Source organism: Prevotella sp. MGM2 (assembly GCF_002933955.1).
Lineage (GTDB): Bacteria > Bacteroidota > Bacteroidia > Bacteroidales > Bacteroidaceae > Alloprevotella.
Genome location: NZ_BEWW01000284.1, coordinates 1 through 57,671, shown reverse-complemented (window position 1 = coordinate 57,671; position 57,671 = coordinate 1). Strand labels below are relative to the sequence as shown.

The window sequence follows — 57,671 nt, the reverse complement described above, 5'->3', positions numbered from 1 at the left end:
GTGATCGGAACCGGAAATAGGAAAAGGTCTTTGTCTGCCGGGACGTGGGATGGCGTTTAATTTAACTGAACAAAAATTAAACTCGTTATGTAATGTTTACTATCCAAAACTTTTGTGTAAGTTTGCAACTGATATGGTTGCGGACCACATTAGGTGAATGTCCGGACCGTTTAGCAGGAATAACCTTTCAGAATTGTGCGGGAACTGGTTGTGAAAATCCTTTCGGACAATTTCAGGGAGGGTTTTGTCGAGCACTTTTATGAGAAAAATATTTGTCGTTATAATCTGGAGCTTTTTCGGGCTGGTGGTGCTTTTGGTCACACTCGGCTTTTATGGTATTCACGAAGGTTGGATTGGTTATATGCCTCCGCTCGATGAGTTGCAAAGCCCCATCAGCCGGTATGCCTCTCAAGTTTATACGGCCGATGGTAAAGTGATGGGAACGTGGTCACGCAATGAAAACCGGGTGTTTGTTGATTACGACAGTATTTCGCCCGACATGTTTGATGCGCTCATCGCTACGGAAGATGTCCGTTTCTATGAGCATTCGGGCATTGATGTCCGCGCTTTGGGGCGGGCTGTTGTCAAGCGCGGGCTTTTGCGCCATCAAGAAGCCGGCGGCGGCAGCACCATCACGCAGCAGTTGGCCAAGCAGCTTTATTCCTCTGCTGCGGAAAGCACAACCCAGCGCCTGTTGCAGAAGCCCATTGAATGGGTGATAGCCGTTGAGTTGGAGCGCTTTTATACCAAAGAGGAGATCATGACGCTTTATTTGAATTATTTTGATTTTCTGCATAACGCCGTGGGCATAAAAACGGCGGCTCAGGTGTATTTCAGCAAGCATCCTAAGGACTTGACGATTAACGAATGCGCCACTTTGGTGGGAATGTGCAAGAATCCGTCTTATTATAATCCCGTGCGCGAACCTGAACGGTGTCGCAAACGGCGCAACGTGGTATTGCAGCAGATGGTTAAGGCCGGTTATCTGACACAGGCCGGTTGTGACAGCCTGAGCGCGCAACCTTTGGAACTGAAGTTTAGGCGCGTGGACCATAAGAATGGCGAGGGTACTTATTTGCGCGAGTATTTGAGGCGGATCATGATGGCCAAGAAACCTGACAGGAAGAATTATAGGGAATGGCAGTCGGCACAATTCTATTCTGACTCCCTGTCGTGGGAAAACGATCCGCTTTATGGCTGGTGTAACAAGAATCTGAAGAAAGACGGTACTCCTTATGATATCTATACCGATGGACTGAAGGTCTATACAACCATCGACTCGCGTATGCAACGCTATGCCGAGGAAGCTATGCGCGGCCACGTGGGCCTTTATTTGCAGAAACAGTTTGAGAAGCAGAAAGGCTCTTCCCGTAACTTCCCTTATGCCGGAAACTTGAAAGCGGCCGATGTTGACCGTCTGCTCAGGAAATCCATGCGCCAAAGCGATCGCTATCGGGCAATGAAGCAGGCTGGAGCCTCTGAAAAAGAAATCGAGCGGGCCTTTAACACTCCCGTACCGATGACTGTCTTTACCTATCAGGGCGAGAGGGACACTGAAATGACACCGATGGACTCTATCCGCTATTATAAATCGTTTTTGCGCTCGGGATTGGTGTCGGTCGATCCCTCCAATGGTCATGTAAAGGCTTATGTGGGGGGGCTGGATTATACGCACTTCCAGTATGATATGGCTTTGGTCGGACGCAGGCAGGTAGGTTCAACCATGAAACCTTTTGTCTATACGATGGCAATGGAGGACGGCTATTCGCCCAACTCGACCATACTTAATGAACAGCGCAGCTATGGCGGATGGACGCCGCGTAACGGCAGTCGGGCACGCTATGGCGAGCATGTCACCCTCAAATGGGGATTGAGCCAGTCCAATAACTGGGTTACGGCCGGACTGATGTATCAGATTGACCCCACTGGCACACGCCTCACCGATTATTTGCATGAATTCGGAGTGGCCAATAACCAGATAATGCCTTCGATGGCGCTTTGCCTGGGAACCTGTGAGATTACGGTGGGCGAAATGGCCAGCGCTTATACGGCCTTTGTCAATAAAGGCATTCGTTGTGCTCCTTTGCTGGTAACGCGTATTGAAGACAGCCACGGCAATGTCATCACGGAGTTTGCCCCGCGGATGAATGAGGTTGTCAGCGAGCAAACCTCCTATAAAATGTTGGATATGATGATGGGAGTTATTGACTCAGGTACAGGCGGGCGCTTGCGCTATAAATATAACCTGCGCGGACAGATAGCCGGTAAAACCGGTACGACCAATGACAATTCCGACGGATGGTTCGTAGGATGTGTCCCCCGGCTCATCACTGCCTGCTGGGTGGGAGGCGAAGAACGCAGCATTCATTTTAACTCCACGTCAATGGGGCAGGGGGCAGCATCGGCATTGCCCATTTGGGCCTATTATATGAAGAAGGTCTACAAAGACAGGGCCTTGGGATATTCCGAAGACGAAAAATTTTACATACCCAAGATAGAAGAGTCGGATTTGCCAGACTTGGATGATGACGGTAATCAGGATTTGCATGAGGAGCCGGACACTCCTAAGGATGCCGAGCAGTATTTTGAATAGACTGTGGCAAAACGCAATGTGCCGTTTACGACAGGTGTATTTTGATTTCTGCGTATGGGCGTAAAACGTCTCCCTTGAATTATAAACGCTATTTTAATGTTGAATATGAATTTTTTGGCAATCATACCCTCCCGGTATGCTTCAACGAGATTTCCGGGAAAACCTTTGGCACTACTTGGAGGTAAACCTATAGTACAGCATGTTTATGAACGTGTACGCCGGGTCTTTACCGACTTATGCGTGGCTACCGATGATGAGCGTATTTTTAATGCCGTAAAAGATTTTGGCGGTAATGTCGTTATGACAAGCGACAAGCATAAGAGTGGAACAGACCGCTGTTGTGAGGTCATAGATAAGCTCGAGGTGCAACCCGATGTCGTGGTTAATGTACAGGGAGATGAGCCTTTTATCGCAGCATCTCAACTTGAAAGTGTCATGAAATGCTTTGATGATGAGGCTACACAGATAGCCACACTTGTCAAGCCTTACTCCGAGGCTGACGGATGGGAGGCTTTGAATAACCCGAATAGTCCCAAGGTGGTTGTCGATGAGAACGACAATGCTTTGTATTTTAGCCGTTCCGTTATTCCCTTCTTAAGGAATGTTCCTTGTGAAAAGTGGCTCGCCCACCATACTTATTACAAACATATTGGACTTTATGCCTATCGCACCAGCGTGTTGCACGATATATGTGCGATGCCGCAAGGACAGTTGGAAATAGCCGAATCGCTGGAACAGTTGCGTTGGCTCCAAGCCGGATTGCGTATAAAAGTAGGTTACACCGAAGTGGACACAATAGGAATTGACACTCCTGAAGATTTGCTGCGTGCTGAGAATTTTATAAACCGGCGCAGCTGACGATCACCATTATCTTTAATTAAAACTCTCCATGAAACATAGACTATTTTCTCTTCTTGCTTTTTTTGTACTGGCCTCTGTGGGAGTAGCCCAGAAAATACAAGTGGGTTCTTATACCTTTAAAGACGGATCGGTTTATACCGGTGATTTGTTTAACGGTAAACCCAACGGGGTGGGACGTACCCAATTTAAAAACGGCGATGTTTATGAAGGCGACTATGTGAAGGGAAAACGCGATGGGGCGGGTATTTATACATTTGCCGATGGTGAACGCTATGACGGGCAATGGTATCAGGATCAGCAGCATGGACGCGGTACCTTCTATTCGCTCAACAATAACCGCTATGAAGGATTATGGTACCGCGATTTTAAGGAAGGCATTGGTACCATGTATTATTATAATGGCGATAAGTATGAAGGAAACTGGAAAGAGGATGTGCGAAATGGTCAGGGTACTTATACTTACAAAAACGGAGCTTATTATAAGGGTGAATGGCAGGATGATAAAAAACATGGCCGGGGTATCTTTGATTGGAATGACGGTTCTAAGTACGATGGCATGTGGAGTAATAATCTGCGTAATGGCAAAGGTGTGTACTTTTATCCTGATGGAGATTATTATAGCGGTGATTGGAAAAATGATGTTCAGGAAGGCCGCGGCATCTATAAATTCCGCAACGGCGATGTTTATGAAGGCGCTTATCTGAAAGGTGAGCGTACTGGCGAAGGAGTTTTTACTTTTGCCAATGGTGATATTTATAAAGGACATTTTGTAGCTGGCGAGCAGAGTGGGCAGGGAACTTTTATCTGGAAAGGAACGGCTTCTTATACCGGTCAGTGGAGTCATAACAAGCGTAATGGCTTTGGCAAGTATAAGTGGAAGAATGGCGATGAATATGAAGGGAATTGGAAAGATAATCAAATGGATGGTGAAGGTGTCTGGCGCCGTGCCAATGGTGAGAAATACCGGGGAGGCTTTAAGGCTGGCATAAAGCATGGCCGGGCCCAGGAAGTAGCTGCAGACGGCAGTCGTTTCGAGGGACATTATAAGGATGGTGTCCGAGACGGGGCTTTTACTGAATATGATAAAAACGGCAATGTGGTTCGCAAAGGTGTTTACAAAGATGGACGAGTGCAATGATTCTCTTCTTTTCGTAGCAGCTACGGCTTAATGGCCTTTTTTGTCCTGAATCCGTATTGAAAATATTTTTCAGACTGTAAAAAGTAATATATACACCCATCGGGAAGATTGACTTTTACCGGTTTCTTCTTCCCATAAAACTTAAATCATTATGAAGACCGCAGCAAAACGTCAACCCAAGAAGCGTGACATGCGCTTGAAGATCGTTAAGAATGATCCCTGGCTCGAGCCTTTTAACGATGCCATAAAAGGACGTCATGACCATGTATTGCATAAACTGAACGAACTGACTGGGGGAAAGATCACCTTGTCGGAGTTTGCTGGCGGCTATCTTTATTTCGGTCTTCACAAGACACCCCGTCAATGGATTTTCCGTGAATGGGCACCTAATGCTACAAAAATTTATCTCATTGGCGATTTTAATAATTGGCAGGAAGATGAAGCCTATCGCCTTAAACCTGTTGGTGACAGTGGTAATTGGGAAATAAAATTGCCTTCCAAGGCGATGTGCCATAAAGACCTTTATAAAATGAAGGTTTATTGGGATGGCGGAGAAGGGGAGCGTATTCCAGCTTGGTGCCGGCGTGTGGTACAGGATGATGTGACTAAAATATTCAGCGCACAGGTGTGGGAGCCGGAGGAGCCCTATATCTTCAAGAAGAAAAATTTCCGGCCGAAGCGTGACCCATTGCTCATTTACGAATGCCATATAGGCATGGCACAGGATGCTGAGAAAGTCGGTACTTATAATGAGTTCCGTGAGAAGGTACTTCCCCGTATAATTAAGGAAGGTTATAATTGTTTGCAGATTATGGCCCTTCAGGAACATCCCTATTATGGAAGTTTCGGGTATCATGTGAGCAGTTTCTTCGCAGCCTCCAGCCGGTTCGGTACGCCCGAAGACCTCAAGCGACTTGTTGATGAAGCCCATCAGAACGGCATTGCGGTCATCATGGATTTGGTTCAAAGTCATGCTGTCAAGAATGAAGTGGAAGGGCTGGGCAATCTGGCCGGTGACCCCAATCAGTTCTTTTACCCCGGAGCCCGTCACGAACATCCGGCGTGGGACAGCCTTTGTTTTGACTATGGAAAGAATGAGGTCATACATTTTCTTCTTTCAAACTGTAAATATTGGTTGACAGAATTTCAGCTTGACGGATTCCGTTTTGATGGTGTCACTTCCATGCTCTATTACAGCCATGGCCTGGGAGAGGCTTTTGGCGGGTATGGAGATTATTTCAACGGTCATCAGGACGATAATGCCATTTGCTATCTCACTTTGGCCAATTTGCTCATCCATGAGGTCAATCCCCGCGCCATTACCATTGCCGAGGAAGTGAGCGGTATGCCCGGCTTGGCCGCATCTTTTAAAGACGGCGGCTATGGCTTTGATTATCGCATGGCTATGAACATTCCCGATTATTGGATAAAAACCATCAAAGAGTGTCGCGATGAAGACTGGAAGCCCAGCAGTATTTTCTGGGAACTGACCAACCGTCGTGCCGATGAACGTAACATATCCTATTGCGAGAGTCACGATCAGGCTCTGGTCGGCGATAAGACCATCATTTTCCGTCTTATTGATGCCGATATGTACTGGCATTTCCGTAAGGGCGACCAGAATTATACCGCAGACCGCGGCATCGCCTTACACAAGATGATACGTCTAGCAACGGCTTCGACCATCAATGGCGGTTATTTGAATTTTATGGGCAATGAGTTCGGCCATCCCGAGTGGATAGATTTTCCTCGTGAGGGCAACGGCTGGAGCCATAAGTATGCCCGGCGCCAGTGGAACCTTGTAGACAATCAGGATTTGTGCTATCATTATTTGGGTGATTTCGACCGTGACATGTTGAGAGTGCTCAAGAGCGTGAAAGCTATTGAAAAGCTTCCTGTGCAGGAAATATGGCATAACGATGGCGATCAGGTTCTGGCCTACAGCCGTGGAGCCTTGATTTTTGTATTCAATTTCAGTCCTACGCGCAGTTTTACCGATTATGGATTCATGGTTCCGGAGGGTAAATACGTTACGGTACTTAATACCGATGCAGTTAACTATGGCGGTAACGGTTTTGTAGATGACAGCATTGCGCATTTTACCAATTTCGATCCGGTGCTTAAACCGGATGCGAAAGGATGGCTGAAGCTTTACATTCCGGCCCGTTCAGCATTGGTTTTGCGGCGTGAAGATCAACAGGATTGAAAATTTATAAATAATGATGACTCAATAGATTTTAGCAACGGTTATCAGGACTGTTTCAGAAGAGTCCGGAAACCGTTGCTATGAGGATTTTTATAAACCATTGATAATCTGTGTAAAACAGAATAATAAAATAAGACAACAGGTATGCAGAAAAAGTGGCAATTCTTGTTTTCTCTGGCCTTTGGGGCCATCTGGATGTTGTGTCTTTATTTTACGTTTGACGCCACATTGTCATTGACGCAACTTCATTTGTCTGATGGCGTGACAGCCTATTCCCCCTTGGTTGGTTCATTGGTGCTCACTGGCCTGCTGCTGCTCCTACAGCGTTTGGTACAGCGCTTCACTCGTTTCCGCCAGTCTTGTTTTTTGCTCACTTTTTTTCCTTCAACAGCAGTCCTTGTGCTGCTCACTTCCTTTGTCTCAGGTGTATCCTTGTTTGCCGTCATAGTCACGTCCGTGCTTGCATTTGCCTGGTGTGTGATGGCTGTCATGGAATCGTTTCGTCATGAAAATGTTGTGGTGCGGCCTTTGAAGGCTGCATCGTGGTTTTGGCAAATTCTCCTGTTTTTCCTGCTTGTATTTTATATGGGAGCGATGGGCAATAGTAAGGATGTATACCGTTATGAAGTTCAGACAGCTCGCCTGCTCCGCGCCGGACATTACCATGAAGCTTTGGAAGTGGGAAAAACATCTTTGGCTACCACGCAGTATCTCACGGCGATGCGTGCTTATGCCATGGGAAAAATCGCAAAAAGTTTGGGAGACCAATTGTTTCATTTTCCTTTGCCGGAAAACAGCGGTAGCCGTTCGTTGCTGTTGTTGCCGTCAGACAGTTTGTCCTTACTCTTTTCGTCCGACAGTCTCTACCGTTTGCTCGGTGTTCCCCCGTATGATGGCAAGCAGTCTCCGACCGATTATTTGGCTGTAGCGGCCAAACGGCATTCAGATGGGGCTGCAGGAGACTACTATCTTTGTGCCCTGCTGCTGGATAAGCAATTGGAACGTTTTGCCACAGAACTGCAGCAGTTCTATGTCATTTCCGACACCGCGGCTTTGCCTGCCCATTATGCCGAAGCACTTATACTTTATAACCGCATCCATCCCAATCCTTCAGTCATTTATGAGAATGCCAATATAACGGCGAATTATTTGGACTTCAAGGAAAAAGGCCGCTCAATATCTCGGAGGGAACAACGCAGCAATCTTCTGAGGCGTGAATATGGAGATACTTATTGGTGGTATTATTTTTATCATGGCCAATAATGTGTTTTGTTGAAGTATAAGACATGCCGGAATATGCTGTGGCCCGATAACGTGATTTATGCAGGCATAGCAGGGGGAAGATATCGGTATAGGACCAGTTTTGACTGCTCCGGACAGTTTTTCTTATTGCTCTGTGTCACCATTTTCCGGAAGAGCAGATTAATGGTCCTACGGAGGCAAAAATCCTGAAAGAGGAATTTTAACACTATTTGCTTTTGTGTAGAAAATGTTGTATATTTGTATAGCGGAGCGGGACTTTCCATTAGGAAGTCCCGCTCTTTTAGTGTTTTCAGGCCATATTACAGCCGTTTTCCATCTTGTTTTTCCTGAAAAATCTCCGTATTGCAATTTAAATTCCAAGTATTCGAGTTGAAATTCCGATACGGATTTTTTTCACAGTATAGTTTCAAACCTATTTTTTAGCGCCTCTAAGTGTTGTCGGAAGTTAAAAATGTTAAAGTCCTAACGTCATAACCGCTGCTGTCGGTATAAAGAAAGTTCGAGATGTTTCACTTCCTCTTGTTATCCCATAGGTGTCTGAATGCCATGGCAGGATGTCGGAAAATCATGCGGGGACCGGCATAGCGCATTACAAGGCGGATTTTTTTGCGCATGTCGGGTCTGTAGCAGTGGACGGGACAGTGCTGGCAAGTCTGCTTACCGCTTCCGAAGCGGCAGTTCATCAGTCGTTTTTCTGCGTATTCCGCCACTTGCCGGCATTCGGGGCAAAGGCCATTGTCTGCAGAAAAAGACAAGCGATGATATGCCCGACAATAAAGGCTTATCATCGCTTGGACAGTCCGTATTTCTCTGCCTATGCGGGGCGGCAGAGGGGAGTTGGAAATCACTCTGTCACCTCCTCTTCCACCTCTACCGTGCGCGTCACTTTTCGCACAGCTCCAGTGGCTTTAGCCGCTCCCAGGAAAATCGCATCTTTCCGGTCAATAGTAAAACGGCGGAATTTTCCAGGTATGCGTAAGAGTTTTGTGCCCGCCTTGTTAAGGGCTTCTTTGTCCGTAATCCATTGCTCCGCACGGTAAGTCTGTGCCTGGGAGATGTCATCGTACAAGTAACGTATGTTACGCATCTCCACATCGAAACCACTGTCTCTGATTTGGAATATAAGCTGGTAGTAAAACCGCACTCGGTCCATGCTCCATGCCTTGCGCTTGAAGTAGAGGTATTCCTCAATGTTCGCGGCAATGGTACCTGTACCTGCATCGCTCTCGGTGATGCGTGCCTGAGGCAGGTGGTCTGCTCCTTCCACGATGTCCTTTTGAGTATATTGGAGTAGGGCCGCATAAATGTCGGCCTGTGACTTTCCTTTCACCTCGTAATGCTTTTTGAAGTAAACGAAGCCGGCCTCGTTCACAGGTACTGCGCCTGCCAGATACTTTGACGTTTTGTCTTCTTGTTGGGCCATGCAGCCTAACGGCATAATGGCCAGTAATAGCAAGATCAATTTTTTCATGTCGGTTCGGATTTAGAATTTGTTATGCTTTAGTTTTGCAAAGATAAAAATAACTTTTGAATGGCAGCATGTTTGGCTTCCAATCAAAAGTTATTATTTATCCCGTTATGGTCAGTCCATAGGTAAGGCCGCCCCGTATTGCTTCAGCGGCCTTGCAAGAGATGGCTGTTAATGTATTCCTGTATGCGCTCCTTGTAGCTGTCGGAAATAGGAAGGCGCTTGTCTCCAAACACAATTTGACCGCGTTCCATAACACTGATCTTGTTCATGTTGACAATAAATGAACGGTGAATGCGTTGGAAGGTAGGGGTTGGCAAAAAACTTTCTACCGCACGCATCGCCGTGAGCGACAATACGGCTTTTCGTGTGCTTTCAAGATATATTTTGACATAATCCTTGAGTCCTTCCACATAGAGGATGTCATCAAAACGTATGCGAAGGATTTTGTAATCGCTTTTGATGAAAAAAGCATCGGTAGTGGCGGCAGGGATGGTGTCTTCCTTAGGTTGGGGGACGGCAATGCCAGTCCCGCGCGAGAACCACTCGGCTGCTTTGTGGGTAGCCGCCAGAAAATCCGTGTAACTGATAGGTTTCAGGAGATAATCGATAGCATTGACTTTATAGCCGTCTATGGCGTATTGGCTGAAAGCCGTAGTGAATACAATACGGGTTTCGGCATCCAGCATCTGGGCAAATTCCAAGCCGTTGAGTTCCGGCATTTGTATGTCGAGGAATAGAATGTTCACCGGGTGTTCGCGCAGGCCGCTCATGGCTTCCACGGCACTGGAGTAGCTGCCGCAATGCTGCAGCAATGGCGTTTTCTGTACATACGTCTCAAGGAGTTTGACAGCCAGAGGTTCGTCGTCGACAATGGCGCAAGTGAGTGTCATGATGGTACTTGTTATAAGGTTGGTTCAATGGTTATGGCAGATTTGTAAATTGTGTTGTCTTGCGGTGTGATGCCGTATACCCATGTATATCGGCCGGCATAAGTGTGTTCCAACCGTTTTCTTACTTGTTGCAGGCCTATGCCGCCGGGAGTTTTGTCATCGCTGCTTTTGGGGTGATTGCTGTTGGTGCAGATGAATTCTATTTTCCCCTTTGAGGTAGCCGTCAGGTCTATGTGGATGAAACTGGGTTTTGTCGGGTTTATACCATGTTTGAAGGCATTCTCTAATGTGGCGATGACATTTATGTTTGCATAACTTGATAAGTAATTAAGGATATGTGCATTAACTTTAATCATAACAACATAATTTTAGGGTTAAGAAAATAGTCATATTTTATATCAGACATTTTTTAATTCTACAATATGTTTAATTTACTATTCACAAACTTCTTGGATTTGCAAAGACATGAGCAAGCCTCATTCTCTGAGCAAAGACAAGCATATCTGCACAAACTACACGCAGATGGAATGGGCATTCGACATTTGCGAGGATTGGCTGGTCTGCTAATCGCAATTGATGAACTTCTTGCCCTTAGAGAAAGTGACACATTCGAGATTCCATTGGAATATATCGTCCAAAAGACATCTGAATGGGATTCGATGACACGTCAACAACGGTGTGATATGCGCGTGGAGGTTAATTTCCATTGTCGCTTTCTTGGTGCGTCCAAGAGATGGTTGACATATTTGGGAAGACTGGATCACCGCTATTATCCTGAGGATAATATAATCAGCAAGATTTTTCCAAGAGGATACTTTCGAGTTCGACACCTTGTCTCACCGATGTATATGGAACGGCTCGCATATCTGGAAGCTCAAGAACAACAGGGGGTTCCTTCAGTGACTTTGAGACGAATCGCACAATATCAACTGACAGCCATAGAGTTGCTTGATTTACCATCTACTTCTCTTGTAACCATGAGTGAAATACAAAACGCGGCAGCTATATGGCGAGATGTTGAGGATCCAAGTAAACGAAAAAAATCCGGCACCGATAATAGTTATCGGACGTTCATTCATGTCACAACTAATTGGCTTTCACATATGGGGCTACTTGCCCAGCCGGAGGAACATGACTTTCCCGAAAAAGACAAGATCATGTCATATCTCAACTGGCTTGTTGAATCCAAAGGATATTCTGTCCAGACCCATAGAAGCCGTCTGAGCATACTTCGTCATCTGATGAATTACCTTCAGGGCTCAAGCTTATTGCTTGCCGATGTTCAATCTACAGACATTGACAGTTATCTCAAAGAACGTCACGACAATGGGTGTAATCGACGCACTATCGCAGGGCTTGTATCCGTGCTACGTTGCTTCTTCCGATATGCGGCTGACAGACAATGGGTGAAAGACGATTTGTGGAAAACACTTTCCGCCCCCCGGCTGTACACGATGGAGCAACTACCGTCATACCTTCATTGGGATGATGTGAAAGTTATCTTGACTGAATCTGCGCAAAATCCGACGATCCAGGGCATAAGGAATCATGCAATTTTATCGCTTTTGGCAATGTATGGTTTGAGATCCAGTGAAATCACTGAACTGAGACTAAAGGACATTGACTGGCGGAATAGCGTCATCCATCTGCGTAGAGCAAAAGGATGCAGACCACAGGTAATGCCTCTGATAGATGAGGTTGCACAGCCACTTCTGAGATATATCCTTGAAGCTCGTCCAAAGTATCCGAAGCAGGAGTTTGTGTTCCTTACTACCCGAGCTCCCTTCCACGGCATATGTACATCAACAGTTTACCAAGTGGCAAGTAGATCTCTGGAAGGCAGGCAACTCAACATAAGGCATCATGGTCCTCACAGTTACCGACACAGTTGCGCAACGAGACTGGTCAATGAAGGACACTCTCTTAAAGAAGTCGCAGATGTGCTCGGACATGTGAAAATCGATACTACCGCCATCTACGCCAAAGTCAATTTCTCCAGACTAAGGGAAGTGTCGGATATGGACTGGAAGGAGGTGCTTGAGTTATGATGCTCAATAGTGCCATTGACAAATATGTCGAGTATAGACGTTCATTGGGAGAGTCGTTCAAAACCAATGCGAATCTTCTGAAACAGTTCTGCAATTATCTGGGGAAAGATATGAATCTGTTAGAGATAACCGAATCCATCACATCAGATTTTTTGCAATCAGGAGGCAACGAGATTACTCGAAAGTGGTTTACGCGTCACGCTGCTCTGTCTGGCTTCTTCCGGTGGTGCATGTCACGAGGGTATGTATCAAAAATACCCTTGACTATGGATAAGCCTAAGAAACCGCAGCGAATAACACCGTATATTTACTCAGATATCGAGCTCAAGAAGTTGTTCTCAGCTGCCATGACATATCAGAAACGGCCTTCTCTCACATATCCTGAATGCGTCAAAGCAATCCTTCAGTTGACATATGTGCTGGGGTTAAGAATCTCAGAGACCATGAGCCTTCGCATGAAAGATGTGGATCTGGCAAACTGTTGTATCACAATCCATGAATCCAAATTTTACACGTCAAGAACTGTCACTTTCAACGAGGAAGTAAAGAAACTGATTGAAAAGTTCTTTTCATGGAGAAAGGACAACTGCAAGATCTCTGATGAAGACACATCTCTATGGATTATGTGTAACGGCTCGTCAATGAGACTGAACTGCATAAACGGCATCTTCAAAAAGATACGTATAGAAGCAGGAATCAGCCGAAACGACAACACAAGGTATCAGCCACGTATCCACGATCTGCGCCATACGTTCGCTGTGAACCGATTAAGAAAGTGGTACCAAGATGGTAAGGATGTTCAGACTCTTTTGCCTGTGTTATCTACCTATCTGGGCCATAAACAAGTGAGTTACACAACTGTGTATCTTACCATGACTACCGGACTGCTCTCAGATGCGGCCAATCTATTCTTTGAATATGCAAACCCCAAAACAAATCAACATGAATGAAAAAACCATATATCTCAGTTATTGGGTGCGGCGTTATCTCACCGACTATATGCTGGCTGCCAAGAATCTGTCGCGTAATACGGTACGTAGCTACCGCGATACCTTCAGACTTCTTGTTGGCTACCTTCGAGATGTCTGTAATAAAAATCCAGACAAGCTCCACCTTCAGGAACTGACAATCAATGTCGTGTCAGACTTTCTTGACAATCAGCAGGAAACCCGTAACGTCTCAGTGGCTACTCGAAACCAAAGACTTGCCGCATTACAGGCCTTCGCAAAGTATGTATCCATGAACTCTCCGGAGCATATGGAATGGAGCCGAAACATACGCAATATCCCTAAGAAGAAAGCCCCTAAGAAAATGATAACGTATCTTGAAAAGTCTGAGATGGATGCTTTGCTATCTCTGCCCGACCAGAGATCCGCTCAGGGCAGACGCGACTACGCTCTTTTGATCTTCCTATACAATACAGGAGCGAGAGCCGAAGAAGCATCCGACCTGAACGTATCATCCGTGACGCTTGCCAAAAGCAAAAGTGAATCAACAATCCCCTTGGTAACCATTGTTGGGAAAGGAAACAAGACTCGCAGATGCCCCCTTTGGGACAATGTCTGTGCAATCCTTAAGACAATAATCAATGACAGAAAGCCAGATGAACCACTCTTCTTAAACCGCTACGGCCAACGTATAACCCGATTTGGAATATACGAAATGGTGAGTCGGTATGCTCAAAAACTGGAACTACAGTTCCCTTCCGTAAGGGACAAGAGAGTTAGCCCACATACGATCCGGCATACCACCGCAACACATCTTCTGCAAGCAGGAGTGGATATAAATACGATCCGTGCTTGGCTCGGACACGTATCTATAAACACAACGAACATCTATGCTGAAGTAAATTTGGAGATGAAAGCTAAAGCTCTCATGACCTGTGCTATCGATAGTTCCAATGGGAAGAAAATCTCATGGAAAACCGATGAAAATCTTCTCTCTTACTTGGATAGCCTATGATGAATCTCTGCCAGTGCCTCCAAAATAATGTTGTGAACAGCAAACTTACATGTCTGATTTACTCATCGTTGGAGGCACTGTTAAACATAAATGTCATCGCCACATTAGAGGACGTATGTTGTCCATTACATAAGTCCTCTACGAGTGATATGAAGATGAGCGGACCGACTTTAACGTCTGTGTCCTTTGGAAGTGAAATGTTTAGTTGCACGTCTACAATGTCGGTCAGTCTGATGCGCATCAGTGCGGTGTATGTTTTGAGGAAATCGGCTTCTTTCCGCAGGTCTACGAATGCCGACTGGTTTTCGTAAAGGACATATCTGAGCAGTTGGCTGAGTTCCTGTATGGCCTTTTGCGCCCGTTCGGCGTCAAAGGCTGTGAGTGCATAGATGTTGTTGAGTGTGTTGAGCAGGAAGTGCGGGTTTATTTGGTTCTTGATGTTTTGCAGTTCCGCTTCCTGACGTTCAAATTCCGCCTTTCGTCGTGCTGATTCCGCCTTGTGCCATTGCAGGCTGAGCCTGATGGTCAAGGCCACCAGAGCGATGAACATCAGCGATACGGCGTTGCGCACCTGCATGAAGGTAATGACAAAGGGGGATGGCTTTTTCAAATGCTTGGGGCTGTGGGATAGTCTGCGGAGCATTGTTTCGGATGGCGGAAGCAGTGCCTCGTAATAATCACGGCCGATGATCATCAGGATGACAATGGCCAGATTGATGACTATAAACCGATTGTGTTTTTTTCCGAGTGCGTATTTGGGTACTAGCCAGACGTAGTTGAGGTAGAAAATGACGCATGATGTTATCGGGAAATATAATTGTTGCAGATATCTTATCCAGTCAATGCTGTCTTTACCTAGCCGGAATACCAGTGGAGAGGCGAACACGTAAATCCAAATGCAGATGTGTATGATGATTTCTGTGTGGCGTTCTATCAGGGAGTTTTTCCCTGACGGTGTCATCTGACTTTGTTTTTTCATAAAAATAATTACCTTGAGAGTACTATACTGTTTCACTTCCGCCGAGCCGGTCTCGCGAAAAAGAGATTTTGCTGCGGGCGGTTCTATACGGGATGCAAAAATACGGGTTCGCCGGCAGATAAATTCTTTCCGAATATGTTTTTTAACAGGTCAATCGACTAATGAGATGATTTTATCGATAAATCAAATGTGGGCAGTGAGGCGTGTCTCCCTGTTTAAGGGATGGGTTGGTTAGACATGCCTTGCTGGAATAAATCATGCCCGGACAAGTGAGGAGGGATGGCTCATCACACTTGTCCGGACGTTGTCAATTGAAATGTGTATGTCGGAGACCGGTTTCACTTGTTTTTGTGGCGGTTGGCCCGTCGTGTGCGTATGTCGGCCTTCTTCTTTGCTGCTCCCGAACCATGTGCTCCGGTTATGTAGGCTTTTTTCTTTGCCTTGGTTTTTACTTTTCCAGCTTGTTGGGCCGGCGCTTTCAGCTTGCTTCCTTTGAAGACAATTCCTCCCGTCATTGCGCGGGATATTTCCTCAGTCGAGGCTTTTCGCATGGGCTGGATTCCTTCAGCAGCCTTGGGTTCGGCTGCGAGGTCGGAGGAGAAAACAGCGTCGTTGTCGGTCGTCATGGTTTTATATGGCGTTTGCGGGTGATGTGTTAATGGTGGAAAAGGCGGATGCCGGTGAAGGCCATCGCCATGCCGTATTTGTCGCAGGTTTCTATCACGTTGTCATCGCGTACGCTGCCGCCGGCTTGTGCCACAAACTCCACTCCGCTGTTGTGGGCCCGTTCAATGTTGTCGCCGAAGGGGAAGAATGCGTCCGAACCAAGACATACGCCGGTGTTTTGGGCTATCCAGGTTTTCTTTTCCTCCCGGGTCAGTACTTCGGGTTTTTCTGTGAAGAACTGTTGCCATGTTCCGTCAGCCAGCACCTCTTCGTAGTCTTCTGAAATGTAGATGTCAATGGTGTTGTCGCGGTCGGCGCGGCGGATATTCGCCACCCATGGCAAAGCCATTACTTTAGGGTGTTGGCGCAACCACCAGATGTCGGCTTTGTTGCCTGCCAGGCGGGTGCAGTGTATACGGCTTTGCTGTCCGGCACCGATGCCGATGGCCTGTCCGTCTTTGACGTAGCATACGGAGTTGCTCTGCGTGTATTTGAGTGTGATGAGAGCTATTTTCAAGTCGCGTCTGGCTTCTTCCGTGAAGTGCTTATTGGCTGTGGGGATGTTTTCAAACAAGTTGTCGCCGGTGAGGTCGATTTCGTTGCGGCCTTGTTCAAATGTCACACCGAACACCTGCTTGCTTTCTATGGGAGCGGGGCGGTAGTCGGGGTTGATTTTTATGATGTTGTAGGTACCTTTTCGTTTGGCCTGCAATATTTCGAGAGCTTCGGGAGTGAAGTCCGGGGCAATGACGCCATCGCTCACTTCGCGCTTGATCATCAGGGCCGTAGCCAGGTCGCAGGTGTCGGAGAGTGCGATGAAGTCGCCGTAGGACGACATACGGTCGGCACCGCGTGCCCGGGCGTAGGCGGTGGCGATAGGTGAGAGTGGCTCTTGGAGGTCATCCACGAAATAAATCTTACGCAGCGTGTCGCTCATAGGCAGTCCGATGGCGGCACCGGCCGGCGAGACGTGTTTGAACGAAGCGGCGGCGGCTACACCTGTGGCGGCTTTGAGTTCGCGCACCAGCTGCCAGCCGTTCAGGGCATCGAGGAAGTTGATGTAGCCCGGACGTCCGCCCAGTACCTCTATAGGTAATTCGCCCTCTTCCATGTAGATGCGTGAGGGTTTTTGGTTGGGGTTGCACCCATACTTTAAGGCCAATTCTTTCATGTTGTATATTGTGGGAGGTTGATGAATGTCAGTTTGTGCAGGCGGAATGAAAGACGGTAGAGAGCATTTTTCCGCCAACTGTTAAGAGGTGCAAAGTTACGAAATGTTTTGAGTTCGTAGCTCTTGTTTGAAAAGTTGTTGGAACAATAATGTGCCAAAACCGAAAAACATCATTTCAGAAAGGCCGTAGCGGTGATTTTTATTTTAACATATTTAACTTTTTGAAACACTTAGGAGTGTTAAAACATAGGTTGTAAGTAGTGGTGGCGGAAAAGTCCTTATTGGATTTTTAACACCAATACTTGGAATTTGAATTGCAATACGGGGATTTTTGAACAGAAATAGAACGGATTTCTGTACAAAAAGGCTTGAAAGATACAGAAAAAACGGGACTTTCCATTAGAAAGCCCCGCTCTGCTGTTACAAAGATAATATATTTTCAAGCCAAAAGCAAGAAATGTTAAAATGGTACGGATTGATATTTTACCTGCGTAAACCACATTAAAATCCTCTGCCGTTTTTGGCTAAATTTCCGGAATGACAAAGCCAAAAGTCGAACGGGCGCCATCTTCCAAACCGTTCTGTCCCTCTACGGGAATGACAAAGTTATGCGGTTTTCTCAGTGTGTCATCATTTCTTCTGCCAAACGTCTGAATGCACTACGTGCCGGTTTGCCGGTCTCGGTGAGAGGCAGATTGCCGACAGCAAAGATATGGCGGGGCACCTCATACCGTGTAAACAGTCTTCGGCAGAGGTCCTTTATTTCAGCGGCCTTTTCAGGGGCGCCTACATATAATAAGGTCAAAGCCTGACCGAGTAAATTGTCGGGAACGGCCGTTAAATGAAACGGAACATCCAGATGTAACGCCAGCCGCTGTTCCAATTCCTCTATCTGCAATTTAATGCCTCCGGAACACACCACATTGTCACTACGACCGACTATAGAAAAGGTTCCGTCTGAATGAATTTCAGCCAAATCATTGGTTTTTAGTTGATGCACTCCCAATTTAAGTACGTCAACAACCAAGCAGCCGTCTTCAGCCAGCTTCACTTTCACTCCTGGCAGCGGAGTATAGGTTGTCGCAGCTCCGGAACCGCTGAGACGCCGAAGGGCTATGTGTGAAAGCGTTTCGGTCATGCCGTAGGTGCTCCATACTTCATGAGGGAACCGGCGCAGCTTGTCCGCCAGTTCATCACTCACGGCGCCACCGCCTATGAGCAGATGTCTGACCTGACGCAAAAGGGCGGCCTCACGCGGCACTGTAAGTGTCTGCATGACCTGCATCGGTGTCATCGCCACAAAAACAGGCGCATGGTGCAGATGCTTGAAAGGGTGGGCGGAAGGGGCTACGGGCACAAGCCTGAGTCCTCTGACAAAGGCACGCACGGCTACCATTTTTCCGGCTATATACTGTATAGGCATGCACAATAAGGCATCGTTACCGGAAGAGAGTTTCAGAAAGTCGCACGTCATGCGGGCGCTTGCCGCCATGTGCTTTTTTTCAACCATGATAGCTTTAGGAACACCCGTCGAACCGGAAGTATGCACAGTGAGAGTCGGCTCGCCGTTATGCCAAAGATCGGAAAAGTTTTTGACTTCCTCTAAGAAGCGGCGTTGCCGCTCATCGGCATTCCACAGGCTGTCTCCTGAAATATGCAATGTTGTTTGTGGAAAATTCTCCACAAAAAGTTGTCCAGTTCCCAATCCTTGAGGCAAGGGTGGAACGGCGGCATTGCCTCCGCTTTCTTTCTCCATGAGTGCTGCTGTCCATTGGGCTATGGCATTTAATCCTACGTTACTCTCCAATGCACTGGTTACCCAATATGGAATATTTCTGAGACGGGCCTCCGCAATCCATTCCTCCGATCCGCTGAAGCCGCCATGCAATGAAGGCTTCAATATGATATACTGCGGATGGATGACATCGAGCAATGCTTTTTTCCGGTCTGTCCGGTTCACTCCGATCAGTTCCTCATCGAGCGCCACCGGCAGGGACGTGCTGCGGCAAATTTCAGCCATCTTTTCCCACTGTCCGGCACGGATGGGCTGCTCTATGCTGTGAATGTCGTACCGTGAGAGGCGCTCCATTTTGTGAAGAGCCTCCTCCGGTTTGAAAGCCCCATTGGCGTCGACACGCAGTTCCACGGTTTCGCGACTGTATCGCGACCGGAGCCGGTGTATGAGACTCAGCTCGCTCTCGAAGTCTATAGCGCCTATCTTCAGCTTCACGCAGCGGTAGCCTAGTTGCAGTTTCTCTTCCATGCGCGCCAGCATCTCTTCATAATTTCCCATCCACACCAGTCCGTTAATGGGTATTCCTTCCTCGCCACGCGTAAAGGCAGTGTCGTAAAGATGCAGGTAGTTGCCACCGGCAATGGAGGCTTTGAACGAGCGGTCGGCCGTTTCGAGTCCGCACAGGATGGAAGGATAGGAACGCAGGGTTTCAAAATCAATCACCCGTTTTTTTTCGTAGGCGGCACAGAAAACATTCAGCCGCTCCTCGTAATGAATGTCATAGTCGCACGACAAGTCGTAGAGCGGAGCGCATTCCCCTATTCCCAGACAGTGGGGATGCTCTCTGGAGGTGACAACTATATACCACACCCGTCGCTCACGGTAAACACCGCGCGATGTTCCGGCTGGTTGTCTGAACCGGAATGTACGGGGCACGACTTTCACGCGTAGCGCACAGGAAATGTAATTCATAGGCAGTGAGGCTGTGATGGTTGTCAGGGCAGTTTCGGATATTTAGAAAAATCAGGCTTCCGCTTTTCCAGAAAAGCCCGGCCTCCTTCCTGTGCCTCGTCTAACATGTAGTAAAGCATTGTGGCGTCACCGGCCAGTTCCTGAATACCCGCCTGGCCATCGAGTTCGGCATTTAGTCCGGCCTTGATCATACGCAAGGCCAGCGGCGAGCGTTCCAGCATGGTTTCGGCCCATTCCACTACCTCATCCTCTAGTCGTCCGAAAGGCACCACCTTATTGACCATCCCCATGCGTTCAGCCTCTTCAGCAGAATACTGCCGGCAAAGGAACCATATCTCACGCGCTTTCTTCTGCCCTACGATACGTGCCAGATAAGATGCTCCGAAACCGGCATCGAACGAGCCTACTTTCGGACCGGTTTGGCCGAAGATGGCATTTTCGGACGCTATGGTTAAATCGCACATAAGATGGAGCACATGACCGCCGCCTATCGCAAAACCGTTGACCATGGCAATGACAGGTTTCGGCAAAGAGCGGATTTGTTTTTGCACATCGAGCACGTTGAGACGGGGCACCCCGTCACCGCCAACATATCCGCCACGTCCTTTGACATTCATGTCGCCGCCGGAGCAGAACGCCTTGTCGCCGGCTCCGGTAAGAACAACGACACCGATGTCTTGCGCTTCACGGCAATGGCGCAGGGCATCGCTTATTTCCGCTACCGTCAGCGGTGTGAACGCATTGCGGTAGCGCGGTCGGTTAATGGTGATTTTAGCTATACCGTTATAACTTTCAAAGAGAATTTCTTCGTACTGTTTAATCGCATTCCAGGTTCTCATTTCTGTATTTCTTAAAATTTTCTATTTGTTGGCAGGAGTTCCTTGTCCTAATTGCATTTTATTTAGCCATATCCATATGGAACAATACATCTGGCGGTAGTCAGTGATTGATGAATATTTCGAGAATCAACGCTTTATTATCGCTCGCGAATACTCTTCCGGCATTTTCCTCCACCTCTTCCATACTGTGCGCGGAGAGATAATGTAGTCCGTAAGCCTGCGCAATACCTTGGGCCGATGTGTGATGGGAGGCCGCGATATATTTGCTGACAGCCGGCGAGGCATCCAGTCCGGGCAGATTCTGAAAAATTTTTCCACCGCCGTCGTTAAGGAGCACAATACGTAAATTGTCGGGCAGACCGGTGTTCCACAACGCATTCTGATCATAAAAGAAACTTAAGTCTCCAATAAAGACAAGATTGATTCCGTCCGTTACAAGCGCATGCCCGACAGCCGCCGAAAGAGTTCCTTCGATACCATTGACTCCACGATTGCAAAAAACAGGAAAACAACCGCCCTCAAAACAGAGTGCGGCAATTCTGACAGTGGAACTGTTAGCCAGATGAAGAGCTGTAAGAGACGTTGTTTTTGGATCGGTAAACGCAGCAAAAAGTTGCATGATCGTTGCATGAGACAGATTACTGTCTCTGTTTTCTTGGTGTTCTTGCCCGTTTTTCTGAGCAGACACACGACATTCCCGCTCTATCAGTTCTGTGAACACAGTTTTCGCCCGCATAACTTCATTGTTCGCCGGTAAATATTCGGCCAGTTGCTGCAGTGCCGGCCCTGTCGGCGCATGTACCAGTGCTGACAAATGGCAGAATGTGTCAGGGAAAGCGCTTCCCGGCTCTATTCGTATAACCCGGCAATGTTTCAAATGACGGATATGCCGTTTTAATTGTTTACCGACAAAGTTGCCGCCTATATGCACCACTACATCAGGATGTAATTTTTCCAAAACCTGAGGAATTTTCTCTACGATGGCCAGGCGCCGGCTATGCGGCTGGTTGCCTATCAGTTCCGACAGAACCAAAAGACTGCCTGTACGCTCTATCACGGATATGGCAGGATCGTTCACCGTTTCATATTGTCCGACCACAAGCACCGGTAGGCGGGCGCTGGCTATTTCCTTTATTAAATCTTCGGAGAGAGGATTGACTACGGGGGCTTCTTCATATACAACGGGCAAACAGTCGGGAAGGTGCGGGGTCGTAAAGCTGAAAAGAGGCTCTGCTACCGAAATGTTGATATGCACCGGCCGGCCGCCATCACGCCGCAGCATAACAAGAGCCTCGCAGATAGTGCGTCTGCACCACCATGCCATTTCTTCTCCATCACTCCCGGCTTTTTCCGCTTCAGGAATGTCATGTGTCATACAGTAGGGTTGCAACGCTCCGACCTGTGGCAAAGTCTGTCCGTCCAATTGTCCTATCCAGCGGGCTGGACGATCGGCAGAAATGACAAGTAAGGGAATGTGGCGGTAGAAAGCTTCGGCTACGGCTGGCAGAGTACCTAGCAAGGCCGACCCCGATGTAACGCATACGGCTACGGGGCCTTTGCCAGCCGTGGCGATGCCTAAAGCCACGAAAGCGGCGCTTCGTTCATCGGTTACGGGATGAACGCACAAACCGGTATGTTGTGTGAAATTATGTATAAGAACGGCATTGCGTGAACCGGGACAAACGACTATATGGCGTATACCGTATTGCGGCAATAAAGCCGTTAATAAATTAACGTGTGGTTTATCGCAGAACATGGCAAAGATTTAAACACGGGTGTTCAACAATTGAATCAGTTCCTCCATCGGTTTTAATTTCCGGCAGGTTTCCTTCCATTCCTCAGCCTCATTGCTGTCACTTAGGAGTCCGCCTCCTGCATAGAGGCAGGCACGATCGGCAAATAGTTCCATGCAGCGTAACGATACGTAAAGGCGTGTGTTTCCTACTAACGAAAAAGGACCGCTGAAACCGGCATAATAACGCCGGGGCGTTGTTTCGGCCATTGATATCACACTGCGGGCGGGTATTTGCGGTTCGCCGCAAACAGCCGGAGTAGGGTGCAGCCTGTCGAGCAAGGTTTCAGGAGATATCTCATTTTTCAATTTGAAGGAAAAGTCGGTACGCAGATGAATTACATTGGCTGCCGGCGAAGGAAAGACAGGTGAGATATTCATCTCGTCTACGAGTTGTTCAAGCCGCTGACTGATGAATGCCGACACATAGGCCTGCTCTTTTTTGTTTTTTTCGCTCCAGTTTGCGAGCAACAGGTTTTGCGGTTCGGAAGGCATGGTTCCGGCCAAAGCCATGGTCTGCCATGTTCTTTCATTCATGTCATCGTCGGCAAGCAAGGTTTCAGGGGTGGCCACCAGCCAGCAACCGGTTTGGGGCGTCCACCACAGGCTGACGTAGTGATTGGGTTGCCGGCGGCAGGCCTCAAAGAAAAGTGCCGCCAACTGTGTTTCATATCCACGGGGTATGTCACGTGTTTGCCGCCGGGAATACACCACCTTTCGGATGCTGCCTTTTTTAAGATGGTCAAGGCATATTTCAAATCCGTCGTTATAAGATGCACGCCCTTCGTTTGTTCTGTCGTAAGAGGCATTCGGCAAGCGGAATACGCCTGCATTCATGCTTTCACAAGATTGTTGGAGGGCATCTGACAGCGGCACTTTTTTTTCTGTCAACACATCGGGACGGATGCAGACCAAAGGCGTTTGGTCTGACAGTATGAATGGTGCCACCACCACGCCGTGGAGTCCCTTTAACTCCGCAAATGATGTCATGGTAAAAGGAACATCATGTTGCGCCGTGAAGGTATAGGTTAAGGTGCCTGGCAAACGGTAGAAAGCAAAACCGCCGCCACTGAAATGTCCATTGATTAAAGCCTCTTCGGAAGAGTTTTCAATATTCATAGCTGGCAGAGGCCACACTTCCCTGCGGTGTGTGATAATTGCAGAGAATGGTGTTGCCGTTACGGATGCTGTATTCGAAATTAATGGTGTAGTTCTTGTCGGGTTGGGAGGGATAGCTCACACTGATGCTCTTGACGAGATTCGTCGTTGGCAACCCCATAAGGCCGGCATAATAAAGGTGTTCAAATCCCAAACAGCCTAGTTCCTTCGAAATAGTTTCGGGTAAAAGACCATTCCGGTTGGGAATATCGGACGGTACAATGGTAATGGAAACCGGTTCTCCGGAATTTTCTTTGTATTCAATACCCGTGATGTTGCCGCCATTATAAGTGAAACGGGCGCTGCTGTTGTACTGATGTGCCTGGCCGAAACTGTTCTCAAATACCGTTTTCTCCCATTCAGCCAAATGTCCCTCGCGATAATAGAACTTATAGATATTACGGTTGACAGTCATTTTGTCGATGAGTCCCTGAGCGTTGAGAGTAACGACGGTCTTCTCTCCACTGGAATTATAAATATTCACGCCATTGTGGCGGTAACTGAGTTGACTGGTGTAAGAAAACGAACCGTCAATAGTTGTATCCGGATCACGTACCGTGCCACCGGCCGCTACCAGACGTCCGTCGGAATAGGAGAACGTCCAATCGTAACTTGGAGTCTGCCCACCAAGGTGTCTGATGGCACGGATATTGTCGGAACTTTCGCCGGGAAGGGTGGGCTTAAGCAAAGGCAAATCGTCATCGGAACAAGAATAGCTGATCATACCGGTGAGGCAGCATATCCATACCGCCGAATGCCATGGAAAACTTATACGATGAAAAAATCTGGTCATATTTTTTATTTTAGGGAGTTAATCTCACTTACAAACTTACGGATTTTTTTGAAGCAGAGAAGTCTTTCCTGGCATTTATTTCCAGATGACAGCCAGAAAAGGCAAGAGATGTTTTCTGGTTATTTTTCCAATTTCTTGGCCTCTTCCCAGATGTGGTCCATCTCTGCCAGTGTCATGTCCGTTAACTGACGGCCCCGCTTGATGGTATGTTCTTCAAGATAATTGAAGCGGCGGATGAATTTCTGATTGGTACGTTCAAGCGCGTTGTCAGGATTTATCTTGTAGAGGCGCGCCGCATTGATAAGGCTGAAAAGCACATCGCCAAATTCGGCTTCGGCTTTATCCTTATCCATATTCTCGATCTCTGCCTCAAATTCTGAAATTTCCTCCTTCACCTTTTCCCATACCTGCGACCGTTCCTCCCAGTCGAATCCGACATTCCGCGCCTTGTCTTGCACGCGATAGGCCTTGATGAGCGAAGGCAAGGCACCGGGTACACCTGAGAGAACGGTTTTGTTGCCGTCCTTTTCGCGCTGTTTGAGTTGCTCCCACTGCAGAGACACTTCTCCAGCAGTAGTCACGTTGCTGCTCTCGCCTTGCGCAGGAGGGAATACGTGAGGATGCCTGAATATAAGTTTGTCACACAGTTGGTTGCACACATCGGCTATGTCAAAATCATTTGTCTCGGAGCCTATTTTAGCATAGAAACACACATGCAGAAGTACGTCGCCCAATTCTTTACAGATATTCTTGCGGTCACCCTTCATTAGAGCATCACAAAGTTCGTAAGTTTCTTCTATCGTATTGGGTCGCAGGCTCTCGTTAGTCTGCTTACGGTCCCAAGGACACTTCACGCGCAATTCATCAAGCACATCAAGCAAGCGTCCGAACGCAGCCAATTGTTCTTCACGGGAGTGCATATTTTTATTCATATTCAAGTTTGCTTAAATTGAAAAATCACGCAAAGTTACTATTTTCGTACCAATGAGAACGGAGATTTCAATGTTAATCTTTTAACCTCTGTAAAACTCTACTTATCAGCACATCGTTTTTTCCTTTCCTCTACGAATGAACCGGTTGAAAAGTGATTTCAATATTAATGTTTTTAACGTTTTGTTATATTTAAAATGCGTTAATTTATAACTCCAAATATTGGTACGCAAAAATTCCTTATCTCCCAATTACCAACGAGTAATTGATTTTCAATTCCGTATATTATGTACCTTACAGAACAAGCGTAAGGTAGTAGACAAACCGCTACCTTACGCTCATTTATCACTTCACTAAAAAAAAACTTTATTCCGACTGGTCTTTTTCAAAAGCTTCAACCAATTTGCTTTGAATATCACCCGGTACCAATTCATAGCTGGCAAACTTCATTATGAATGAGGCCCGTCCACCGGTCAGACTGCTAAGACTTGTGGCGTAATTACCCATTTCCTTAAGGGGGACTTTGGCTTGAAGTTTTTCATAACCGTTTTCGCTACTCATGCCCACAATCATTCCACGACGTCCCTGCAAATCACTCATGACATCGCCCATTTTTTCAGCTGGAACAAATACCTCAACATCGTAAATCGGTTCAAGAATCTTGGGACCGGCTTCTTTGAAAGCCTGGCTGAAGGCATTGCGGCCTGCCAGCATGAAGGAAAGTTCATTGCTGTCCACCGAGTGCATTTTGCCATCATAAACGACAACACGGACATCGCGGGCATAGCTGCCCGTTAATGGGCCTTGTTCCATACGGCTCATCACTCCTTTCAGAATGGCAGGCATAAAGCGCGCGTCTATGGCACCTCCTACTACGGAATTGATGAATACCAGTTTTCCGCCCCAATCCAAAGGTATTTCCTCTTTGCCTTTGAGGGATATGCGTATTTCCTGACCGCCAAATTTATAGACGGTAGGATCGGGCATACCATCGCTATAAGGTTCGACTATGAGATGAACTTCACCAAATTGTCCGGCACCGCCGCTCTGTTTCTTGTGACGATAATCGGCACGGGCGGCCTTCGTAATCGTTTCGCGGTAAGGTATGCGTTGCTCATAAAATTCGATGGCAATTTTGTCGATATTCTCTAAACGCCATTTCAGAGTGCGTAAATGGAACTCACCTTGTCCGTGAACGAGTATCTGGCGCAACTCCTTTGACTGTTCCACCTCCCACGTAGGATCTTCCTGACGCATGCGGTTGAGGGCAACCATCATTTTTTCAGTATCAGCCTCATTGACAGCTCGGATAGCCCGTGTGAACTTTGGATTGGGGTATTTAATAAAGTTGAAACGATTGTCGCATTCCTTGGCGTTAAGCGTGTTGCCGGTCCTGACGTCTTTCAGTTTAACCGTACAACCGATATCCCCGGCTTCAAGCTTCTCGACTTTCTCACGGTTGGCTCCGGCACAAACAAAAATCTGAGCCATGCGTTCTTTGGAACCACGGTCGGCATTGGTCAGGTCATCCCCTTCTTTTACCGTTCCGCTCATAACCTTGAAATACTGTACTTCACCGATATGGGGCTCAACGCCAGTCTTGAAAAAATAAATGGAAGTAGGTGTAGAGGGATCAGGTTTCACTGCCACACCACGCGTATTGTGTACTGCCGGCATTTCATCCACAAAAGGTACCACATTGCCTAGGAATTCCATCAAACGTCCAACGCCCATATTCTTCGATGCACAAACGCAGAACACCGGGAAAATGGAACGGGTGACCATTCCTTTGCGTATGCCTTCACGCATTTCATCCTCCGTAAGATGGTCGGTTTCGAAAAATTTCTCCATGAGGCTTTCATCATTTTCAGCTGCTGCCTCTACCAACGCCTTGTGCAACGCTTCGGCTTTCTCCTTTTCTTCTGCTGGAATGTCCTCGATAACGGGTTCGCCGCCTTCGCTTCCCCATGTCAGCTTTTTCATCAGAATAACATCAATGAGTGAGTTGAATTCCGGTCCTGTTTTCACTGGATATTGAACAGGTACGACTTTCGAACCATATATAGTTTGCAAATCGTCAAGTATGCTGTCATAGTCACACTTCTCATCGTCAAGTTGGTTTACAAGAAAAATAACCGGTTTACCTAACTTTTCCGTATAGCGGAAGTGGTTTTGCGTACCTACTTCCGGTCCCCACTGACCGTTGATAAGCAGCAGAGCGGTATCCGTTACATTGAGAGCTGTCAAAGCGGCACCTACAAAATCATCAGATCCCGGACAATCTATTATATTGAGTTTCTTACCCATCCATTCCACATGGAAAACGGTGGAGAACACAGAGTAACCGTAATCCTGTTCCACCGGGAAATAGTCGGATACAGTATTCTTAGCCGTGATGCGACCGCGTCTTTTAATCAGACCACTCTCAAAGAGCAAAGCTTCTGTGAGGGTGGTCTTACCTGAGCCGTCATTACCAAGAAGGGCAATGTTCTTAATTTCATGGGAGTCATAAACTTTCATACAGGTTCCAGATTTAGGTTTAAATGCCTGTCGGCTTTTCCGCAGGCCATTAGTAAATTCGAAGCGCAAATTACGGATAAAACCCGAAAGCACAAATTTCCCTGATGTGTTATTAAGCATAAAACCTTATTTTCGCTTTTCTTAGCTATTAGGTACGGTCTTTTTAGGGATGACAAATCGGCATGATCTTTTCCCGGCTATGGGTTCGTATTATATATAATGAGAGAATTTTCAAAAGCAATGTTCTTCCTGGCAATATAAAATATCTTACCTCAATCGTTACAACACGCTTTCTGTAAAAGCCGCGTTTTTGGTTCGCTCGGTTTTTATTTGTAATTTTACACCTTGAAGTTAAAAAACACTTTGCAAATATGATAAAGTCATTAATCTTATCGGCATTTGCCATATTGGTACTTTGCGCTTGTAGTGAAAAAGACAAAAAGACCGATTGGTCTGAAAAACGCCAGTTAATGGAAACCCGCGCACAAGAAATGCTGAGTGGAGCCCGGCAAGCCCTGATCCGTCAGGATTTTGAAAAAGCTAAAAATACGATAGAAGCCATGCGCACACAATGTAATCTGGCACTGGAGGCACGCCAGCAAGGCATTTTGCTGATGGATTCCATATATTTGCAGGAAGCAGTCAACAAAATGATGCAGGCTGATAGTCTAATGAAAACACAAACGGTGGATAGTCTGATACTCGTGCCACGCCTTGAAGAGTTTGGAGAAAAAATCAAGTTCTATCGCCGAAAACTGGAACATGACAAGCAGCATTTATAAAGCCATACTGAATGTCTGACATACAAGAACAACTCAATAGCGCCCAATGGGAGGCTGTCAGCTACAACGCCGGTCCTTCTCTTGTCATTGCCGGTGCCGGATCGGGTAAGACGCGTGTTCTTACTTACAAGATTGCTTATCTCATAGAGTCGGGAATAGCACCATGGAACATTTTGGCACTGACTTTCACCAACAAGGCTGCACGCGAAATGAATTCTCGCATAGCCTCCGTAGTGGGCAGTGAGGCCACACGTTGGCTTTGGGCCGGTACGTTCCACAGTATTTTTTCCCGTATACTACGACAGGAGGCCGACTACATCGGCTATAGTCATGACTTTACTATCTACGATTCTGCCGATTCCCGTAGTCTCATCAAGACAATAGTAAAAGAAAACGGTCTTGATGACAAACTCTATAAACCAGCAACCATTGCTGCCCGCATATCCGAAGCCAAGAACGCCCTTATTCTGCCGGATACTTATTGCTCTGACCCGCAGATCTACAAGCGGGATCAGATGGATGGTATCCCCAAAGCGGGTAGCATTTACACGACTTACAACCAGCGATGCCGTGCAGCCATGGCCATGGACTTTGATGATTTGTTGCTCAACACGTTTCTGCTCTTACGCGACAACGAAGAAATATGCAGCAAATACAGAGAACGCTTCCAATATATATTAGTGGATGAGTATCAGGACACCAATATGGCGCAACATCGTATAATTAACTTGCTTACAACCAGCAAATCGCGCATTTGCGTGGTAGGCGATGACGCGCAGAGCATTTATGGTTTCCGGGGGGCGCGTATCGACTATATCCTGAATTTTCAGGAACAGTATGCTAATGCGAAAATTATAAAGTTAGAACGTAATTATCGTTCCACACAAATGATCGTGGAAGCGGCTAACAGTATAATAAGCCATAATACCGGACAAATTCCCAAGAAAGTCTATAGCGAAGCCGAAAAAGGAGAGCCTATCAAAATTTTTCCGGCTTACAGCGACAAAGATGAAAGCGTAAAAATAACCGGAGAAATACGCAGGCTTCATCGCCGGGAAGAAATCAGTTACGATGAGATAGCACTGCTCTACCGCACAAATGCACAAAGCCGTTCGCTCGAAGAAGCATTAAGCGAAGCGGGTATACCTTATCGTATTTACGGTGGTCTGTCTTTCTATCAGCGAAAGGAAATTAAAGATATCATTGCTTACTTCCGTCTGATAAGTAATCCGCATGATGAAGAGGCTTTCAAACGCATCATTAACTATCCGACCCGTGGAATCGGTGCCACTACGCTGAAAAAAATACAACTGGCAGCGTTGGAAAATGGTGTGTCAATGTGGGAGACAGCCGTATCACCGGAAGAATACGGTCTGGCATTCAACCGAGGAACATCGGCCAAAATTGAAGCATTCGTAACACTTATCCGTGACTTTGCCGGAGAGTTATCGCGAATAAATGGTTATGATTTGGCTCTCCGTATTATTCGCGAAAGTGGCATTATGACCGAATTTATGGCTGACAACAGTGCGGAAAATCTCAGTCGCAGGGAAAATGTAGAAGAACTTCTCGGAGCTATTAAAGCCAACGAACAGGAAATTCTTGAAGAGACAGGACGAGAAATCATACCGCTCACGGACTATCTTTCGCAGGTATCACTGCTCACCGATGCGGATCAGCGCGAAGACGATTCACCCAAAGTCACGTTAATGACTATTCATGCCGCCAAAGGATTGGAATTCGATGCCGTGTTTGTAACAGGATTGGAAAAGGACCTCTTCCCCAATGCTAATGCTGTGTATTATCCAAGAGAAATGGAAGAGGAGCGGCGTTTGTTCTATGTAGCGGTAACCCGCGCCAAGCGGTTCTGCTACCTCACTTACGCCAAAAGCCGCTATCGCTATGGTAAAATGGAGTTTGCCACACCAAGTCCCTTTCTGGAAGAGGTGGACAAACGCTATATCTTACATCCTGATTCCTCACTCATTCATTTTCCATCCGCTTCATCTGGCATCGCTCGTCCTCGTCTCAGCTCGCCACGCCTCCGACCACTTGAGACGCATGTCTCCACCTCAATGCTAAAAACATCAGTTGTCCCTTCTGCGTTTCTTTCATCTTCCCATGAAAATATGACAGACACAAGCGACGGACTGTCCGTCAGTGACATTATAGAACATGAACGTTTCGGAATAGGTACAGTCTTGGCCTTGGAAGGAGTAGGTGACAGTGCCAAAGCAACAGTAGAATTCAAAGATGCAGGTACAAAAAAACTGCTCCTGAAATTTGCTAAATTCACAAAGAAATAGGGTGACAGATCCGTAGCCCTATTTCTTTTATTTTTACAGAAAAAGAATCAATTCATTGATTACGCTACAGGCTCAAGCATTAATGATGATATTTTTTCGCCTATCTGTCAATATCTTCAAACAAACAGTCAAAAAACTCCTGTTTACAGTCCTACTTGTCCCAATACGAATCCGTGCATCAGACAACTGCGGTCAACATTACCCTTTATACCTGGAATACTGCCGGTGGAAGTATATTGCCACATGATGTAATCCTTTCCATCTTTCAATACGGGCTGCGAACTTTGATCGTATTTAGCTATCATCCAATGATAATTCTTGAATTTTCCAAGCAAGTGGCGGTTATAAAAATTCTGGTAGGAATAAAGCAAAGGCTTTTTACCATAATAATTTTCCACCAGTCGGATAAGTTCTGCAAGATCTGCTATGAATTTTGTCTCTGATACAGATCCACGGTGCTCGATATCAATAATCGGTACTAAATCCTGCTCTTCCGGCCGGATATTATTTTTAATATTCTGAAACTGTTGCTGAGGACTGACATTTGGGCGGTAAAAATGATAGCTGCCAACGCTCAATCCCACACGTTTGGCCTCTTTCAGATTATAAGTATAGGTGTCGTCTACATAGGTTGCTCCTTCTGTCGCTTTCATATAAGCGTAAGAAATGCGACTGCCTCCGGCCACCTGATCCCAGTTTATCCGTCCCTGATAGTGGCTTACGTCAATTCCCTCACGATAGCTGGTATTGATGTGTCCACTGCTTGCAGGTTTTACATTCATGGCAACAGCAGGCCTGACTTTTGATTCTGGCATAGCCCTTGCAACCATACCGTCAGGTTCTATTACATAAGCCATTCCCGTATCAAACCTACTACGTTTGCTTTTTTTACGACCATAGGCCGATGTTGAAGCAAGTACAAAAACACACAGAAACGAAGTAAAAAGCAAACGGAAAGACATAGTCAAGGCTGAATTTAGGGTAATGTGTTGGCAAAAATACATTTTTATTCCGTATAATTGTCTGATTATACCATTAATAAGTGTTTACAGATTTTAAATCCGATTATTATTTAGCACTCCGTCTAAAGAAATAAGTCCTGTCACGTCTATAAACCTTAACAAAAAGATTCCTCCACAATGTCAAAAAATGCGGAGGAATCTTTGATTTTTTTCTGTTTATTTTCGTATCGGACTATCTTTATTTGAGACCGAATTTATCGTCCGGATACAGTGTTTTCCACCATGTCGGCTCATCTTTAAGCCAATGGGCAAACCAGGCGAAGATTACATTCTGCCAGGCCAACCGCTTATTATAATTAGTGATAACATGGTTTTCACCGTCAATTTGTACGTAGCTCACCGGACGTCCCAGTATACGCAATGCCGTGAACAGTTGCTGGCTTTCATTGGTCGGGACATTGGTATCTACCGTTCCGTGAAGAAGCAATAGAGGTGTTTTGATCTTATCTGCATTGAAAAGCGGCGACTGCTTTACGTAAAGCTCCGGATTATTCCACGGATAGCTGCCATATTGTGCCGTTTCGCCATAGGTATATCCCCAATTGCCGCCACCCCAATAACTGGCTATATTGGAAATACCGGCATGCGAAATGGCCGCAGCAAAGATATCGGTACGCGTCTGAAGATATTGAGTCATAAAACCGCCGTACGAAGCTCCCATGCAGCCTACCTTTCTGTCGTCAGCCCAGGAATGAGCTGCCAAAAAAGCCTTAGTACCTTCAATGATGTCATCAGCCGAACCTTGTCCCCATGTATTGACATGGCGGGCTGCAAATTCCTGACCGAAGCCGATAGCTCCGCTGGGTTCCACCACGTACACCACATATCCCTGACCTGCAAGCACTTGGAGCGGATAGTGGAATTCAAGAGTTTTTGCAGTAGGGGTGCAGCCACCATAATAGTAGACAATGACAGGATATTTCTTGCTTTCATCAAAGTCAGGCGGGAGGAAATAGAATCCTTTGATAGTGTCGCCACGCGATGCGCGGAAATCCCAATTATGGCAAGTTCCGATTTTTACATCGGCCATGAGAGCATCAAAGTCTATATCTCCGAGGCGCGTAGTCTTTGTCTGCGGTTTGTCGGACAAACGGCAAGTGTACATGTCACGGGCACGTTCACCGGTCTGGCCGAAAAAAACAGCACGCGGCTGACGTTCGAGAGAGGCAACAGTAAATCCCTGCACATAGCTTACAGGCAGTTCATATCGAAATACTTTGCCGTTTTCAGGATTCAGGCGGAAGAGACCTTCATCATACTGGTCGGTAGCCTGGAAATAAACATTTCCATCGCCTTTACTCCACATGAAATCGCCGACCGATGGGCTGAAACCGCGCAATACTGGCTGCACTTTTCTGCTCTTGATGTCAAGCAGATACAGGCGATAGTCAAAAGAATTAGGATTCTGTCCGGCACGGGTTTCATTGCCTATGCCGCCAAACGCGGCCGGCGAAGCTTTTACCATCACTTGTCCGGCATCGGGGCTGTAGAGGGCGGAGGAGAGGAATACGGTGTCAGCCAGAAGAGTATCGATTTTGCCGGTGTAGGCATCCATCTCTACCAGAGTTGTACGGTTGAAGGGAGCGCGGTTCACTTCTTGCCGCGAGTAAGAGAGCAACAGTCTCCGGCCGTCTGCCGATATGTCGTTGAGCCAAACGGAAGCCTCTCCGAATGTGAGTGGTGTTATGAGACCCGTTTTCAGGTCGAAACGGCTGAGTGCATTACGGTTGCGCCAGCCAGGCATACGGTCATCGGGCTGTTCCAACCTTTTCAGGCCGCCGACATGTTCGGGACGTGAAGGCTGGCCTTTATGAATGATGGCGTAGTCTTCCTGGGGAGAAAGCCTGAAGCTGCCTTCAGGCAGGCAGTTGGCGAGCACGTGTTCCTTTCCGGTGCGGGGATCGAATGTAACGAGTTCGCGTCCGTCAGCTCCCTGACGGGTGAAGTAGAGCACATCGCGGCCCGGTAACCAGTTAAGGTCCATATATTGCCCGAGGCGTAATACTTCGCGGCCTGTTACCATATTGGTCACAACAGTGCGGAAGAGGTTGCTGCCGTCGGCCTTGGTATAATAATATACCGTAACCAGATAGTCACCGGAGGGTGACAAAGCTGCAGAACGATAGTGATCTCCCTGTATCATATCGGCCATGGTGTAAACATGCTTGCCGCCGTTGCTGAAAGAAAGTCCCTTGAGGTCATTGCCCGTGATGGCGATGTCAAGTGTGTCGCTGTGTGTGGAATCAGTCAGTGCCAGTAAGGTGATTTCGGTGGGACCAGGTGTAAACTGAAGGTCTTTACTTGTAACCAATTTGCCATTGATATAAGTTCTGAAGTTGCGCAGTTGCTTCACTTCAAGACGTCCTTTAACAAAGCGGTCGGCGGTGAAGCCGAAACGCAGAGCGGTCAGAGCATGAGGAGCGCCCTTCGGGGAGGCAAAGCCTTCGCCGTGCTTAAGGGTTGTGGTATAGGCTGTGCGGTTCAAGGCTAGCGAAGCGTTGTTGTCAAGTGTTTGTCTAACGTCGAAAGCCTTACCGTCCATGGTTGTAGAGTCGGTCATGTAAGGCATGCTGACACATACCGGCGGAACAGCCTGCACCGTTTCCACCCTGATGGTGTCGCTCTTGGCTGGAATGGCACATAACGCCAGCGAAGCGATAATAATAGAAGATTTCATGATATGTTTTTTGATAGTTATAGAATCACTGTCGAAGCGCCTCAAAATCTTTCTTGCGCAATTTAAAGGAGTTTGTCAGATACTTGTCTCTCACCACCTGATTGTCGGCCAGTTCTTCGGGAGTACCCTGAAAGAGTATGCGTCCTTCGAAGAGCAGGTAGGCACGATCGGTAATGCAGAGTGTTTCTTCCACATTGTGGTCGGTGATGAGGATGCCGATGTTGCGGTCTTTGAGCTTCCATACAATATACTGTATGTCCTCCACGGCTATGGGGTCTACACCGGCAAACGGTTCATCAAGCATGATGAATTTGGGATCGATAGCCAAACAGCGGGCTATTTCCGTGCGTCGGCGCTCACCACCCGAGAGACGGTCGCCAAAGTTTTTCCTCACCTTTTCCAGACGGAACTCCTTGATTAGGCTTTCCAGTTTCTCGCGCCGGTACTCCTTGGGGCGTCCGGTCATTTCCAGCACCGAGGCGATGTTGTCCTCTACCGTCATTTTCCGAAAAACCGATGCCTCTTGTGCCAAATAACCGATGCCGGCTTTGGCACGTTTATAGACGGGATATTCAGTAATGTCTTTCTCGTTCAGAAAAATGTGTCCGCCGTTGGGCACCACCAGTCCGGTTGTCATATAGAATGAGGTTGTCTTACCAGCACCGTTAGGACCAAGAAGCCCTACGATTTCGCCCTGCTTGACATCGAACGACACATCATTGACCACCGTACGCTTGCCGTATTTTTTGACAAGGCCCTCTGTGCGCAACACCATGTGTTCCGATATGGCAGCCGCCTTTAACACTTGATTTTCCATGTTTATTTTTACTGTTCGGTAAAAGTAAATCCTGATAAGTCCCCACACATGTGGGAGGGAACTGCCAGGCCGGTGCAAAGATACGATTTTCTGCGTGAGTAAATAATATAAAAAGAGGCTTAACCGTTGTTTTGATGAACTTTATGCCTCAAAGAGGAAGAACTTCTGTTAATAATCCCCGCCAACCGCCTCTCACATGACCTTTTTTTCTTTGTTTTGATTATTGTGTCTTCTCTATTCTAGCATTTCTCGCTTTTGGGCGGAAAATGTCGTATGTCAATAACAGCCAAGCGGGGTATTCCTTAATGGGAACCCCGCTTTTCACGTATTTTCTTTCTGCTTTCTTTAAAAAGCATGATTTAGAAAGATTTTTAGGTATCTCTTTTTAAAGGCATAACAGGTATCAATATCGTTGAAAACGAATCGAGATTGCACCATAATAGGTGCAATCTCGATCATAAGTTGAATGTTTTTCTGAAAATCAAGCTTCGGCAGGAGCTTCAGCTGTTTCAGTTGTTTCTGCGGCTTCCGTAGCCTCGTTTTCTGCAGCCTGAGCGGCAGCTTCGGCTTCAGCCTTGGCAGCAGCTTCGGCAGCTTTCTTGTCGGCAACCTTTTCTGCAATCTTTTCGTTGACTTTTTTCTCAGCTTCGAGACGTGCCTCAGCAGCGGCTTTCTTTTCGGCAGCCGTTTTGCTTATGACATCGTTTTTCTTAGCGTCTTTAGCTTGCTTCCAAGCCTCGAATTTGGCTTGTGCTGCAGCTTCGTCAAAAGCGCCTTTACGAACGCCGCCTTTCAAGTGCTTCATCAGCATGACACCTTCATTGGAAAGGATATTGCGAACGGTGTCGCTAGGTTGTGCACCTACTTCCACCCAATACAAAGCACGTTCAAAATTCAAATCTACCGTGGCAGGATTGGTGTTGGGGTTATAAGTACCAATCTTCTCAGTAAACTTACCATCACGTGGTGCTCTTACATCAGCAATAACAATGCTGTAGAACGCATAGCCCTTACGGCCGTGGCGTTGCAATCTAATTCTAGTTGCCATTTCTTTTTATTTATATAGGTTTGAATTAATGCCGTTATCTCGTAACGACGGCGCGAATTTACATCTTTTTTCCCGAATGACCAATTAAAATAGGCTTTTTTCAGTCGGAATGCTTTAGGAGTCAGGATTTTTTATCAATTGTGGCTTTTATCAAAAAGAGGATCAGCAGCGAATAGGCTACCAGCGATGCCACCTGACTCAAATTGTTTTGCAGCCAGGCTTCATTGGCAAAGTTGATGCCGCCGAACTGCAGGCCGGCACTGACCACTCCCATCAACGCGCCACCGGCAATAAAGCCCGAAGCCAGAAGCGTGCCACGCTCCTGACGGACGGTATTCACAGAGGCGTCTTTCGAACGGGAACTTACGTACCAGCTGACAAAACCGCCCACGATGAGCGGCAGGTTCAATTGCAGTGGAATGAACATGCCTAAGGCAAAAGCCAGCGGTGACACACCGCAGAAATTGAGTGTAATGGCAATGACCGCACCAATGATGTAGAGTAACCACGGGGCACCTTCGCCGCTCATCAGAGGTTCAATGACCGCAGCCATGGCACGCGCTTGAGGAGCAGCCATTACATCGGAATTATCGGGGGTAAATCCGTATGTCTTGTTCAGTATCATGATGACACCGGCAACAGTGGCTGCCGAAACAAGGATACCTACAAATTTAAAAGTTTCCTGTTTGCGGGGCGTACTGCCCAACCAGTAACCGATTTTTAAATCTGTTATGAAAGCGCCTGCCGATGAAAGAGCAGTGCAAACCACACCGCCCATTATCAAAGCGGCTACCATGCCGCCTGTGCCTTTTAATCCCACCAGTACCATAACGATGGAAGACAGGATGAGTGTCATCAGCGTCATGCCGCTTACGGGATTGGAGCCTACAATGGCAATGGCATTGGCGGCTACGGTAGTGAAAAGGAATGCGATGAGGGCCACAATAATAATTCCTACGATGGTGAAAAGCAGATTTCCTTCCATCACATCGAAGAAAAAGAAAAGTGTTGTCAGAAGTATTGTAACGGTAGCACCGATAGCGATGATCTTCATTGGCAGGTCGCGCTGTGTACGCGGTTCTTCTTCAACGGCCTCCTTGTTGCCCTTGAAAACTTTTCCCATCAAGCCGAAAGCGCTCCGGATAACACCCCAGCTTTTGATGACTCCGATGATACCGGCCATGGCTATACCGCCGATTCCGATGCTCTTGGCATAACCGAAAATCTGCTCAGGCGTGGCGGCAGCGGCGAGTATTTCAGGCTGGCGTACAGCGGCAACATTCAAATCGGGGAATATAAGTGCGATGGCCGGAATTATTATCCACCAAATGGTAACAGATCCCGCACAAATAATAGCGGCATATTTCAGACCTACGATATAACCCATTCCAAGCAGTGCGGCGCTGGTGTTTATGCTGAACATCAGTTTGGCCTTATCGGCTATTGTATTTCCCAAATCCACTGCTCTGCTGGTGAAGTTCTCGCTCCAGGCACCGAATGTGGCAACGGCAAAATCGTAAAGGCCGCCTATCAGACCCGCAATGAGTAAGGGACGTGTCTGACTGCCGCTCTTCTCGCCTGAAATAAGTACTTGAGTGGATGCGGTGGCTTCGGGAAAAGGATATTTACCGTGCATGTCTTTCACGAAATACTTACGGAAGGGTATCAGGAACAGTATGCCGAGAATGCCGCCAAGTGACGAGGCCAGGAAGACCTGCAGGATGTTGATGGCGATGTCGGGATAACTGTGTTGTAGGATGTAGAGTGCAGGAAGGGTGAATATGGCGCCTGCGACAATCATGCCGGAACAGGCTCCGATGCTTTGTATGATTACGTTTTCGCCCAGGGGATTTTTGCGTTTCATGGCGCCTGAAACGCCTACACTTATGATGGTGATGGGTATGGCGGCTTCGAAAACCTGTCCTACCTTAAGTCCTAAGTAGGCTGTGGCTGCTGAGAAAATAATGGCCATGACAATTCCCCATGTGACAGACCAGGGGGTCACTTCCCTGTAGCTTTGGCCTGGTTTCATGAGGGGGTCGTACTCTTCGCCCTCTTTCAGTTCGCGGAAGGCGTTTTCTGGTAAAGATGTTTCTTTCATATTGTGTTTAGTAAAACTGTTTCAGTATTAATCCATGCGGTTGCGGTAGTCATCATAAGAGAAGTCGCGCAATGTCTCATAAGTCCCGTCCAGCCGCTGCAAGACGAGCGAGGGATGATGTATGCCGTTGAACATATTTGTCTTTACGGTTGTATAATGTATCATGTCTTCAAAAACAACGGTGTCGCCTGCTGCCAGTTTCCTGCCAAAGCGCCAATATCCCATAAAGTCACCGCTCAGACAACTGTTGCCGCCCAACCTGTACACGTCCGCTTCTGTTTCATGTCCACGGGCCTCTTCGCCTCCAAGGGTTTCTGCGCCGCGCACGGCAGGCCGGTAAGGCATTTCAAGGCAGTCGGGCATGTGGCAGGTAAAGCTGACATTAAGAATCGCGGTCTTTATTCCGTGGTTTTCCACGATATCGACAACAGAGGCTACGAGTGGCCCCGTTTGCCAGGCAAAGGCCGAACCGGGTTCCAGAATAATCTGTAAATTCGGGTAGCGTTCATGGAGTCCGTTGAGGGTGTTTATCAGCAAGCCGATATTGTATCCCTGCCGCGTTACCAGATGTCCGCCTCCCAAGTTCAGCCATTTGATTTCTTTCAGCCATCGGCCGAACTTTTTTTCAAGCTGCCTGAGCGTATTGACCAATGCTTCAGCTCCGCTTTCGCAATGGCAATGACAGTGAAAGCCTTCGATTCCTGCGGGCAGACCGTTTTGTAGGCTATCAGCCAATACGCCGAAGCGCGAACCGGGAGCACACGGGTTGTAAAGTTCGGTCTCTATTTCGCTGTATTCGGGATTTATGCGCAGGCCGGCCGATATGCCTCCACGTGCTGTCAGGCGTGAGTGGAAACGCTCATATTGCGAGAGGGAATTGAAAGTTATATGACTGCTGCACCGCATTATCTCATCGAATGTACCGTCTTCATAGGCGGGTGAATAAGTGTGTGCCTTTTGTCCGAACTCCTCGAGTGCCAGACGTGCCTCGTAGGGTGAGGATGCGGTTGTACTCCTGATGTATTCTCTGAAGATGGGGAAAGTTCGCCAAAGGGCAAAGGCCTTGAACGCCAGAATGAACTCAACGTCTGCCCGTCGGGCAATGCCGCTGATCAGTTCCAGGTTACGGCGCAGCAGTTTCTCCTCTAAAATGTAGCAAGGTGTTTTGTATGACACAGGCTTTTCCGGTTTTCTGTTTTTAAACAAAATAATTTAAGAGTTAAAAGCTAACAGGCGGGCAGTTCTTGAACAAAACCGGCTCTTAACTTTTAACCCTTAAACAAATGTTATGATAGTTTTCTGAAAAGGTTTACATGATGCCTTTCTCACGTAAGATCTTCTGCCAGTTCCAGGCGGAGGAAAGTGCTTCTTCAAGTGTGTGGACTGCCTTCCAGCCTAACACTTGGTTGGCTTTGTCAACATTGCCCCACACTTTTTCGATGTCGCCGGGACGGCGGTCCACTACCTTATAGTTGAGTTTCACGCCAGTGCATTGCTCAAACGTGTTGATAAGTTCAAAGACGGAGACGCCACGGCCTGTACCGACGTTGTAAATCTCAACAGGATCGGTGTTTTTGCCTTCTAAAATGCGTGACATGGCAGCTACGTGTGCCTTGGCAAGGTCTACAACGTAAATGAAGTCGCGGATACAAGAGCCGTCGGGAGTGTCGTAGTCGTCGCCAAACACGGAAAGGCATGGGCGAATGCCGATGGCTGTTTGCGTAAGGTAAGGAATGAGGTTGGCGGGCACACCGTTGGGAAGTTCGCCGATGATGCCGGAGGGGTGGGAGCCGATAGGGTTGAAATAACGCAGCAGGATGGCGGAGATAGGAGCACCGCTCTTGACGTAATCCTGAACGATTTCTTCGTTAATCTGCTTGGTGTTGCCGTAAGGGCTTTCGGCCGTTTTGATGGGAGCCTGTTCCGTAACAGGTAGGTTTTCGGGATCTGGCTGGCCGTAAACGGTGCAGCTGGAGGAGAAAATGATGCCTTTTACGTCATACTTCGGCATGAGTTTCAGAAGGTTGATGAGTGAAAGCAAATTGTTTTCATAATACATCAACGGTTTTTCCACGCTTTCGCCCACTGCCTTTGAGGCAGCAAAGTGGATGATGCCGGAAATGCCGGGGTGTTTTTGGAAAACACTTTCCAAAGCCGGAAGGTCGCAGCAGTCCACCTTCTCGAAAGCCGGGCGAATGCCCGAGATTTTCTCAATGCCGTCAACGACATCAGCGTTTGAATTGGAAAGGTTGTCAACAATAACAACTTCGTAGCCTGCTGCCTGCAGTTCTACGGTGGTGTGCGAACCGATAAAACCGGTGCCACCGGTAACCAAAATGGTTTTCTTCATGGGTGTGTAAGTTTTTGTTTGTGACGTACACCGCAAAAGTAACAATTTATTTTAAATTGACAGATTTGCACAACATTTTTTTAAAACCGCTGCCGGTTTTTAGATGTCAGCCATTAACGGGTGTGACTGTTATCTGACAACTTCGGAAATTTTCCGGTGTCAGTTGAGAGATTGTTGACTGATTACAGACAGGTTATGGTCACATGTGATATCCGGGGCATCTCGCATGTGGAAACGGTGTCTGTGTATTTTAACACACTTTGCTTTTGGGGCGAAAATGTTGTATCTTTGTAATAGCGAAGCGGGACTTCCCATTGGGATGTCCCGCTTTTCCAGTGTTTTCAGGCCATATTCCAGCCGTTTCTCGCTCTGTTTTTTATGAAAATTCCACTTATTGCAATTTAAAGTCCAAGGATTCGAGTTGAAATTTCAATACGGACTTTCCTAACTTCAATACTAGGAGTCGGGAAAACATGACTCTCAAATGTAACGGAAAGTTAAAAATGTTAATGTCGAAAGGGCGCCCAACTGAATTTCAGAGGTTAGGGAAATGCTGGATTTAATGAGTTGTACGATTATTATTGCTTACGCTGACTTTTGTTGTGAAGATACGTCGTAAATCGCCATAAGTGGCTATGCTCTCTCCCATGGCTGACAGCGTAGGGCGTAATTTGCCGCGGAAGACGCGCCGCCCGTTGACAATGACGGTTACAGGCTCGTTCATATTTATCAGATGCTCATCGAGGAAGACGGTGAACGCATAGTCGTTCTCAAGAGTTTGTTGCTTGTTCCAGCGCAAAGTCATATTCCACGTAGTATCTTTTTCCGTGGGAATATACTCCACGCGGTTGACCGTTATTTTCACGATGTTGGGGGTGCACATGTCAACGTCATACCGTAGGCGGATGCTGTCGGGTAATTGTCGGTCGGACCGGAGGTTATAGAATCCGGAACGGTGACGGTCGTCCATGGCGAAATCTTCCCACACGAAACGGCGTGGCCAAGGGTTGCGTCGGAATTGCGACAGCCAAGGCGTTGTGGGACGGTAGTCAATGCCATGGCCCATTTCCGGAATCAGTTGCACACGGTGGGCATAGATTCCGCTGCCGCTTTGCGCCAGACTGTCGAGTGTTTCGCCGGTGATCCGGGTGTAACGGTCGCGGCAGAAAGCGTAGTCCTTGGCTCCGGTCAGAAGGCTGAAACCGATATTGCTCAGATTCTCGGCCGGCGCGTTGATGAGCGGTTCACCGCCGGCCATGGGGCCTGCGGCTGCCAGATAGTCAGCATAGTAAGAAGCCAGCCGCTGACTGCCATATCCTCCTTCGGAGATGCCGAAAATGTAGAAGCGGTCGGGATCAAAACCGGGGGTGAGAGTCAACTGTTGCCACAACCAGGTCCATGCCCATTGTTTGGAACGCTGCCACCAGCGGTAGTAAGGAGCTTCATTGGGAATTTGCGGAATGAAATAACGTGAAGGGGCATCGGCAAAGATTTTGGCCCATGACAGGCTTGCTGCCCATTCTTGGGCTTTGGGGCCGGAACCGTGCAGATAGAGATAGGTGGGAACGGAGGTGTTGCCGGTGGCTGCCAAGTCTCCTTTCAGACCGTAATAATAAGGCATGACAGCGGCAGGTTCAAGACTGTCGGGGATAGCTAGTTCTCCGCGGCTGCTGTCGCTCAGAGCGGCGGCAGGAATGAGATGGGGAACAGGCCGGCGTCTCACGGCATTTAGCCATGCTTTCCACATGAAATCGCGCGAGATGCCGATCTTATCCTCTGAAATCTTTTTATTAGCATCTGCCGGCAATGTGACCGGGGTTCCTTTATCTGCCGTCATGGAACGGTAAAAATAGTCGCTCCAGTCTGACTGTGACTGGGCGGCAACTGGCATGAATAAAAAACAAGCCGTGCCAAGGGCTTTGAAAAATCGTTGCATAGGGTTGCTTGTTGTTTGACTTATAATAAATATACGCGCATTCCGCCAGTAGATGGAATGCGCGTATTATTGTTTTACTTTTCTATTAAGGCTACGGCATAGGCTGATATGCCTTCTTGGCGGCCTACGAATCCCAGCTTCTCAGTAGTGGTGGCTTTGATGCTGACATCCTCTGGATCAATGCCCATCAGTGCTGCCATGCAGGCCTGCATGGCAGGAATGTGCGGATTGAGCTTAGGGCGTTCTGCGCAAACCGTGGCATCAATATTGCCCACTCTCCAACCGGCATCGGCCAGTAGGTTGATGGTTTGCCTCAGGAGGATTTTGCTGTCTATGCCTGTCAGTTCTTCTGCGGTGTCGGGGAAATGATAGCCTATGTCGCGCATGGCAGCGGCACCCAGCAAGGCGTCGCAAATGGCATGTATGAGAACATCGGCATCGCTGTGCCCCAACAGTCCCTGAGAATGGGGTATTTCTATTCCGCCTAGCCATAAAGGGCGGCCCTCTGCGAACTGATGGACATCGTAGCCCATTCCTACTCGTATTTTCATTGTGAAATAGTTTATATGTGGAAAATTAACGGCGACGGCCGAAGAAATCCTTAATGCCATCAAAGTCGAACGCCAGCGATACCCGCAGAGTTTGGTCGAGAGGGTTACTGGGCGTCGTGGCTATGACGTAGCCGGCATCAATGGACAACACATTCATGCGGAAACCGGCGCCGACCGTGAAATATTTCCTGTTGCCTTGCATTTCGCTCTCATGATGATAGCCGGCACGCAGGCTGAATTTGTCGTTGTAGGTGTATTCCGCACCGATGCTCCACTGTATTTCCTCCATCTCGCCTTTAAAACCGCGTTCAGAGTCGCCGAAACTCTTGAAAATGCCGGAAATGGAGGACATGTCGTAATAATCATTACGAATACGTTCTTCATATTCTTCGTTGCTTTCGTCAGCACCTTGCAGAGGCTTGGAGGGAACGAGCAGTTTGTTGACGTCTGCAGAAATGGAGAAACGGTTATATTCATTCACAGGAATGGTATAGCTTAGACCTAGACGTAAATTGGTAGGGATAAAATAAGAATAATCTTCGCCATAATTGATTTTTGTACCGATATTACTTATATTCAAACCCCAGGCCAGCTGACACTCCCTGTTGCCCATCATGACATAATTATTGTAATAGCAGGCGAGGTCGGCTGCAAAGGCGGAACCCGGTGTGACGTTATCGTCGTAGTGCCCGCTGAGGTCTGAATACATATAGCGCAAAGCAACGGAGGCTGAAAATTTTTCACTCAGCATCCGCGAATAAGCCACATCGACAGCCAGTTCATAAGGTTTTACTGTCATGTCGCCGGCCGATACATCGCCAAGGGAGAAATAACGCAAGGAACCGCTGACGGCCTGATAATCGCCGATACGGAAATAACCGGCGGCATTAAGGAGGGCTATGTCATTAACCAATTGCCTCAACCAGGGGGTATAGTTGATTGCCAGACCGGCACGGCTGATAGTGAACGGATATTTGGCCGGGTTCCAGCTTTGGGAGTTGACATCGGGATCGGTAGCTGCTCCTATATCACCCAAACCGGCGGCACGCGCATCGGCTGCTATGCTTTGAGAGGTGACAGCTGTCATGACAGGGTTAAACTGATCTTTCAAATCATCGCCGTCATCGGCATGGGCCATGACGAAAAACAATATGAGCGGAGCGCAAATAGCTATGATTCTTTTATGTTCCATTGATCTTTTTCCTTTCTGTTATTTTCTGATGATTATTAATTTCTTTACGCTGCTTTCTGAGGAGACTCCGGTCTCAGAGACTTTGGCCCGATAAAGATAAATGCCTGAAGGCAACGGTGCTCCGTCATTGCCGGAAAGATTCCAGGGGACAACGCAATAACGTCCGCCGGTTAAGACTTCCGTGCTCCATACCTTGCGGCCGTTAATGTCCCATACATCAGTGGTGACGGTATGGTTCCCACCCATTTCTTCTGGGAGGATGGTCACAAAATTTGTTGAGTTATAAGCCGGATTGGATGTGGCATTTATGTCCATACCGTCTGTGCGTTGGTCTCCTACATGAAATGATAACGATGAGGTGCTCACATTATTGTTCACATCCCAAACGCGGAATTTCAGATGATGAGGTCCGGATGTCAGGTTATTCAACGGATAAGAAACCGTACCGCTGCTGTAACTGCCAAAGTCATAGATGAAATGACTGTTAAGTGTAATGGCATCGGCCGTATTGTTGTCTAAAATCAGTTCTATGTTGTGTCCAATACTGTTACCGGTAACATTCAGACCGATATTGTCGCTTACTCTGGCAAAGAATACAGGCGAGGATGAGGTAATGCCTCCATCGGGAAAGTCCGGTGTGTCTAAATATAGGTAGACCTTTGGCGCGATGGTATCGTTTGCTTGGCCGGTTTCTGTACCGTTAAAATAAAATTGCTGGTTTTCGCCGTTTGCTTCAATAGTGTGCCGGTCATTTACGGCATAAAGCGTTATGCGTCCGTTATCCTTCGAGTAGTTGATGTCACGCGGGACTACAAATGAAATGGAAAAAAGTCCGTTATGTACGGAGTCACTGCCTTCGAAGAGTATTTTCGTACGGTCCTGATAGGTCATAACGTTTTCACCTTTTGAATTGTTTTGGCAGATAATGGTTTCCAGACGGTCGGTAAGGGTTGCCGTAACAGTTCCGTTGAATGTTTTATCCTTTTCTCCGGCTTCGGTGTTCACATGGCCGGCAAAGCGGACTTTTTCTCCGGCTTTCATTTGCCATTTACGATTGGGGGCAATTGCTTCGCCATTAATGGAATCTACTGAAATGGTTGTGTGTGGAGCCGCTAGTACAACCGAAGGATCGCCAAGTAAAACATATTTCAACTTGTTCGTTGTGGCATCGCCTCCGGTTTCTACTAAAGCGACTTTTGCACGGCGTAATGCTTCGGAAACACTGTTGTGGCGTCCTTCGCTGTCCTTTTCGAAAAGGTAAGTGCAGTAATAGTTGTTCAATATCTCATTTCGGTCGGCATAGACGGAACGGGTGGCGCACATCACGGCAATGGCTCCGCCTGAAGGATTGGAGAGCGCGTTACGGCCTATATCTTCTTTGTCGGAATCAAAAGGGGATATTTCGCATGAGGCCATTACCCATAAAGGTAAACGCCCTTCTGAAGAAATATTGAAGTCTTCTTTCAATAATATCCGGGCATATGAAATTTGATCAGGGCTGCCATGTCCGGTGTAATTGAGCATCAGTGCTCCTTGAGACATATAGTCCTGTAATAGCTTGCGCACTTCGGGATAAGCATAGCCCGTAGCAGTGTAAGTTCTTTTATAGGCGTCCCAATAAATTTTACGGACGGAGAAACGGTTGGAAGTAGCTTTGTTAAAATAATTGATTGTTGTTTCCGCACTTCTCATGTGAAGCGTATTGTTCAAATCGTCAGCCAGGAAATAAACCCGGTTTTGCCAAGCTCCCGGAGTTTTGTTTTCGACATAGGCGATAGTTTTATCAACTAAGACATTCGCCTCCGATGTTTCTGTGCATGTGAAACGTCCTATGGCAATATCCAGTTTGTTGGTATTGTAGTTAGTCCCTTCATTGTCATCCAGCCATCCGAAAAAATCGTCAGTAACATAACTTCTTAAATTACCTATAGATAAATCGGCGGAAAAAGCCTCACGGGCACCATCACTTACTTCGAAGGCCAAGAGATAGTCGTCCGGATTTTTTTCTTGCCATTCTGCAGAAAGCATGCGGTTGTCCCATGCGCTGTTTCCAAACAGCAGTAAATAGCGGGGAATGTCGTGTGGCGATTTTGCACGGTCGTAGAGCATTTTCAGATAACGCCGGTAAGCAGAGGCATCAGGAGTTCCGGATGAGAATTCATTGTAAAGTTCACTGGTCTGCACAACGTTTACCCGAAGTCCTCTTCCGCGATGAAATTCCGCCAGACGCTTTGCGGGGGCTTTGAGTTTGTTGCTTGCCGGAATAATAATGACCATATCGGCGGCAGGGTCAGCGTGTAAGTTCTGATTGTCCACCTCACCGACAATAGTCGGGGCTGGGTAGTCTTTATTTAAATCTACCACAACAAAACGTTGGGAAGCATCATCGATATCGGCGTGTAATGTCGTGCCGCTTAATTTTGACTCAATGGCAGTCGTAGGTAAATCAGCCGTACCTATCTGCCAAATGGCTGTATTGCCGGTGGCATTAGCTATTTGCAAGGTGGCCGCACCTGACATGTTGGGCGTGAAGGCTATACCATCGTCCGTGGCACTTAAGGCACGCTGATAAGTGACGCGCAGATAATTGAGCCGTGCGGAACTGCCTTGTGAGGTCTGTATGGAAAAAATATTGTTGTCTGTAATGGCCTTGGTCTTGTAATATTGTCGTGCTTCACGGGCTATTTCTTCAGATCCATGGCGTGAGATGTTGAATTGTGCCAGTCGGTTATCGTTCACAGACAGTTCGACTGCTGTGGCTTTCATGGAATTGCTGGCGGCAATGCCTATGGCCACTATGGCGTTTTCTCCCGCAATGGCTCCGGGAGCCTGCAGTTTGTAAGTCTTGGAGTTACCAGTGGAGAAATTGTAAGCATCATACATTTCTCTACCGCCGTTATAAAAACTGGCGGCATCATTGTCATAAACCGTATAAGCTGTGACGGAAGAAATGATGTTGTCGGAAATGGTATTTGGCCGCAGTGTGGAAAAACCGGCCGGATTATTGCCTTCGGTTAGGAAATAATAGGAATATCGGGAGTAAGGCTGGTTCTCATGATACCACTGTTGTCTGGCGGTATTCCATGTCCAGCGCACAGTGCCCTCCGCAAAGAATAGCACGTCTTCCTTGCGGCGGTAAAGGGGAACTTCGTTCAAATCGTCAGGTATGCGGTTGTGGCCATTGAAAGTCCATGCCTCCGGTTGCAGCCGCCCCCCGTATCCATATAGTTTCACACGGGATATATCCTGAAAGCCCATAGCTTTGAGGTCTGTTGACGATAAACGGTAAATCCCTTCAGCGCTTACCCTGATCTTAACCCATCGGCCGGTTGCCATAACGGATTTTTCCGCCCAACGGTTGCCGGGATTGGATGTGGCGGATAAGGCGGTCCTGCCGATAGTATGATTGACCGCCAGCTTGCATGAGATGAGACGATAGTAGGTGCCGCCTTTCCGGATAACAGGGCAAAAGGAAACATCCAGTATGCCTTTTTTGCGGCTGATGCCGTAATCAGCCTGCAAGGTTATGGAGTCTGGGACTTGATGATTTGCCTGCCGGATTATTTTTGTTTCTTCGGAAGAGAGCGGTGCGAATTCCGGATACTCCAGTCTGACAATGTTTTCCAGACTATTGGTGCTTTCTGGCAGAGTTATCTCTATCTGCGTGGTGAAAAGCGGTAATGTTTCTGCGCTCACCGGATATCTTTCTGGCAATAAGTTTGTGAAGTTACTGTCTGTCGGAAGTGTGTTCTCCACGGCACGGAGTTGGATAGGGGAGCAAAGGCAGATAACTGATAGGATATGCAGGAATAAACGGCGCATGTGCTAAGAGGATGAAAGTGGTTGGAATGTTCTGTCGGTGTGTGGCTCTTTCATTTGACGTTAAAGGATAAAACCTGCGTATTGCCGAGGAAAGCGGTCAGACGGGTGTTGACTGTCGCTTTTTCGGGAGAGCACGGAAAACCATAATATAGCAGGTCGCCTTGTCGCAAGGTGTAGAAACGACTGATATCGGCGATAAGTTCTTCCGGAGAGAAGCGAGGTTGTGTCATACCGGATTTTTGTATGGTTTCCCCGTCGCGTTCCAGATGAAAGTCATATCCGGACAGAGCTTTGCTTTCTTCCGTTAAGGTGACAAATCGTCCCAGTGCGGCTGCCCCGTCAAATCCTTTTGCCATTTCCCATGGAAGAGAGTGGCTGACACAGTATTCAAACAAGTTCTGAGCCGTAAACATGACTCCGACGGTAAGGGCATCGTAATACCGGTGGGCAAAACGGGGCGATATGCTGCGTCCCAGCCGGCTGATGCGTAGCACCAATGACATCTGAAAGGTGCATGGCGATGCGAAGTCGGGAATGAAAAACGGTTTTCCGTCCTTTGTGAGAGCTGTGTCGGTGAGCGTGTATATCACCGGCTTTTCTATAATAAACGCGTCGGCATCCGTTTTATTGTATGCCGACGGGTAGTTGTTATGTATAACAAATATATTCATTGGGACTTTGTTGGAATTGGCATGCCGGACACGCTGTTCTAGGCTACGGGCGTTTGGCAGATGCAGCACGTCGGGCAGACTGCTGAGAGGACGTTTCTCTGACTGTCACAGGTTAGAACGATATGTCAAGCCCGACAGATAGATATTCTCTGAATTGGAAGTAAGAATCGCCTTCGGCACGGTTGACACTGTCGTCGAAGCGGGGATAGAGGAACAGTTCGGTGCTCAGGTATTTGTTTATCCTCAGGTTGAATGTGTTTTCCCATTCAAACAGGGCTTTCTTATAGTTGGTGAAATAGTAGATCCTGCTCCGCCACGACACGTTCTTAAACATGTTCCATGTGTAGTTGATTGTGATAGTCGAACCTATCGGGTCGAACTTGGTGTGGCGGTTTTCTTTCAGTCCGAAACTGGTTGCCAGATATTTACGGTCTACATACGTGAATTTGCAGGCTACGGGAGCCATGTTGGCTGTGAGATTGAAGTTCTTGACGTTGAGCTTGTATTCCATACCAATGGACAGGTCGCTGTAAAACGGTGACATGAAATCGGAATACACCCAGTTGTCGTTGGCTTTGAGACCTCTGTAAAATTGGGTCCAGCTCTGCAATGAAATGGTGTAATACCAATGTTTTGTGGCGCGGAGTCCCAACTTGTTTATCAGGCGTATGAGGTCGTCGTTGGCTTTAAATTTGTGTTTCTTGTCACTGGGAGAAGTAATGAATCCGAGTTTCATTTCCAGCGAATTGTTCCATTCTACTTTCTGTTTGTTGTTGTAGTTGGCTTCCACGTAAAACCGCGACCACCAGTTCATGTTGTTCTCGCCGCCCTTGTACCAGTTGTCTGACACGTGGGTTTGAGCTATTTTCAGTCCGAACTGGGTTTTTATTTTCCAAAAGTTGGGCCGGCGTACAACAATGTCCCAGTCATTAGGGAAATAGTCATTGTCATCGTTGGCAGCGGCAGGCGCTTTTTTCGAAAGGTTCACTTCCGGCTTGATGTCCTTGGCTATTTCCTGCACTTTAGCTTCGCCGGTGTTGCGTTCGTCATAGCGTACCACCCATGGCGTTGTAGCATAAACATAGTTCAAGGCGTCATAAACGGTGCTGACCAGAGTGTCGGCGTTTGTGCGGAGGGGAATGTCCGGATTTTTCAAAGCCATGGCCTGTCTTACTGGAGCTGTGAAGAAAGTGGCGGGCGAAAATACCGGGTAATAGTACGGATTGGACAGAGTGTCGCTACCGGTGTAACGCCATGAGGCGAAGCGGTGCGATAAGTTCAGAAGGGAATCGGAATAAAGTTGCGCAATTTTTGCCACACTGTCGTTCAGGGTCTGCTTGGGTATGGAACGCTTTGAGCGCTGTGCCGAAACCTCTGGAAGTGATATGGTTACCATCAGGAGCAGCGTGGCTATGGCTGTCTTTTTCATAAAGTGATTACTTCTTGTTACACAATAGGTTTGGAGTATCGTAGTCCTGATACAGGAAAAACTGTTCCGCAGAATTCGGACAGCTTGCCGGTGTGTCAGACTGTAGTTTTGTCTTAGCTTATGCAAAGATAGTGCAAAAGTAAATGTAAAAGCGTTAATCAAAACTTTTTTTAAGATTTGAGAGCGGTATTCTGTTTGGGCACCTTTAGTCTGATTTGGATTTTCTTGAAAAAATCCGTATCTTTGCATAGCTTCTTGTTATCAGGGGGCAGAGACAGGTGTCGTAGGGGCTCTGCGATGAACGTCTCTTGTATTGTCACATTCTCCCGGACCTTTGAGGGGCGCGGGCTCCGGTGAAAGAGACGGGGAAACTGCCGGAGAAGGACTCCGGATTCACAGTAAAGAATAGTTTTAACCGGCGGGCAACGGATGTGTCGCGACGGTTAAAGATGTATAGCGGATGCTCGCACTACGTATGTGCGGGCATCTTTTTTTTGTGTTCTTTCGGACTGTTTGAATGAGGCTTTTGAGCTTGAAAAACAATACTTTCTATAAAAAATCCCCGTATTGCAATTTGAATTTCCCGTATTGTAATTTTTTCTTCAGTATTGTTGTTGGGTTTAGGTTTCTAGTAGTTTGTACTGTCAATGGTGGCAGAGATTTAGAAAGTTTTTATAGGGTGAATTGTTTAATAATATATAAATAAATATAAAATACAGTTTTTTGTTTGTGAAAAAGTGTCAGATGCTCATGTTACTCAAAGGACGGTGTCATGATTGGAGGTGAAACGCTCAAGAAACGCGTTTCCGCTGCAATTAATATGGTACAATATTTTGCCTGTCAGACATTTCTTTGTATTTTTGCTTCGATTTTCACAAAACCGACTCTTAATAAAAGATATGGAACACCCTTCTCTGCTTATGAATTCTGCAGCAGACAATATTCGCGTTTTGTCCGCAGCGATGGTGGAAAAAGCTAAATCAGGCCATCCCGGCGGTGCCATGGGCGGCGCGGATTTTATCAATGTACTCTATTCTGAATTTCTGGTATTCGATCCCGATCAGCCTACGTGGGAATGTCGCGACCGTTTCTTCCTTGATCCCGGTCACATGTCGCCGATGCTTTATTCGGAACTGGCTCTTATCGGACGCTTTACACTGGATGAGCTGAAACAGTTCCGCCAGTGGGGAGCTCCCACTCCCGGTCATCCCGAAGTGAACTTTGAACGCGGAATAGAGAATACCTCCGGACCGCTCGGCCAGGGACACACCTATGCCGTGGGCGCGGCCATTGCGGCCAAAGCCTTGTATGCACGCACGCAGAATCCCGGGTTTAAACGTGAAAAGATTTATGCCTATATCTCCGATGGCGGCATTCAGGAGGAAATATCGCAGGGCGCCGGCCGAATTGCCGGACATTTGGGGCTTGACAACCTTATTATGTTCTTCGATGCCAATGAGATTCAGTTGTCTACCGAAACCGTTGCCGTTATTTCAGAAGATACGGCAATGAAATACCGGGCTTGGAACTGGAATGTCATTGAAATAGACGGTAACGATTGTGAGCAGATCCGTGCGGCTCTTAAAGCCGCGAATCAGGAAACGGCACGGCCTACCCTCATCATCGGTCACACCATTATGGGAAAAGGAGCCCGTAAGGCCGACAATTCCAGCTATGAGCGCAATTGCTCCACGCATGGGGCACCTCTCGGAGGCGAGGCTTATGTGAATACTGTCAAAAATCTTGGCGCGGACCCTGACAACCCGTTTGTCATCCGTCCGGAAGTGGCTGAAATGTATGCCGGACGCAAGGAGGAACTGCGGGGGATGGTGGCTACTTTAAGAGCCGAAGAGGCTGAGTGGGCCGCAGCTAATCCGCAAAAGGCGGAACAACTGAAAAACTGGTTGGCCGAAAAACTGCCTGAAATCCCTTGGGACAGCATCCAGCAGAAACCCAACTCGCCGACCCGCAATGGCTCTGCAGTTTGTCTGGCCCTTCTTTCAGAGTATGTGCCCAACATGATTGTCAGTTCGGCCGACCTCTGCAATTCTGACAAGACCGACGGCTTTCTTAAGCATACCACAAATATTACCCGCTCTAACTTTGCCGGCGGTTTCCTGCAGGCCGGTGTGTCTGAACTGACCATGGCATGTCTTTGCATTGGTATGACACTCCATGGAGGTATCATTACGGCCATGGGAACATTCTTCGTGTTCTCTGACTATATGAAACCGGCTATTCGTATGGCCGCTCTCATGGAACTTCCTGTGAAGTTCGTCTGGACGCACGATGCTTTCCGCGTAGGCGAGGACGGCCCGACTCATGAACCCGTAGAGCAGGAAGCTCAGATTCGTCTGATGGAAAAACTCAGAAATCACAGCGGGCTTGACAGTGTGCGTGTGTTCCGTCCGTGCGACGTCCATGCCACAACCCAATGCTGGCGTCTGGCTATGGAAAACCGTCAGACCCCCACGGCACTAATCTTCAGCCGTCAGAATGTAAAGGACCTTCCTGCCGCAACGGACTATAAGGGAGTGGAAAAAGGGGCCTATGAAGTTGTGCCGGAGACTGATCCCGATGTCATACTTGTGGCTTCTGGTTCAGAAGTCAGCACCCTTGCCGAGACAGCCGAACTGCTTAAAGCCGATCATATAAAGGCGCGTGTTGTGAGTTGTCCCAGCGAAGGACTCTTCCGCCGGCAACCGGCCGAGTATCAGGAAGCCCTCATTCCGCGTAATGCTAAAGTCTTCGGACTGACTGCAGGCCTGCCTGTAACGTTTGAAGGACTTGTCGGCGGGAATGGTAGAGTTTATGGTCTGAACAGTTTTGGATTCAGTGCTCCTTTCACCGTTCTCGATGAGAAATTGGGCTTCACTCCGGCCAATATCCACAAAGAAGTACTTAAGTATTTGGGAAAAGAGGTATAAGTAGAAAAATAAACTGAAACCTTTTCAAAAGAAAACGAAAATGAAACCAATAGGATTAGCAAGCGACCATGCCGGTTATGCCTTGAAGCAATATGTCAGACAATATCTCGATGAAAAAGGGATAGCCTATGAGGATTACGGTACGTACAACGAAGATAGTTGTGACTATCCCGATTATGCTCATGCACTGGCCTGCGGGATGGAGAACGGTGAGTGTGAACGCGGTATTGCTATTTGCGGGAGTGGCGAAGGCATTTCCATGACACTGAACAAACATCAGTTTATCCGGGCGGCTTTGGTGTGGATGCCCGAAATAGCCCGGCTTACCCGTTTGCACAACGATGCCAATGTGCTCGTAATGCCCGGCCGTTTTATTTCCAATGAAATGGCACGCGAAATAATGGATGCCTTTTTCAATACCTCTTTTGAAGGCGGACGTCATATCGCCAGAATTGAAAAAATTCCGGCAAAGATTTAAAAAGGCGGACGTTCACTTCGTCAAACCAACTGAAAATTATATCTTTGCACCCGATTTCGCAAAAAATGAAAGTTTAACACATAAATAACTATAGCTAAGATGACTAAAGCAGACATCGTTAATTCTATCTCTGACAAGACTGGTATTGATAAAACGACTATTCTGAATACAGTTGAGGCTTTTATGGCTTCTGTTAAGGAATCGCTTGCCAAAGAGGAGAATGTTTATCTCCGCGGCTTTGGTAGTTTTATCCTTAAAAAACGTGCTCAGAAAACAGCGCGTAATATATCTAAGAACACGACAATTATCATTCCGGAACATAACATACCCGCATTTAAGCCGGCAAAGACTTTTATGCAGGAAATCAAATAATCAATTAATTTATTAACCGTTAAAAACATAAAGCTATGCCCAGCGGAAAGAAGAAAAAAAGACATAAGATGTCTACGCACAAGCGTAAAAAAAGACTGAGAAAGAACAGACATAAGAGCAAGTAAGCGCTCCTCTGTCTTCACTAAAGACAAATGTGCCAATACGTAACACGTACACTGGTCTGTGCGATTTGCTTATTGGTACATTTTTTACATCAAAGAAACCTGTCTGTAAGAATACCGGTAATCAGGTTATTGGGATTTTTAAATGATAGGGGGACTAATATTATATTTTGAATGATACAATGACTAGCGAAGTAATTGTAGATGTCCAGCCGAAAGAAATATCCATTGCACTTCTTGAAGATAAAAAATTGGTTGAATTTCAAAAAGAAGGGCGCGCGGAGCATTTTTCGGTAGGTAACATTTATTTGGCCAAAGTCCGGAAACTTATGCCGGGGCTGAATGCGTGCTTCGTGAATGTCGGACATGAACGGGACGCTTTCTTACATTATCTCGATTTAGGGACGCGGTTTCGTTCATTGGAGAAATACCTGGAACTCTTGGGCGACGGAAAGAAAACTGTAACGCCCAATAAAGTAACCGGACTGCCGGTTCTGGAAAAAGACGGTAGCATACAAAACACTTTAAAGGTAGGTCAGGAGCTGTTAGTACAAATAGTCAAAGAGCCGATATCTACTAAAGGGCCTCGCCTGACTTGTGAGTTGTCTTTTGCTGGAAGATTTCTCGTTCTCTCACCGTTTAGTGACAAAATATCCGTTTCTTCAAAAATAAAAAGCGGTGCCGAGCGCACGCGTCTGAAACAACTTATTCATAGCATTAAACCTAAAGGGTTTGGTGTGATTATCAGGACGGTGGCTGAGGGTAAAAGAGTGGCTGAACTGGATTCCGAATTAAGAATACTCCTGAAGCGCTGGGAGGACGCCATTGAAAAAGTGCGTAAGAGCAGACAGAATGCGGAAAAGTTACCGCTTGTTTGTTATGAGGAAACCAGCAGGACAGTCGCACTACTCCGAGATTTATTCAATCCGTCCTATGAGAACATTTATGTTAACGATAAGAATGTTTTCAACGAAATTTATGATTATGTGGGCTTAATTGCTCCCGATAGAAAGCAGATTGTCAAATTTTATAGCGGAAATGTTCCTATTTTTGACAATTTTTCTGTAACCAAACAAATAAAGTCCAGTTTCGGACGGACAATAACCTATAAGCATGGTGCTTATATGATTATTGAGCATACGGAAGCCTTACATGTTGTGGATATAAATAGCGGTAACCGCTCAAAGTCACCGGAAGGGCAGGAAGTGAATGCCTTGGATGTGAACTTGGGAGCGGCGGACGAATTGGCCCGGCAACTCCGGTTACGCGATATGGGAGGCATTATTGTCGTTGATTTCATCGATATGGCTTTGCCTGAAAGCCGGCAGAAACTTTACGAACGCATGGTGGAAAATATGCGGAGCGATAGAGCCAAGCATAATATTCTTCCACTTTCTAAATTCGGACTCATGCAGATAACCCGTCAACGGGTTAGACCTGCCATGGATGTCAGTGTGGAAGAAGCCTGTCCCACTTGTGGAGGTAGCGGCAAGATAAAGTCCAGTCTGCTGTTTACAGATGTGTTGGAAGACAAGATAAATACGCTTGTCAACAAACTAGGTATTAAGAAAATCCGACTTCACGTACACCCATTTGTTGCTGCATATATTAATCAGGGACTTGTAAGTCTCAAGCGCAAATGGCAAGTGAAATATGGTATGGGACTGAAAATTATTCCCAATCAGAAACTTTCATATCTTGAATATGTTTTCTATGACAGTAATGGAGAAGAGATAGACATGAAAGGTACAAATGATTTGAAGTAAAAGGTCACGTGCCTTATTGGTAAAACGGAGATGTGTATTTATTGATGCATCTCCGTTTTTTTAAAAAAAGAGTAATGCTTGATGTATTTTAGGCCTATAGGAGTTTTTTATTACCTTTCTATTGCCAGATTGCAGTATTTTAAATAAATTTGCGGTGTCAGAATTATATAATCTGTAACATGTAATAAAAAAAGAAACCTAAAAGTTTTGTCATTCAGGAGTTGGTATTTTCATTCTTGAATAAGGTTTTTATTTTTAATTATTACAGGTTATAATGAGTTTGCAAGTACAAAATCTTACCTATATTCATCCTGATAAGGAAGTTCTGTTTCATAATATTAGTTTTTCTGTTTCTGCAAATACGAAGTGTGCTGTTACAGGGCATAACGGTAGTGGAAAATCCACACTTTTGCAAATAATAGCTCATCGGTTACAATCAGCATCTGGTGCTGTTATTTGTGAGAGTGAGCCTTATTTTATTCCTCAACTTTTCGGACAGTATGATTCTCTGACGATAGTAGGAGCTTTAGGTTTTTCTGAAACAATCCGAGCATTACATGCTATCTTGGATGGAGATGTTACCGAAAGTAATTTTATATGTCTTGATGATAAGTGGGATATAGAAGAGCAAGCTATGGCTGCTCTCGATAAATGGAATATCGGGAATATTCCATTGAGTGCAGCATTGAATGATTTAAGTGGGGGAGAGAAAACCAAAGTGTTTCTAGCCGGAATTTCGTTGCACGCTCCAAAACTCATTTTAATGGACGAGCCGACCAATCATTTGGATTTGAAGGCAAGGGAAAAGCTTTATGAATACATTCGGCAGTTCGCCGGAACATTGCTTGTTGTCAGTCATGACAGAACTTTGCTTAATTTAATGTCGGCTATATATGAAATGTCGGCAGAAGGTATCCGGTTCTATCCGATGAATTATGATGCATATAAAAGCCAAAAAGAGGCGGAACTTCACTCTAAAATGGAACTATTGGGTAATCGGCAGAAAGAATTGAAGAAAGCCCTAAAAGAGGTACAGAATGCCATGGAACGCCAGCAAAAGCATAATGTACGTGGGGAAAAGTTGAATAAGAAAAAAGGAATTGCCCGTATAGCTATGGGAAACCAACAAGATAGGGCAGAGAAAACAACGTCCAAACTGAATAAAGTCCAGCAAGATAAATTACAGACGATATATTCTCAGATAAGAGACATAAAATCATCTGTCATCAATACTGATGCTATGAAAATTGATTTTTATTCGTCGGATCTCTATGTTGGTAAAAAGGGGTCAAGCCGAAATTCCGGTGCATTTGTT

Annotated in this window: 41 protein-coding genes and 2 pseudogenes; 15 read left to right on the top strand and 28 right to left on the bottom strand. The window is 46.9% G+C overall.

The genetic code is table 11. The features are described 5' to 3' along the window. Positions 1 to 259 precede the first annotated feature (259 nt). The 5 genes from C5S62_RS08630 to C5S62_RS08610 all read left to right on the top strand — a co-directional run bounded on the left by C5S62_RS08630 (position 260) and on the right by C5S62_RS08610 (position 8,061). Positions 260 to 2,593, top strand: a complete 2,334-nt coding sequence (locus C5S62_RS08630; protein WP_104404973.1) for a transglycosylase domain-containing protein — start codon at positions 260 to 262, stop codon at positions 2,591 to 2,593. A gap of 105 nt (positions 2,594 to 2,698) precedes the next feature. Continuing rightward, positions 2,699 to 3,451: a 3-deoxy-manno-octulosonate cytidylyltransferase gene (gene kdsB / locus C5S62_RS08625; protein WP_104404997.1), complete on the top strand. Its 753-nt coding sequence runs from the start codon at positions 2,699 to 2,701 to the stop codon at positions 3,449 to 3,451. 31 nt (positions 3,452 to 3,482) lie between these two features. Further along, complete coding sequence (locus C5S62_RS08620) at positions 3,483 to 4,592, top strand: phosphatidylinositol-4-phosphate 5-kinase (protein WP_104404972.1); 1,110 nt, start codon at positions 3,483 to 3,485, stop codon at positions 4,590 to 4,592. Positions 4,593 to 4,743: 151 nt separating this feature from the next. After that, complete coding sequence (locus C5S62_RS08615; protein ID WP_172486273.1) at positions 4,744 to 6,798, top strand: alpha amylase C-terminal domain-containing protein; 2,055 nt, start codon at positions 4,744 to 4,746, stop codon at positions 6,796 to 6,798. A 144-nt stretch (positions 6,799 to 6,942) separates the two neighbouring features. Continuing rightward, a complete protein-coding gene (locus C5S62_RS08610) occupies positions 6,943 to 8,061 on the top strand; it encodes a DUF6057 family protein (RefSeq protein WP_104404971.1) in 1,119 nt (372 codons plus the stop codon). A gap of 509 nt (positions 8,062 to 8,570) precedes the next feature. Here the strand turns inward: C5S62_RS08610 and C5S62_RS08600 are convergent. The 4 genes from C5S62_RS08600 to C5S62_RS08585 form a co-directional block, all read right to left on the bottom strand. After that, positions 8,571 to 8,909: a nitrous oxide-stimulated promoter family protein gene (locus C5S62_RS08600; protein WP_223301196.1), complete on the bottom strand. Its 339-nt coding sequence runs from the start codon at positions 8,907 to 8,909 to the stop codon at positions 8,571 to 8,573. After that, complete coding sequence (locus tag C5S62_RS08595; protein WP_104404968.1) at positions 8,906 to 9,532, bottom strand: DUF4468 domain-containing protein; 627 nt, start codon at positions 9,530 to 9,532, stop codon at positions 8,906 to 8,908. The genes C5S62_RS08600 and C5S62_RS08595 overlap by 4 nt, the downstream gene beginning before the upstream one ends. Positions 9,533 to 9,675: 143 nt before the next feature. Then, a complete protein-coding gene (locus tag C5S62_RS08590) occupies positions 9,676 to 10,422 on the bottom strand; it encodes a LytTR family DNA-binding domain-containing protein (protein WP_104404967.1) in 747 nt (248 codons plus the stop codon). Between the two features lie 11 nt (positions 10,423 to 10,433). Further along, positions 10,434 to 10,778: a hypothetical protein gene (locus C5S62_RS08585; protein ID WP_104404966.1), complete on the bottom strand. Its 345-nt coding sequence runs from the start codon at positions 10,776 to 10,778 to the stop codon at positions 10,434 to 10,436. A gap of 66 nt (positions 10,779 to 10,844) precedes the next feature. On the opposite strand from C5S62_RS08585, the gene C5S62_RS08580 reads away from it, so the two are divergent. From C5S62_RS08580 to C5S62_RS08570, 3 genes are read left to right on the top strand one after another with little or no spacing between them, the layout of a single operon-like run. Further along, the gene (locus C5S62_RS08580; protein WP_104404965.1) at positions 10,845 to 12,470 is read left to right on the top strand and encodes a tyrosine-type recombinase/integrase; all 1,626 of its coding nucleotides are present in this window, start codon (positions 10,845 to 10,847) and stop codon (positions 12,468 to 12,470) included. After that, on the top strand, positions 12,467 to 13,420 hold the full coding sequence (locus C5S62_RS08575; protein WP_104404964.1) for a tyrosine-type recombinase/integrase: 954 nt from the start codon (positions 12,467 to 12,469) through the stop codon (positions 13,418 to 13,420). Before C5S62_RS08580 ends, C5S62_RS08575 begins: the two co-directional genes overlap by 4 nt. Then, on the top strand, positions 13,413 to 14,432 hold the full coding sequence (locus tag C5S62_RS08570) for a tyrosine-type recombinase/integrase (protein ID WP_104404963.1): 1,020 nt from the start codon (positions 13,413 to 13,415) through the stop codon (positions 14,430 to 14,432). Before C5S62_RS08575 ends, C5S62_RS08570 begins: the two co-directional genes overlap by 8 nt. Positions 14,433 to 14,490: 58 nt before the next feature. Here C5S62_RS08570 and C5S62_RS08565 read toward each other — a convergent pair whose 3' ends face one another. The 11 genes and pseudogenes from C5S62_RS08565 to C5S62_RS08520 all read right to left on the bottom strand — a co-directional run bounded on the left by C5S62_RS08565 (position 14,491) and on the right by C5S62_RS08520 (position 27,987). Next, positions 14,491 to 15,411, bottom strand: a complete 921-nt coding sequence (locus C5S62_RS08565; protein ID WP_104404962.1) for a sensor histidine kinase — start codon at positions 15,409 to 15,411, stop codon at positions 14,491 to 14,493. Positions 15,412 to 15,749: 338 nt separating this feature from the next. Next, the gene (locus C5S62_RS08560; protein WP_104404995.1) at positions 15,750 to 15,962 is read right to left on the bottom strand and encodes a hypothetical protein; all 213 of its coding nucleotides are present in this window, start codon (positions 15,960 to 15,962) and stop codon (positions 15,750 to 15,752) included. A 104-nt stretch (positions 15,963 to 16,066) separates the two neighbouring features. After that, positions 16,067 to 17,248, bottom strand: a complete 1,182-nt coding sequence (locus tag C5S62_RS08555; protein WP_104404961.1) for a phosphoribosylaminoimidazolecarboxamide formyltransferase — start codon at positions 17,246 to 17,248, stop codon at positions 16,067 to 16,069. A 619-nt stretch (positions 17,249 to 17,867) separates the two neighbouring features. Further along, positions 17,868 to 18,815 (bottom strand): annotated as a pseudogene (locus C5S62_RS14130) (AMP-binding protein); the annotation flags it as partial. A gap of 66 nt (positions 18,816 to 18,881) precedes the next feature. Beyond that, a pseudogene (locus tag C5S62_RS14125) lies at positions 18,882 to 19,955 on the bottom strand (o-succinylbenzoate synthase); the annotation flags it as partial. A gap of 23 nt (positions 19,956 to 19,978) precedes the next feature. Beyond that, positions 19,979 to 20,794, bottom strand: coding sequence for a 1,4-dihydroxy-2-naphthoyl-CoA synthase (gene menB / locus C5S62_RS08545; protein ID WP_104404959.1), 816 nt, complete (start codon positions 20,792 to 20,794; stop codon positions 19,979 to 19,981). Between the two features lie 100 nt (positions 20,795 to 20,894). Beyond that, positions 20,895 to 22,550 carry a 2-succinyl-5-enolpyruvyl-6-hydroxy-3-cyclohexene-1-carboxylic-acid synthase gene (menD, locus tag C5S62_RS08540; protein ID WP_104404958.1) on the bottom strand — a complete coding sequence of 552 codons (1,656 nt, stop codon included), beginning with the start codon at positions 22,548 to 22,550 and terminating at the stop codon, positions 20,895 to 20,897. 9 nt (positions 22,551 to 22,559) lie between these two features. Continuing rightward, positions 22,560 to 23,705, bottom strand: a complete 1,146-nt coding sequence (locus C5S62_RS08535; protein ID WP_104404957.1) for a chorismate-binding protein — start codon at positions 23,703 to 23,705, stop codon at positions 22,560 to 22,562. Further along, positions 23,695 to 24,537, bottom strand: coding sequence for a DUF4595 domain-containing protein (locus tag C5S62_RS08530; RefSeq protein ID WP_104404956.1), 843 nt, complete (start codon positions 24,535 to 24,537; stop codon positions 23,695 to 23,697). Before C5S62_RS08530 ends, C5S62_RS08535 begins: the two co-directional genes overlap by 11 nt. Positions 24,538 to 24,656: 119 nt before the next feature. Next, positions 24,657 to 25,457, bottom strand: coding sequence for a nucleoside triphosphate pyrophosphohydrolase (gene mazG, locus C5S62_RS08525; protein WP_104404994.1), 801 nt, complete (start codon positions 25,455 to 25,457; stop codon positions 24,657 to 24,659). Between the two features lie 376 nt (positions 25,458 to 25,833). Beyond that, on the bottom strand, positions 25,834 to 27,987 hold the full coding sequence (locus tag C5S62_RS08520; protein ID WP_104404993.1) for a translation factor GTPase family protein: 2,154 nt from the start codon (positions 27,985 to 27,987) through the stop codon (positions 25,834 to 25,836). 371 nt (positions 27,988 to 28,358) lie between these two features. Here C5S62_RS08520 and C5S62_RS08515 point away from each other — a divergent pair, with 371 nt between their 5' ends. Both C5S62_RS08515 and C5S62_RS08510 read left to right on the top strand, forming a co-directional pair. Then, positions 28,359 to 28,769, top strand: a complete 411-nt coding sequence (locus C5S62_RS08515) for a hypothetical protein (RefSeq protein ID WP_104404955.1) — start codon at positions 28,359 to 28,361, stop codon at positions 28,767 to 28,769. A gap of 11 nt (positions 28,770 to 28,780) precedes the next feature. After that, on the top strand, positions 28,781 to 31,075 hold the full coding sequence (locus C5S62_RS08510; protein ID WP_104404954.1) for an ATP-dependent helicase: 2,295 nt from the start codon (positions 28,781 to 28,783) through the stop codon (positions 31,073 to 31,075). Between the two features lie 143 nt (positions 31,076 to 31,218). Here the strand turns inward: C5S62_RS08510 and C5S62_RS08505 are convergent, their stop codons facing one another. The 13 genes from C5S62_RS08505 to C5S62_RS08445 form a co-directional block, all read right to left on the bottom strand. Next, positions 31,219 to 31,932, bottom strand: coding sequence for a glycoside hydrolase family 25 protein (locus tag C5S62_RS08505; protein WP_223301195.1), 714 nt, complete (start codon positions 31,930 to 31,932; stop codon positions 31,219 to 31,221). A 343-nt stretch (positions 31,933 to 32,275) separates the two neighbouring features. Next, on the bottom strand, positions 32,276 to 34,774 hold the full coding sequence (locus C5S62_RS08500; protein ID WP_223301194.1) for a prolyl oligopeptidase family serine peptidase: 2,499 nt from the start codon (positions 34,772 to 34,774) through the stop codon (positions 32,276 to 32,278). A gap of 25 nt (positions 34,775 to 34,799) precedes the next feature. Then, positions 34,800 to 35,591 (bottom strand): LPS export ABC transporter ATP-binding protein, encoded by a 792-nt coding sequence (gene lptB, locus C5S62_RS08495; RefSeq protein WP_104404952.1) that lies wholly within the window; start codon positions 35,589 to 35,591, stop codon positions 34,800 to 34,802. Between the two features lie 481 nt (positions 35,592 to 36,072). After that, complete coding sequence (locus tag C5S62_RS08490; RefSeq protein ID WP_104404951.1) at positions 36,073 to 36,639, bottom strand: 30S ribosomal protein S16; 567 nt, start codon at positions 36,637 to 36,639, stop codon at positions 36,073 to 36,075. A 121-nt stretch (positions 36,640 to 36,760) separates the two neighbouring features. Next, entirely contained in the window at positions 36,761 to 38,740 is a 1,980-nt protein-coding gene (locus C5S62_RS08485; protein ID WP_104404950.1) for an OPT family oligopeptide transporter, read from the bottom strand. Between the two features lie 27 nt (positions 38,741 to 38,767). Further along, positions 38,768 to 39,916 carry a carboxynorspermidine decarboxylase gene (gene nspC, locus C5S62_RS08480; protein WP_104404949.1) on the bottom strand — a complete coding sequence of 383 codons (1,149 nt, stop codon included), beginning with the start codon at positions 39,914 to 39,916 and terminating at the stop codon, positions 38,768 to 38,770. A 133-nt stretch (positions 39,917 to 40,049) separates the two neighbouring features. After that, positions 40,050 to 41,090, bottom strand: coding sequence for a UDP-glucose 4-epimerase GalE (gene galE, locus C5S62_RS08475; protein ID WP_104404948.1), 1,041 nt, complete (start codon positions 41,088 to 41,090; stop codon positions 40,050 to 40,052). A gap of 559 nt (positions 41,091 to 41,649) precedes the next feature. Next, positions 41,650 to 43,026 (bottom strand): hypothetical protein, encoded by a 1,377-nt coding sequence (locus tag C5S62_RS08470; RefSeq protein WP_104404947.1) that lies wholly within the window; start codon positions 43,024 to 43,026, stop codon positions 41,650 to 41,652. A 74-nt stretch (positions 43,027 to 43,100) separates the two neighbouring features. Next, entirely contained in the window at positions 43,101 to 43,577 is a 477-nt protein-coding gene (ispF, locus tag C5S62_RS08465; RefSeq protein WP_104404946.1) for a 2-C-methyl-D-erythritol 2,4-cyclodiphosphate synthase, read from the bottom strand. 25 nt (positions 43,578 to 43,602) lie between these two features. Continuing rightward, positions 43,603 to 44,769, bottom strand: coding sequence for a type IX secretion system outer membrane channel protein PorV (gene porV / locus C5S62_RS08460; protein ID WP_104404945.1), 1,167 nt, complete (start codon positions 44,767 to 44,769; stop codon positions 43,603 to 43,605). Between the two features lie 18 nt (positions 44,770 to 44,787). Then, positions 44,788 to 48,591 (bottom strand): type IX secretion system sortase PorU, encoded by a 3,804-nt coding sequence (gene porU, locus C5S62_RS08455; protein WP_104404944.1) that lies wholly within the window; start codon positions 48,589 to 48,591, stop codon positions 44,788 to 44,790. Between the two features lie 50 nt (positions 48,592 to 48,641). Beyond that, positions 48,642 to 49,262, bottom strand: coding sequence for a fumarylacetoacetate hydrolase family protein (locus C5S62_RS08450; protein ID WP_104404943.1), 621 nt, complete (start codon positions 49,260 to 49,262; stop codon positions 48,642 to 48,644). A gap of 112 nt (positions 49,263 to 49,374) precedes the next feature. Further along, positions 49,375 to 50,691, bottom strand: a complete 1,317-nt coding sequence (locus tag C5S62_RS08445; protein ID WP_172486272.1) for a DUF3078 domain-containing protein — start codon at positions 50,689 to 50,691, stop codon at positions 49,375 to 49,377. Positions 50,692 to 51,590: 899 nt separating this feature from the next. On the opposite strand from C5S62_RS08445, the gene C5S62_RS08440 reads away from it, so the two are divergent. From C5S62_RS08440 to C5S62_RS08420, 5 genes are all read left to right on the top strand, one after another. After that, complete coding sequence (locus tag C5S62_RS08440) at positions 51,591 to 53,618, top strand: transketolase (RefSeq protein ID WP_104404941.1); 2,028 nt, start codon at positions 51,591 to 51,593, stop codon at positions 53,616 to 53,618. 40 nt (positions 53,619 to 53,658) lie between these two features. After that, positions 53,659 to 54,096, top strand: coding sequence for a ribose 5-phosphate isomerase B (gene rpiB, locus C5S62_RS08435; protein WP_104404940.1), 438 nt, complete (start codon positions 53,659 to 53,661; stop codon positions 54,094 to 54,096). A 99-nt stretch (positions 54,097 to 54,195) separates the two neighbouring features. After that, entirely contained in the window at positions 54,196 to 54,468 is a 273-nt protein-coding gene (locus C5S62_RS08430; protein WP_104404939.1) for an HU family DNA-binding protein, read from the top strand. 304 nt (positions 54,469 to 54,772) lie between these two features. Beyond that, the gene (locus tag C5S62_RS08425) at positions 54,773 to 56,356 is read left to right on the top strand and encodes an Rne/Rng family ribonuclease (protein ID WP_104404938.1); all 1,584 of its coding nucleotides are present in this window, start codon (positions 54,773 to 54,775) and stop codon (positions 56,354 to 56,356) included. A gap of 274 nt (positions 56,357 to 56,630) precedes the next feature. Beyond that, the coding region (locus C5S62_RS08420) for an ATP-binding cassette domain-containing protein (protein ID WP_133159551.1) at positions 56,631 to 57,671 on the top strand (1,041 nt) is incomplete at its 3' end.

Bases quoted from the DNA above. Each gene is read 5' to 3' on its own strand.
- C5S62_RS08530 (WP_104404956.1), bottom strand. From the start codon at position 24,537: ATGACCAGATTTTTTCATCGTATAAGTTTTCCATGGCATTCGGCGGTA.
- C5S62_RS08615 (WP_172486273.1), top strand. From the start codon at position 4,744: ATGAAGACCGCAGCAAAACGTCAACCCAAGAAGCGTGACATGCGCTTG.
- C5S62_RS08430 (WP_104404939.1), top strand. From the start codon at position 54,196: ATGACTAAAGCAGACATCGTTAATTCTATCTCTGACAAGACTGGTATT.
- C5S62_RS08610 (WP_104404971.1), top strand. From the start codon at position 6,943: ATGCAGAAAAAGTGGCAATTCTTGTTTTCTCTGGCCTTTGGGGCCATC.
- menD (WP_104404958.1), bottom strand. From the start codon at position 22,550: ATGTTCTGCGATAAACCACACGTTAATTTATTAACGGCTTTATTGCCG.
- C5S62_RS08585 (WP_104404966.1), bottom strand. From the start codon at position 10,778: ATGATTAAAGTTAATGCACATATCCTTAATTACTTATCAAGTTATGCA.
- C5S62_RS08485 (WP_104404950.1), bottom strand. From the start codon at position 38,740: ATGAAAGAAACATCTTTACCAGAAAACGCCTTCCGCGAACTGAAAGAG.
- lptB (WP_104404952.1), bottom strand. From the start codon at position 35,591: ATGGAAAATCAAGTGTTAAAGGCGGCTGCCATATCGGAACACATGGTG.
- C5S62_RS08515 (WP_104404955.1), top strand. From the start codon at position 28,359: ATGATAAAGTCATTAATCTTATCGGCATTTGCCATATTGGTACTTTGC.
- C5S62_RS08450 (WP_104404943.1), bottom strand. From the start codon at position 49,262: ATGAATATATTTGTTATACATAACAACTACCCGTCGGCATACAATAAA.
- C5S62_RS08560 (WP_104404995.1), bottom strand. From the start codon at position 15,962: ATGCGAAAAGCCTCGACTGAGGAAATATCCCGCGCAATGACGGGAGGA.
- C5S62_RS08555 (WP_104404961.1), bottom strand. From the start codon at position 17,248: ATGAAAGAATTGGCCTTAAAGTATGGGTGCAACCCCAACCAAAAACCC.
- C5S62_RS08490 (WP_104404951.1), bottom strand. From the start codon at position 36,639: ATGGCAACTAGAATTAGATTGCAACGCCACGGCCGTAAGGGCTATGCG.
- C5S62_RS08535 (WP_104404957.1), bottom strand. From the start codon at position 23,705: ATGAATATTGAAAACTCTTCCGAAGAGGCTTTAATCAATGGACATTTC.
- C5S62_RS08565 (WP_104404962.1), bottom strand. From the start codon at position 15,411: ATGAAAAAACAAAGTCAGATGACACCGTCAGGGAAAAACTCCCTGATA.
- C5S62_RS08500 (WP_223301194.1), bottom strand. From the start codon at position 34,774: ATGAAATCTTCTATTATTATCGCTTCGCTGGCGTTATGTGCCATTCCA.
- C5S62_RS08445 (WP_172486272.1), bottom strand. From the start codon at position 50,691: ATGAAAAAGACAGCCATAGCCACGCTGCTCCTGATGGTAACCATATCA.
- menB (WP_104404959.1), bottom strand. From the start codon at position 20,794: ATGAGAACCTGGAATGCGATTAAACAGTACGAAGAAATTCTCTTTGAA.
- C5S62_RS08620 (WP_104404972.1), top strand. From the start codon at position 3,483: ATGAAACATAGACTATTTTCTCTTCTTGCTTTTTTTGTACTGGCCTCT.
- C5S62_RS08440 (WP_104404941.1), top strand. From the start codon at position 51,591: ATGGAACACCCTTCTCTGCTTATGAATTCTGCAGCAGACAATATTCGC.
- porV (WP_104404945.1), bottom strand. From the start codon at position 44,769: ATGGAACATAAAAGAATCATAGCTATTTGCGCTCCGCTCATATTGTTT.
- C5S62_RS08590 (WP_104404967.1), bottom strand. From the start codon at position 10,422: ATGACACTCACTTGCGCCATTGTCGACGACGAACCTCTGGCTGTCAAA.
- C5S62_RS08470 (WP_104404947.1), bottom strand. From the start codon at position 43,026: ATGCAACGATTTTTCAAAGCCCTTGGCACGGCTTGTTTTTTATTCATG.
- C5S62_RS08630 (WP_104404973.1), top strand. From the start codon at position 260: ATGAGAAAAATATTTGTCGTTATAATCTGGAGCTTTTTCGGGCTGGTG.
- rpiB (WP_104404940.1), top strand. From the start codon at position 53,659: ATGAAACCAATAGGATTAGCAAGCGACCATGCCGGTTATGCCTTGAAG.
- C5S62_RS08425 (WP_104404938.1), top strand. From the start codon at position 54,773: ATGACTAGCGAAGTAATTGTAGATGTCCAGCCGAAAGAAATATCCATT.
- C5S62_RS08520 (WP_104404993.1), bottom strand. From the start codon at position 27,987: ATGAAAGTTTATGACTCCCATGAAATTAAGAACATTGCCCTTCTTGGT.
- C5S62_RS08510 (WP_104404954.1), top strand. From the start codon at position 28,781: ATGTCTGACATACAAGAACAACTCAATAGCGCCCAATGGGAGGCTGTC.
- porU (WP_104404944.1), bottom strand. From the start codon at position 48,591: ATGCGCCGTTTATTCCTGCATATCCTATCAGTTATCTGCCTTTGCTCC.
- mazG (WP_104404994.1), bottom strand. From the start codon at position 25,457: ATGCACTCCCGTGAAGAACAATTGGCTGCGTTCGGACGCTTGCTTGAT.
- C5S62_RS08595 (WP_104404968.1), bottom strand. From the start codon at position 9,532: ATGAAAAAATTGATCTTGCTATTACTGGCCATTATGCCGTTAGGCTGC.
- ispF (WP_104404946.1), bottom strand. From the start codon at position 43,577: ATGAAAATACGAGTAGGAATGGGCTACGATGTCCATCAGTTCGCAGAG.
- C5S62_RS08580 (WP_104404965.1), top strand. From the start codon at position 10,845: ATGTTTAATTTACTATTCACAAACTTCTTGGATTTGCAAAGACATGAG.
- kdsB (WP_104404997.1), top strand. From the start codon at position 2,699: ATGAATTTTTTGGCAATCATACCCTCCCGGTATGCTTCAACGAGATTT.
- C5S62_RS08505 (WP_223301195.1), bottom strand. From the start codon at position 31,932: ATGGCTTATGTAATAGAACCTGACGGTATGGTTGCAAGGGCTATGCCA.
- C5S62_RS08570 (WP_104404963.1), top strand. From the start codon at position 13,413: ATGAATGAAAAAACCATATATCTCAGTTATTGGGTGCGGCGTTATCTC.
- C5S62_RS08575 (WP_104404964.1), top strand. From the start codon at position 12,467: ATGATGCTCAATAGTGCCATTGACAAATATGTCGAGTATAGACGTTCA.
- galE (WP_104404948.1), bottom strand. From the start codon at position 41,090: ATGAAGAAAACCATTTTGGTTACCGGTGGCACCGGTTTTATCGGTTCG.